Genomic DNA, 57671 nt, shown 5'->3' on the forward strand with positions numbered 1-57671 from the left:
TCAGAAGCCGATACCTTGCCTGCCATTATTCAAGAAATGCTGTTAACCAAAACATCGGAACGCCAGGGCCGGGTGATTGATAGCGATAGCGCGGCCTCCATGGAGAAGAAGAAGCAAGAGGGGTACTTTTAATGTCTCACTCATCTGACCTGATTGCTGACGATATCGAAGGCTACCTGAAAGCCCACGAGCATAAGGGCTTGCTGCGCTTTATTACCTGCGGCAGCGTGGACGACGGCAAAAGTACCTTAATTGGTCGTTTGCTGTTTGAATCTAAGTTGCTGTTTGAAGATCAGTTGGCGGCCATTGAAGCCGACTCAAAAAAATACGGCACCCAGGGCGGCGAGATGGATTTTGCCCTGCTGGTAGATGGCTTGGCCGCTGAGCGCGAGCAGGGCATTACCATTGATGTAGCGTATCGTTTCTTCTCAACCGAGAAGCGCAAGTTCATCGTGGCGGATACCCCAGGGCACGAGCAATACACCCGTAACATGGTCACGGGGGCTTCCACGGCCGATGCGGCTATTTTGATGGTCGATGCGCGCCACGGCATTTTGACGCAAACCCGTCGCCATAGCTTTTTGATGTCGTTGATGGGCATGCGTCACTTGGTAGTGGCCATTAACAAGATGGACTTGGTCGACTACTCCAAAGCGCGTTTCGATCAGATCGTTGAAGAGTACCGTGCCTTCGCCAAGCAACTGGGGCTGGAGAACATCACCTTCATTCCCATGTCGGCACTGAAAGGCGATAACGTCATTGAGCACAGTGCCAGGATGCCTTGGTACCACGGCACAACGCTGCTGGGTTACCTGGAAACGGTCGAGCTAGATGCCGAACACCTTCAGCGCTCCCCCTTCCGCATGCCCGTGCAGTGGGTCAATCGCCCCAACCTGGATTTCCGGGGTTTTACCGGTATGGTGGCAAGCGGTGTGGTACGCCCAGGTGATCAAATCCGCGTTCAGCCTTCTGGCAACACCAGCACTGTCTCGCGAATTTATATCCTCGATGGTGACCTTGAAGAGGCCGTTGCCGGGCAGTCGATTACGCTGCTACTGGAAGATGAAATCGATATTTCCCGTGGCGATGTGATTTCCGGTGTAGACCAGCCAGCCCACACTGCCGACCAGTTTGAGACCACTCTGGTATGGATGCACGAAGCGCCGCTGTTACCGGGGCGCCCGTACCTGATGAAACTGGGTACCCAAACGGTGTCGGCGACCGTGACGGATATCAAGTATCAGGTCAACGTGAATACTCTGGAGCATACAGCGAGTAAGCAGCTTGACCTGAACGGTATCGGCATTTGTACTCTGAGCCTTAATCGGGCAGTTGCCTTCGATGCTTATAAAGATAACCACGATACCGGTGGGTTTATTCTGATCGACCGTATGACCAACAATACGGTTGGTGCAGGCATGCTGCACTTCGCCTTACGGCGTAGCCAGAATATTCACATGCAACATGTGGATATCGATAAGCAGGCACGGGCGTTGGCGAAAGGCCAGAAACCGGCCGTGCTGTGGTTCACTGGGCTTTCCGGGGCGGGTAAATCGACCATTGCTAACCTGGTCGAGAAAAAGCTCTTTGCCCATGGCCAGCATACCTACCTGTTGGATGGCGATAATGTGCGCCATGGCTTGAACCGTGATTTAGGCTTTACCGATGCTGACCGCGTTGAAAACGTTCGCCGCGTAGCGGAAACCGCCAAGCTAATGGTGGATGCCGGGTTGATCGTGATGTCGGCGTTTATCTCGCCGTTCCGCAGCGAGCGTCAGTTAGCGCGGGATCTGTTGCAGGAAGGCGAGTTCGTCGAGATTTTTGTCGATGCACCGCTGGATGTCGTTGAGGCGCGTGACCCGAAAGGGCTTTATAAAAAGGCTCGCCGCGGGGAGCTTAAAAACTTCACCGGAATTGATTCCGCCTATGAATCCCCTGAAGCGCCGGATGTACACCTGAAAACATCCGAAATGGATGCGGAAGCAGCGGCTGACGTTGTTATTGCAGCACTCCGTGAACGTGGAATGATCAGCTGATTTAGAAGGCTCTGGCTGTCAGGTAGTGGCGAAATTGGCCTCTACTTGGCAGTTTTTTTATTGAGGGATTTCGTTTTATAGAGGAAGTAGGATATGGCGGTTATTGATCAAGCCCTATTAGATGCCGTTGAGCGCATTGCCCATGAAGCCGGCGATGTCATCATGAGTGTCTATGCACGTGACTTCAGCATCGAAGAGAAAGAAGACAAAAGCCCCCTGACCGAGGCGGATAAAGCGGCGCACCATGTGATTGTGCGTGGGTTGCAGGCATTGCCAGAACAGTTTCCGATCCTTTCAGAAGAAGACATTGAAAGCTTTACAGGTACCGACGCTGAGGGCCGCTACTGGTTAGTCGACCCGTTGGATGGCACCAAGGAGTTTATTAAGCGCAACGGTGAATTCACGGTCAATATTGCGCTGATTGAAAACGGCAAACCGGTTCTTGGCGTAGTCACTGCACCTGTGCTGGATATCGCCTACGTGGCGGCAGAAGGCTTGGGCTCATATAAAATTGAAGCCGATGGCAAGCGCAAGGCCATTACCGTTGCTGGTAAACCTAGACCAGGTACTGCATGGCGCGTAATGGGTAGCCGCTCTCACCCAAATCCGGGTTTAGCTGCGTGGCTAGAACAACTGGGTGAGCACACCATGCTGCCCTTGGGCAGTTCGTTAAAGCTGTGCTTAATCGCTGAAGGTGACGCTGACGCCTACCCTCGGTTAGGGCCCACTTGCTTATGGGATACCGGCGCTGCCCATGCGGTGGTACTTTATGCGGGTGGTCGGGTGGAAACACTAGAAGGCGAGACGCTTAGCTACGCCAACCCTAGTGAAAAGCTCAACCCGCATTTTGTCGTTTGGGGGCATTAACAAATAACGTCATTATTGAAAATGTCGAAGTGCTGCGCGCATAGCTGCATGGCTTGGGGTTTGAATTTACCTTTGATACTGACACCAAAACCTCCAGCTAAGCGCGCTTTTCGACTGATTTTTCTGCTGACTAAAGCCAACATGCAGGCGGTCAGCGCCCGTGTCGGTCAGCGCTATGTGTTTGCTGATGGCAGCAGTGCCGTGAAACCCTCCGAATGCGTTCATGTCTCGCTAATGTCGGAGCACTATTATTTTAAGGTCAGTGGGCTGCTGTCGCGGGTCTTGCACGTTGCGGCACTGTAGTTGCTTTCGTATCATGTGGCCTTGGAAGAGGTGCCGATGTAGATAAGCCACGAAACCTCGCAAAAAGCGTAATAATGGCACGTAGAATTGGCGGTTAAACGCCTATCACTTGTTATTAGGCAGAAGATATTGCTTCTGCTGTGATTCTTGTGGTTCGAATATTTATTTAGCGTTGAACGTTATTTTTTTGAATGAGAGAAATTAAGTAAATGGGAAAATTATTATAATAAGCTTGATAATCTCAATATTTTTTTAAAATATCTTTATTGGTAAGTACCGATTTGTTTGATTAGTCGCGTATTTTGATTTTAATGACTGTTAATTGCCAGGCCTTCAGGAAAATATAAGATGTTTGATAATGCTACTATTCTTGTAACAGGCGGTACCGGTTCATTTGGTCACAAATTTGTGCCGATGGTCTTGGCCAAGTATAACCCAAAAAAAGTCATCATTTATTCACGTGATGAAATGAAGCAATGGGAAATGGCGAAGCTTTTCCAGGGCGAGGAACGTGTACGTTTCTTCATAGGGGATGTACGTGACCGTGAGCGTATGTACCGAGCCCTGGATGGTGTGGACTACGTAATTCACGCTGCTGCCACGAAAATTGTTCCCACGGCTGAATACAATCCGTTTGAATGCGTCAAAACGAATGTTATCGGTGCAATGAATATTATCGATGCCTGCATTGATAAGGGCGTCAAAAAAGTAGTGGCGCTTTCAACTGATAAAGCCAGCAGTCCAATCAACTTGTATGGTGCTACGAAACTGACGTCAGACAAGCTCTTCGTGGCAGGTAACTCCTATGCGGGTGGGCACGGAACCCGTTTTGCCGTAGTGCGTTACGGTAATGTGATGGGTTCACGTGGTTCGGTCATTCCCTTTTTCTTATCAATTCGCGATAAAGGCGTCATGCCTATCACTGATGACCGCATGACGCGCTTCATGATTTCGTTGGAAGAGGGTGTTGAGCTGGTATGGCACGCCTTTGAAGATATGGAAGGCGGGGAAATTTATGTCAAGAAAATCCCTTCTATGAAAGTCACCGATCTGGCCCGTGTGGTTGCTCCAGAAGCAAAACAGGAAGTGGTCGGTATTCGCCCTGGTGAGAAACTGCACGAGCAAATGATTAGCTCTGAAGATGCCTATTACACCTACGAATATCCCGAACATTTTAAGATTTTGCCGCAGATTAATAGCTGGGATAAAGATGCCAACCGCATCAAAGATGGCAAAAAGGTCCCCGAAGGTTTCGTTTATTCTAGTGATAACAACCCAGAATGGATGAGTGATGCCGATCTCAAAGAGTGGATCGAGCAAAACTGGGAAAAAATTGGAGCGATCTAAATGATCCCTTATGGACGCCAGGATATTCAGCCCCAGGATATTGAAGCGGTTGTAGCGGTATTAAAATCTGATTTTTTGACGCAAGGGCCTGTTGTGCCTCGTTTCGAAAAAACGGTTGCCGATAAAGTGGGGGCAGGATATGCACTGGCCGTCAATAGTGCTACGTCGGCGCTGCATATTGCCTGCCTGGCACTTGAACTTAAAGAAGGCGATTGGCTTTGGACCAGCCCCATCACCTTTGTGGCGTCGGCTAACTGTGGCCGTTATTGCGGTGCCCAGGTCGATTTCGTTGATATTGACTCTGAAACATACAACCTTTGCCCTAAAGCGCTTAAGCGTAAACTAGTCAGCGCCGAGAAAGCCGGCAACCTACCCAAAGTGGTTGTCGCTGTTCACCTTTGCGGCCAGCCGTGTGATATGCAGGCGATCCATGCCCTATCACAGCGCTATGGGTTTCATGTCATTGAAGATGCTTCGCATGCGATTGGCGGCAAGTATCAGGATGAGTACATCGGGTCGGGTCGTTATAGCGACATCACTATTTTCAGTTTTCATCCGGTCAAGATCGTCACCACAGCTGAAGGTGGCATGGCGCTAACCAATAACAAAAAACTTGCCGACAAAATGGATCTGCTGCGTAGTCACGGTATTACTCGCGACCCTGACTTGATGACAAAAGCGGCCGATGGTCCTTGGTATTATCAGCAAGTGACGCTTGGCTACAATTATCGAATGACCGAATTGCAGGCGGCGCTAGGCGTATCGCAAATGGAACGCCTTGATGAGTACGTGGCTACCCGAAATGCGCTTGCTCAACGATATGACGAACTACTCGCGCATTTGCCAATAACACTCCCGAAGCAACACCCGGATAGTTATTCTGGCCGACATCTCTATGTCATTCGCGTAGCCTTGGATAAAGTGAATGTTAGTCACCGGGCCGTATTCGAGCAGCTTCGTGAAGCGGGGATTGGCGTTAATCTTCACTATATTCCCGTCCACGAGCAGCCTGACTACCAGTCACTTGGCATTGAGTATGATGCCTTGGAAAATGCCCAGCAATATTATGCTGAGGCCATAAGCATACCGTTATATCCTACGATGACGCATGACGATCAGAATGATGTCTTGAATGCTTTAGAACGGAGTCTTTCTGTTTGAATATCGCGATCATTCCTGCGCGGGGCGAGAGTAAGCGTATTCCGCGCAAAAATATCCGTAACTTCTGCGGTAAGCCGATGATCGCCTGGTCTGTTGAAGCGGCACTGGCAAGTGGTTGCTTTGACCGCGTGATTGTCTCTACGGATGACGATGAAATTGCCCAGGTAGCCATTGAGTGCGGTGCCAAAGTGCCTTTTTTACGCCCTGCTGAGCTGTCCGATGATTACAGCGGCACGCTGCCTGTTATTGCGCATGCCGTTAATTGGGTAAAGTCTGAAGGGGTTAGCCCTGAGGCAGTATGTTGCCTTTATGCCACCGCGCCCTTTGTTCGTCCTGATGATTTGCAGGCAGGTTTAAAAGCCTTGAATGAAGAGAATGCTGATTATGCTTTCTCGGTGACCAGCTATGCGTTTCCCATCCAGCGTGCGTTACGCATGACGAAACAGGGGAAAGTGGAAATGTTTCATCCCCAGCATTTCAACACGCGTTCCCAGGATTTAGAGGAAGCATGGCATGACGCAGGGCAGTTTTATTGGGGGCGTGCCGAGGCATGGCTCAATGAACTGCCGATATTTTCTCAGCATTCTGTACCTGTCAAATTACCGCGCCATCGTGTTCAGGATATCGATACGTTGGAAGATTGGGAGCGCGCAGAATGGCTCTTTAAAGCGTGGGACGCTCAACAAACCAAGGATGATTGATGGGCATTGAGACGAACCGTGTTGTGCATATTGCCTTCCGTGTTGATGCCTCTCTGCAGATTGGCACCGGTCATGTGATGCGCTGTTTAACACTGGCGAAAGCGCTGCGCGAAACCGGTGCCAAGTGCCATTTTCTATGCCGTGAGCATCCCGGCAACTTGATTGATTCAATCGAACAACAGGGCTTTACAGTACATCGCCTGGCTGCACCTACTTCAGCAAAAGAGTATCAGATATCCCAAGACAATAGCGAGCCATGTCATGCCCCTTGGCTAGGCGTACCCTGGCAAGAAGACGCTGATGCGTGCCGGTCTTATCTGGCTGAATTATCGCCTGACTGGTTGATCGTGGACCACTATGCATTAGATCAGAAATGGGAAGCAGAAACCTGCCCGCGTAATGCGCGTTTGCTGGTAATAGATGATTTAGCCGACCGGCCGCATCGTGCCAATGTATTACTCGACCAGAATCTCGGGCATAGCGTCGATGATTACACTCATTTAGTGCCTGAGTATTGCAAATGCCTGGTAGGCACTGAGTTTGCTTTGCTGCGTCCTGAATTTGCGGCTTTACGAGAAGTGAGTTTGTCGAAGCGCCAGGGGCAGCACGGTATTCAAAAGCTTTTAGTCAGTCTTGGCGGGGTGGATAAAGACAATGCGACTGGTTTGGTTTTAGAAGCTTTACACAATTGCGCTTTACCCCCAGGCCTTGAAATCGATGTGGTGATGGGCGCTACAGCCCCTTGGCTAGCTGATGTACAGCAAACGGCATCAACGTTACCTTACCCAACTAATGTATTGGTTAATGTTAATAATATAGCGCAGCTAATGGCGAATGCTGACCTCGCCATTGGTGCTGCGGGAAGTACGTCGTGGGAACGCTGTTGCCTTGGGTTGCCCTCGTTGATGGTAGTACTTGCCGAAAACCAGCGTGAGGTAGCGGAAAAGCTAGACTCTCTGGGAGCAGCAAAACTATTGGGTGATATTGACGCTATTGCATCTGGCTTACCCAATGCAATTGAACATTTGACGCCTTATGCTTTAAAAAAAATGTCCAATAATGCTTCTTCACTTGTAGTGGGAAATGGTGTTGAAAAAGTAATTTCGGCTATTTTATAGGGCTATATTAGCAAGGCTTTTTATGGAAAATGAGTTAGGTGTATTGAGGGACATTAGGGAAGATGAGTTGCAAACCATTTTAAATTGGCGCAACGCCCCTGCGGTCCGTAGAAATATGTATACGCGCCATGAGATATCGTTAGAAGAACATTTGGCCTGGTGGAAAAATGTAGGCAGCCGTGAAGATCAGCAGTATTTTATATATGAATATAAAAACACACCCTTTGGTGTGGTGGCTTTTACTCAAATTAGTAACAAGGATAAGAATGCCAGTTGGGCATTTTATGCCTCCCCTGAGGCGCCGCGCGGCACGGGTTCTCGCATGGAATATCTCGCCCTTGAATATGCTTTTAAAGCGTTAAAACTGCATAAGCTTCACTGTGAGGTTTTGGATTTTAATCAACCCGTTGTCAATCTGCATAAAAAATTCGGTTTTAGTATAGAGGGGGTGTTACGAGACCAACACCTTCATGAAGAGAATTACTGTGATGTTATTAGGTTAGGCATCCTGCATTCGGAATGGCAGAAAGAACGGGAAGCCATTTTTCTTAAGCTAACCTCACATAACTGAAGGGGAGTACATCATGCCTAGTATCCAGATAAATGGAAGAGATATCGGCTTGGGCCACTCTCCTTACATCATTGCTGAAATCTCGGCTAACCATAATGGAAAGCTTGAAACCGCTCTGAAAATTATTGATGAAGCTAAAAAAGCCGGTGCTGATGCCGTAAAGCTACAAACCTACCGTCCCGACACGATTACTTTAGATTCGAATGACGATGATTTTAAAATAAAAGGTGGATTGTGGGATGGGCGCACGCTCTATGAGTTGTATGAAGAAGCGCACATGCCCTGGGAGTGGCATAAACCGTTATTTGAGCACGCGCGTAACGTTGGGATTACAATCTTTAGCTCGCCATTTGATAAAACCGCCGTTGATTTGTTGGAAGACCTCGATGCACCCGCCTATAAGATCGCTTCCTTTGAAGCAGTCGACTTGCCTTTAATCGAGTACGTCGCTAAAACGGGTAAGCCTATGATTATCTCTACGGGCATGGCTAACGCAGAAGAGATTCAGGAAGCCATTGACGCGGCAGTTAATGCAGGTTGCAAGCAACTTGCCATCTTGCAGTGTGTCAGTGGCTATCCCGCGCCCGCTGAAGAATACAACCTGCGTACTATTCCCAACATGATTGAACAGTTCGGGAAAGTAACAGGCCTTTCGGATCATACCTTGGATAATACGACCGCTATTACCAGTGTCGCACTCGGTGCAAGTATCATTGAGAAGCATTTTACGCTGGACCGTAAAGGTGGGGGGCCAGATGACACTTTTTCACTGGAGCCCGCTGAATTAGCCGCGCTATGTAGAGACACGAAAACGGCTTGGCAAGCGCTTGGTACAGTTGATTACGGGCGTAAATCAAGTGAACAAGGTAATGCACAATTCCGTCGCTCTCTCTATTTTGTTAAAGCGCTGAAAGCGGGTGATATCATTACCGAAGACGCAGTACGCAGCGTTCGTCCTGGCTATGGTTTGCCACCTAAGTATCTCAATAGCCTTATTGGCAAGAAGGTGGCATACGATGTTGAGCTAAATACGCCAGTGAAAGCGTCTTCTATTTCTGAATAACGAGATTTTTTATGTGTGGCATGTCGGCGTGTTAAATGGCGCCGTTACTGTAACCCCGCAAACTTGCCAAGAGCGAAATGGTAGAGCCATTCAGCTAGGGCGGCTGCGCCGCCTTAGCGGTTGCCGCATAATGCTCATCAAATTGGCGAACAGAAAATAGCATCATCATCCCCTGTTTTTACATGTCGTCATCGGTTTGTCTTGAACAGTGCTTTATGGTTGTGAGTACAGTATCGAAGAGAAAGAAGACAAAAGCCCTCTAACCGAAGCGGATAAAGCGGCGCATAACGTGATTGTGCGCGGTTTGCAGGCGCTACCGGTGCAGCTTCCGATACTTTAGACTCAACTCCCCTTTTGAGGTATGGGGGCATTAAGCCAGCAGGGCTAAGCATGGCTTTCTGAATGCGTCGCTTTGATATTTACAATACGACGCATTTATACGCTCGCCACTTTCTTTCGGTCGACGATTTTTCCTTCGCGCACAATAAATTCATAATGTGCTGTCTGGACAATCGCTTGCACGTTGCGTGGGGTAAATAGCCCCCAGCAGGTGCCGTTTGGGTTACGAACGGATCGGTACTGAATACCTTCTGAACCGCTTTTACGCAGCTGGCTACCCAGTGCGCGGGCGGCAGAATAGTCATCAGTATGATAAATAGCATGATTGGCTGGGAGGTTGGTGGCGTCGTTAAGTACATCCCCCGTGAACGTGCAGGCAAGCCCGCGGAAGGTTAAGCGGTCAAATTTCAGGTCTTCAATATTGGCAAGATATCGGCCTTGGTGATAAGTGACTTCTGCAAGCGACGTCGCCATGGTATCGGCCATATAAAGCATACCGTAGTCGCCGTTACTAAAGCGGCTTCCTTCTGGCGTCACATGCGTAAATGGAGCCGCCGCATAATGGCAGCCAGCAATGCCCCAGGGGATATCCTTTAAGTCAATATAGTTCAAGTCACCGGTCTCTTGTTTGAGCCGAGGGTTGGTCAGGGCTTGCAGGGCATAGAGGTCTTCAAACTCTTCTGAGCTTGCCACGTCATTGAATATATCAATAGGGGGCAGTTTGGAGTTGATTAGCCGGAATCCCCGTGTTTTAAGCAGGCTAATCGTAGGGAGTTGTAAGTGCGTCACCAGTCACCTATCACCATAGGCCTCCGCGAAGGGTGTCAATCCGTTTAAACGTTTCGTATAACGCAGCGAAGTCGCCACTCTCAATAACCCCTAACGGTGTCCTACCATTGAAGTAAGGGTTGTGGTTATGCTTTGCCATGAAGCCATACACGTTTTCTGGATTGTCGAACACAATTCGCAGCGCTTGGTGAATATTGAGTAAATAACTGATGCGCGTGATCTGGTCTTTATCCAGGCGAGCACTTTCTGGGTGGCTACGATATTTGTAAAACGTCGCTTTGGGTAGCCGCAGAATCGCCTGCATCTGCTCCGTACTGCAGCCCCACTTTTCAAGGATATTAAATGCTGCCTTGAGGCCGCTAGCCCCCATTTTGCGGACCAGGGTGGGTGATTTTTCTGCTGTGGCTACATTCATAGCGCGTTCTCCTTCGTGCGCATCGTTCTATCTATTTTCGTTCTATCTATTTATCACTGTCTGTCTATTTATCACCATTCCATCTATTACCATCGTTTATTGTTAGTCTCAATATAGAGGTTTTTTTTAATTTTGTCTATTTGGAGAATTTCTGTGTTAGCTAGGGCTGTGGAGTTTTCATAGGGACTCATGGCTATTTTAGGCTAAGGTGACTTGCTTGTTTTTCATCTGTTGGTTACGGAGTAACCTTGATTTCCGGCCTGCTTGTGGGCGAAGTGTCTGCTGCCTTGCGTGAATTTATGTGAGCGGGAATATTCCGACTGAACATTTTTGCAGCTATGTCCAGCGCGGACTATACTGTATTTGTCAGACGCACAGGACATATTAGCCATGGTTAAAGTGACGAACCAGCCCGGAAAACGAGTGGATCAAAGTGCTTCTGAAGTTCAGGAAGACTTTGATCGTGCTTTGAAGCAAGTTGAAGCCATTCTTCGGCCTTACTATTCGGAAGAGATAAAGGCTTTTAAAGACGGTGAAACGCTGAACGTACGCACTCCTGAAGCAAAGGTACACATTACTGGCAAAGTGGTCAGGCGCGGTGTCATAACCAAGGGCGTCAAAGCATTTCGTGCTCGAGCGGAGCTTGTTTTAAGGGGGGTTGAAGCCATATCCCGTGAGGTGGGCTATTTGCCGTCTGATTCTGTGGATCTACTGTTGCGCTCATCTGATCCAAAACTTCTTGCAGGGCTGGCGCGAGCCTCCCTTGATGACACTCAGATTGACAGGGTGGATCGGCTGAGACTCAAGGGTGCTGAGCGTTTCCAGAAATTAATTGAGGATGCTGGTGGCTCAGTCTCTTCCCGGTGGGTTTCTGAATTTCTCGGTACTACCGAAGAGGCTGTCCGGAAACGCGCTCAAAGAGGGAGCCTGATTGCGCGGCGTACGGCTTCCGGTGATTTGAGTTTTCCTCGTTTCCAGTTCGATGAAAGTAGAAGTCGGCTGTTACCTGGTCTCTCGAAACTGCTCACTGAAGCCGCAGCATGGGATGCGGAAGAGTTAATTCGCTTCCTGTTAGTACGACATGAACCTGCCAGCAGCGACGATACCCCACTCAACTTGCTTAAGCGTGGCCAAATCGATCGGGTGTTGAATCTTGCCAGAGTCCATATGCAGCAGAGGGCATAGGATGGCTCGGTTTCCGGAGGATAAGGACACACTCGAATCAATACCCATAAAAACCATCGACCTGGGCACCTGTTTTTATCGGGTCAGCGGTACAGAGTATGATTCAGCTGTATTCTATTCCGGGTGTTCCCAAAACCGTTGGACACCCATCGGTGGGAAGCCCGGCGTTTGCTATATGGCTGAGTCACCTATTGGCGCTCTGGCTGAATCAGTTTGCCGAAATGTGGCGCACCTTGATGAAGCGGAAATGTTTTCATCGTTGTCAGCGCTACGACAACTCGGCATGTATGAGTTGGTGCTGCGCAATTCTGTCACTGTGCTGGATTTCACCGTTGCCCACCTTGGTCGCTACAGGCTCGATGCCACCATTTTGGGGGATTACGATGAGTCTTTATTCCCGCCTTACAAATTTTCGCCGGCTTGGGCCTCGCATGCGGTGGAGCTGAACCTTGCCGGTATATTGTACCGTTCTCGCCATAAAATCGATGAAACCTGTTTGGCGCTATTCGATGTAGGGACTGATATTGGGGAAGGGGGATGCGGCAAGCTGGATGACAATCAGTATCTAGAAATTCTGGAAGATGAGTTCAAGTGGGGCGTTATTTGATCAGAAATCCGCATTACCGACTGACGTAACCGTATTGGCTAGCAGGTCGTAACGGCGGAAATCACGACCTACTTTCTTAAACCCCTGACAGCGCCAAGCCAGGCAAAGCGTTTCTGTTTAGGCACTCATTATGCATATCTCGCTTTGCTGGTTACAATAATATACATTGAGCTTGAATTTTAAACTTTCACTGCCGGTGGGAATTTATGTGTGGCATTGTCGGCGCGGTTAGCGCAAAGGATAGCACTCCCTTTCTACTCGAGGGGTTAGCAACATTAGAGTATCGCGGCTACGATTCGGCGGGGTTGGCGCTGTTAGCAAGCGATGGGGTGAGCGGCTTGCAGCGCGCACGTTCCAAAGGGCGTGTTGCTGAACTGGCCGCTAAGGTCGCGCAAGAAGGCATTAACGGCCGGGTCGGCATTGCTCATACCCGCTGGGCGACCCACGGCGTGCCCGCCGAGCGCAATGCTCATCCCCATATCTCCGCTGGTTTGGCGGTCGTGCATAACGGCATTATTGAAAACTACGAAGCGCTGCGCGAACAGCTACAAGGGTTGGGGTATGCATTTACCTCCGACACCGACACCGAAACCATTGCCCACCTGATTCAAGCCTGCTTTAAAGGCCAAATTGGCGAACCGGCGGAAAACCTGTTTTCCGCCGTGCAGTGTGCCGTGGGGCATTTAAAAGGCGCTTTTGCGCTGGCGGTGATCAGTGAAGAAGAACCCGAGTGCGTCGTGGTGGCCCGCGAGGGCTCGCCGCTGATGCTGGGTGTTGCCGAAGATGGCCACTACGCCGCCTCGGATGCCTCGGCGCTACTCTCGGTAACCAAGCGCATGATGTACCTCGAAAACGGTGATATCGCCCGTTTGTCGCGGGAGTCGATTACCTTGGTCGATCGGTTAGGCCAGCCTGCGCAGCGCCAAGTGATTACGTCTAGCCTGAGCCCTAATGCGGTAGAGCTGGGTGATTACAGCCACTACATGCAGAAAGAAATCTTCGAGCAGCCCCAGGCGCTAAGCAATACGCTGGAAATGATTAGCGGGGCAGGGGTACTGCAGCCCGGTATCTTTGGCGCCGAGGCGGCCGATATCTTCCCCCAGGTCGATTCCGTGCTGATTATTGCCTGCGGCACCTCCAGTTATGCAGGCATGACCGCTAAGTACTGGATCGAGCAAGTGGCAGGCATTGCCTGCAACGTCGAAATTGCCAGCGAGTACCGCTACCGCCAAAGCGTGCCGAATCCTAAGCAGTTAGTGGTGGTTATTTCCCAATCCGGCGAAACCGCCGACACCCTGGCCGCGCTGCACCACGCCAAGGCGCAAGGGCATACCTATACCTTAGCAATCTGCAACGTACCGGAATCCGCCATTGTGCGTGAAACCGCGCTGCGCTTTATTACCCGTGCCGGCCCCGAAATTGGGGTGGCGTCGACCAAAGCGTTTACCACCCAGCTCAGTGCGCTGTTCTTGTTGACACTGCTGCTGGCGAAAGCCAACCAACGCTTAAGCGAAGATGATGAAAAGGCCTACCTGGATGAGCTGCGCCACTTGCCCATCGCGGTGGATAAAGTGTTGTCGTTAGAGCCGAGCATTCAAGCGTGGTCGAATCACTTCGCCAATAAACACCATGCGCTGTTTTTAGGCCGTGGGCGGCATTACCCGATTGCGTTGGAAGGCGCGCTTAAGCTTAAAGAAATTTCTTACATTCATGCCGAAGCCTACCCGGCAGGTGAGTTAAAGCATGGCCCCTTGGCATTGGTGGATGCACAGATGCCGGTCGTGGTGGTGGCCCCCAACGACGAAATGCTGGAAAAGCTCAAAGCCAACATGCAGGAAGTGAGCGCCCGTGGCGGCCAGCTCTATGTGTTTGCCGATGGCGGCAGTGCGGTGAAAGCCTCCGACGGTGTGCATGTTTTACAAATGCCGGAGCATTACGGGCTGCTGTCGCCGGTATTGCACGTGGTAGCGCTCCAGTTGCTTTCCTACCATGTGGCCTTGGTAAAAGGCACCGATGTGGATAAGCCGCGTAACTTAGCGAAGAGTGTGACGGTAGAGTAAATGACACGGTGAGTCGAGAATTGTGAGGCGTGAATCGTAATCCTTCTGTTCACCACTCACCACTCACCACTCACCACTCACCACTCACCACTCACCACTCACCACTCACTATTTACTATTCATAATTCAGGCTTTTTAAGAATGCGACAATATTTTGGCACGGATGGGGTACGTGGTCGCGTGGGTGAGTTCCCGATGACGGCCGATTTTGCTATGAAGCTTGGCTGGGCCGCGGGGCAAGTATTAGGTGCTGAAGGGGCCAGGGAGGTCGTGATTGGTAAAGATACCCGTGCCAGCGGCTACATGCTGGAATCCGCATTGGAAGCGGGTTTTTCCGCGGCGGGGGTGAATGTTGCCTTGGTTGGGCCGCTGCCGACACCGGCCGTTGCTTATTTAACCTCTACCTTTCGGGCCGATGCAGGGGTGGTTATCAGCGCATCGCATAACCCCTTCGATGATAACGGCATTAAGATCTTTGCTCAGGGCGGCCATAAGCTTACAGACGCTCAAGAGCAGGAAATCGAACACTGGTTGCAGGTCGCCCTGGATGGCGGGATGACCTGCGTTAGCTCTGAAAAATTGGGTAAAGCGCGCCGTATTGATGATGCCGCCGGCCGTTATACCGAATACTGCAAAGCAAACCTGCCGGGGCATTTAAACCTTAACGGCCTAAAAATCGTCGTCGATTCTGCCAATGGTGCCGCTTATAAAGTGGCACCAGCGGTGTATAGCGAACTGGGCGCAGAGCTGATTAGCATTCACGCAAGCCCCAATGGCTTGAATATTAACGAGCACTGCGGCGCTACCTCGATGCAGAGCATAAGGGCAGTGGTGTTAGAGCACCAGGCTGACTTGGGCATTGCCTTAGATGGCGATGCCGACCGTTTAATGATGGTCGACCATACCGGCACGGTGGTCGATGGGGATGAACTTTTGTACCTGTTGGCGAAAGACGCCAAAGCATCTGGTTATACCGGCGGTGTGGTGGGCACTCAGATGAGCAATTTGGGTTTAGAGCAGGCGTTAGCGAGGTTGGAGATTCCTTTTCTTCGCGCCAAGGTAGGCGACCGCTACGTAATGGAACAGCTCAAAGCGACCGGTTGGCGGCTAGGCGGCGAAGGCTCTGGGCATTTGCTGAGCTTGGATCATGCCTCGACAGGGGATGCCATCATTGCCTCGCTTCGTGTACTTACCTGTTTGTTACAGCAAGGCACGATACTGTTTGATGGCAAGCAGGGGATGCATAAGCTTCCCCAAACGCTGATCAACGTACGCATTAAAGCCCAGGAAGGTAAGGACCCACTGGATTCGGCGCAGGTCAAATCAGCTGTCGCACAGGTAGAAGAACAATTAGGGCAAGATGGCCGCGTGTTGCTGCGTAAGTCTGGTACTGAGCCATTGATACGTGTGATGGTGGAAGCTGTCGATGCGGTTCAAGCGCAGCACTGCGCGGAACAAATAGCAGACTCACTGAGTAGTACAGGTTAGTGGGTTTAAACTAGTTGTGTTTTAACGAGCTAAGGCTGAAATACGCACCCAAAAAACGTGGCTAATGAAAGCAAAATACGTGGATAATGAAAGCAAGGGAGACGCAAATGGATGTTGTCACGAAGGCTTTTTATGATGAAAAACCGAGTGCTAACGAAGCAAAGGAACGCGTAGCGTTTGGCACCTCCGGTCACCGTGGCCGTTCTATTGAGCGTACGTTTAACCAATCACATATTTTCGCGATTACCCAGGCCGTTGTCGATTATCGGCGCCAAGTGGACTACCAAGGGCCGCTGTTTTTAGGCTTTGATACCCATGCGCTTTCCCGGCCTGCTTGGGAGTGCGCGCTACAAGTGTTAGCCGCTAACGATGTGCCCGTTTTCGTTGAGAAAGGGCATGGCTACACCGCTACCCCTTTGGTCAGTCACGCCATTTTACAGCACAATCGCCGTGAAAATCCGGCGGGGTCTGGCGCAGCACTGGCGGATGGCTTAATCATCACGCCTTCCCATAACCCCCCTGAAGATGGCGGTATTAAGTACAACCCGCACCACGGCGGCCCAGCGGACACCGATGCCACCAGCTGGATAGAATTGCGCGCCAATGCTTACTTGCTGCGTGAGTTAGTAGATGTACCAACCGTACCGGTTGAGCAAGCAATTGCTTATGCCCAGGCGTATGACTTCGCCGCCCATTATGTCGCGCAACTGGCGGATGTGATCGATATAGGTGCTATCCAACAAGCCAACCTGACGCTGGGCGTTGACCCGATGGGGGGTACGGCTTTGCCGGTGTGGCAGGCCTTAGCTGCCCATTACAAGCTGAATATCGAGGTAGTGAATACCGCGATTGACCCGGCGTTTGCCTTTATGCCGCCGGATCACGATGGCAAGATCCGCATGGATTGTTCAAGCTCAGCAGCCATGGCGAATCTGTTAACGATTAAAGATCGTTTTGATATTGCCTTTGGTAACGACCCCGACGCCGACCGCCACGGTATTGTGGATGCTAATGGTTTGATGAATCCGAACCATTTTCTGGCGGTGTGCGTTGATTACCTGATTACCCATCGCCCGGAGTGGGCCGCATCGCTAAAAGTGGGTAAAACCCTGGTGTCCTCTTCGATGATAGACCGTGTGGTGGCTTCCCACGAGCGTGAGCTCTATGAAGTGCCGGTGGGCTTTAAGTGGTTTGTCGATGGACTGCACGAAGGCTGGTTGGCCTTTGGTGGTGAAGAGAGCGCGGGTGCTAGTCTGCTGACCCGTGATGGCAAGGCATGGTCAACCGACAAGGATGGCATTGTGCTGTGTTTGTTGGCAGCGGAAATTATGTCGGTCACCGGCAAAACCCCCAGCGAGTATTACCGTACGCTTACCGAGCGATTTGGCGAGCCCTTTTATAAGCGCGTGGATACGGCTTGTTCGCCCGAAGAGAAGGCGGCGTTTAAAAACCTGAATGCTGAAAGCATCACGGAAAAATCGCTGGCAGGCGACCCTATCACGGCGGTGCTGGTGGCGGCACCAGGTAACGGTGCAGCTATCGGGGGGATTAAAGTCACCACGCAGAACGGTTGGTTTGCCGCTCGCCCAAGTGGTACTGAGTCGCTTTATAAAATCTATGCCGAAAGCTTCAAAGGCGAACAGCACCTGGACGAACTGATCGAAAACGCCAAAGGGTTATTGGCCGGTGTGTTGCGCTAGTGCCAGAAATTTTAGGAAGTACCAGAAGATTCATATTGCTCGCTATGTTGTTATTTAGTATTAAATTAACGGCTGGAGGACATTTATTGGCTTAAAGCTTGCTGGTTTTAGAGGAATAAAACCTGCTGTTTAGTGATGTAAAGCTTACTGAGTGACAACGCGAGTTTTTCATCTTAGCGGTACCTGAGTTCAAGGAGGAACGAATGTATTCATCAGCGCACTCATTGATGCAGCGTGTTTATACACCGCTCAATGCTTTGGAGGAACATGCTGAGCACCTGCAAGCGCAATCGCTCAGTGACTTAATCGGCGGTGATTCGGCTGCCGCCGTGCAACGGTCAAATAACTTGGCATTTACGCTGGGGTCGCTTCACTTGGACCTTAGCAAACAGCGGATTACCCCACAAACGCTCTCATTATTAGTCGATTGGGCGCATAGCTGTGGCGTTGAATCGAAGCGAAAAGCGTTGTTTGCGGGAGAAAAAGTCAACACGTCTGAGCGGCGTTCTGCGTTGCACATGGCGGCGCGTTGGCCTGCTCATGCCACGCCGCCTAAAGGAATGGAAGCAGCGGTCTCTTTTTGTCAGCACCAACGTGCCCGCTTAACAGCGATGGTAGAGCGTTTACATCGAGGCGAGTGGTTTGGTGCCAGTGGGCAGAAAATCACCGATGTGGTGCATATTGGTGTTGGCGGCTCAGATTTGGGCCCCAAAATGGTCAGCGAGGCGCTGGCAGACCGGCCGAGCCATACTTACATCAACGTTCATTATGTTTCCAGTATGGATGGCGCGCAGTTATTGCCGCTGATGGAGCGCTTAGATCCTGCCACGACACTATTGGTATTAGCCTCCAAGTCGTTTACCACCGCTGATACACAGTTTAATGTACGTACTGCGTTGACGTGGTTAAGCGATGCGCTGGAAATCGATGTGCCTACGGTATGTCGTTGTCAGCTAATTGGGGTCTCCTCAAAACCTGACAAAATGACTGAGTTTGGTATTCCTGACGCTCATCAGTTGGTCTTTAAAGACTGGATTGGTGGGCGTTTTTCGTTATGGTCACCGATTGGTGTTAGCGTCGCGATGCAGCTTGGTATGGCGAGCTTTAATGCATTGCTGGATGGCGCACATGCCATGGACCGCCATTTCCTTGAAACACCGCTGGATGAGAATTTACCCGCGTTAATGGCGCTAGTCGGTGCGTGGAATTGCCAGTTCTTGGGTATCTCCACCCATGCGGTACTGCCTTATGATGGCCGATTAAAGAGCTTGCCTGCTTATTTGCAGCAGCTAGAGATGGAGTCGAACGGTAAGAGTGTATGCCTGGATGGTCGCTCTGTTACTCATGCCACTTGTCCGATTATTTGGGGCGATGTCGGGCCGAATGCACAGCATGCGTTTTATCAATTGCTGCATCAGGGCGGGCATACCATCAGTGCTGATTTTGTCGCGGTGGCTGGGCGCGAAGTGGATGCCGTGCCGGATGTTAGAGATGCCTTGGCAGCTCAAGAACAGTTAACGTTAGCCAATTGCCTGGCTCAGGCGCAGTTATTTGCGTTGGGTGACGATGCGATACCGAAAGCGTTGCGTGGGCATATGGCGCAGGGCTATCGCGGTAATCAGCCCAATTCACTGCTGATGTTAAAGCAGTTAGATGCGTGGAGCCTTGGGGCGCTGGTAGCACTTTATGAGCATAAAGTGTTCGTACAATCGGTGCTTTGGAACCTGAATCCCTTTGATCAGCCAGGCGTTGAACTCGGTAAAAAGCTGGCGACGAGTCTTTTTAACACGCTGACGGGTAGCGCTATCGAACAGGACTTGGTGAAAGATGCAAGTACCCAGCAGCTACTGCGTAAAGTCGGCGAATGGCGTCAGCCATATAGCCAAAATAGCCCGTATAAACGCTAGAAATAAAACAGTAGATACTGTCAATAAACAAAGCCAGTCACAAAATGAAGGAAGCCACTAATGACGCAGGTACGTAAAGCGATTATTCCGGTCGCAGGTTTTGGGACGCGCTTATTGCCTATTAGTAAATCGATCCCTAAAGAGATGGTCCCTGTGGTTGACCGCCCATTGATACAGCACGTGGTGGAAGAGGCACTGGCCGCGGGGATTAATGAAATCATTCTGGTGACCCGTTCAGGTAAATCCGCCATTGAAGACCACTTCGATGCCCATGTGGAACTTGAGGATTCGCTGGCCAGTAAGGGCAAAGATGACTTGCTGAAGACACTGGCTGCTATCGCGCCGCCCTATTTAAAAATCACCAGCGTTCGTCAGCCTAATGCGCAGGGGCTTGGGCATGCGGTTTTTTGTGCCGCTCATTTATTGGGTAAGGATGAGCCTTTCGCCGTTATTCTGCCGGATGTGTTGGTGAAGCCACAGTTGGGAAGCACTACCTGTGACTTGGGTGATATGGTCGCCCGTTGGGATACAAGCAGCGCCGCGCAGATTATGGTGGAAGCGGTACCGGAAGAGGAAGTTTACCGTTACGGGATTGTGGACTGTGCGGGCGACGAACCTAACGCGGGCGATAGCGTCGATATGCGCGGGGTGGTGGAGAAACCTAAACCCGAAGACGCACCTTCACGCCTTTCGGTAATTGGCCGTTATGTGCTGCCTTATCGCGTGATGGAGCTGTTAAGCGATCAACCCCCAGGTGCCGGCAACGAAGTGCAATTAACCGATGCGATTGATCGATTAATGCAAGAAGGTAAGCCAGTGCAGGCTTTCCGCATGAACGGTCGCACTTTCGATTGTGGCAACATCGATGGTTGGTTAAAAGCCAACACCCTTCTTGCCCGCGAAGCTGGTTACGACGTGTAAGGACGTTAATCAACCCGGAGGCGGCTGGCGCCGCCCTTCGTGGGGGCGCGCCTTTGCGAAAGGCTTCGTGTGCTCGTTTCCCTTATCAATCCTCATCCTATAACCCAGTTGTGCACTATTCTGCTCATTAATTCTTCATAAAGCGTATTTTGTGCGCTAAGCTGCTCATCATGTTTTAAGTAGATAAATTTTGAGCGCTATATTGCGCATGGACTGGTTTTGAAACTGACGGTACAGATTCACTTTGATCAGGCTTGGCACGATGCTGCCGAGCTGTCATTTCTTGCTCCAGAGCAGGGGACACGTGGGCCGTCTCGTCTGCGTTATACGACTGACTATGCTGTCGATAGGCTCTTTCTAGATGACCTGCACGCTTGCAGCCTACTATTGCCTGTCGAGCTAATGTTAACTCACGAGTCGCCGCGCTGGTTCGGCTTCCTGGAAGATATTATGCCGGCCGGGGCTAGTCGCCGCTTTTGGATAGATTATCTTGGACTTCATGATTTACCAGCCGGACGCCAAGATGCCGAGCTACTGGCGCATGGCACCATTGCGCCGGTAGGTAATCTACGAATCAAAGAAGCCGTGCCCGATGCCTCCGCGAAGCAAATACTGGAGGAGCGACGTTTTCCGATACAAAGCGTCCTAGAGCGACAAGTGGATTTTCTTGAGTATGCTCAGCAGATGGGAGCGGCCAGTGGTGGCGCGACCGGTGCTGGTGGCGAGGCGCCTAAGCTGCTACTTAGGCTCACCGAGGATGATCAAGTTTGGATCGATACTTGGCAGGATGACATACATTGTCCTGATCTGCCCGTGTTAGTGAAATTTCCGCGTGGTAGCCGTTCTAATGATGATTGCGACATATTGCGCGCCGAGTACCATTATTATCAGGAGCTAGCTTCGCTCGGTATCGCCACTATTGACACAGCCCAAATGCGCCTGGTCGAGGGCGAGCGTTATCCCTCTCTATGGTTACCACGCTTTGATATGCAGTACCTCGACGGCGCCTGGGTTCGCTATGGCCTGGAATCCGTTTACTCCTTAATGTCGGTAGCGCCAGGCAGCTTTCTTCGCCACGGCGAGACACTCCGCCAAATGGTCAGCCTGCTACACGCTCAGTATCGAGTGCGAGAAGGAGGAGAGATATTCGATAGCGCATCGTTTGTTCTGGAGTGGGTTAAGCGCGACCTACTCAACATTGCTTTCGGAAACTCCGACAACCATGGCCGTAATACGGCCTTGTTAAAGCGCCCTGAAGGTGTCTGGTTTGCTCCGGTCTATGACTTCGCCCCCATGAAAGCAGATCCCGAAGGAGTGACTAGGACCACCCAGTGGGGGGCGCCGCTGGAAATAGGGGGAGAATATAACTGGCCAGCCATTGCCGAGTCGCTGGTAGATTTCGTCGCACCGGAGCGCGTAATGGAGGAGCTCCGCACGCTTGCGGCTGGGCTTGAAGGCGTAGATGAGCGCCTAGCCGCCCGTGGTGTTCCTGCTCGTATCCTTGATATGCCTGCCGTAGGTTTACGCACCATCAATACACGGCTCAAACGCTGGGGGTTGCTGTGAAACCACACTATCCTGATGATCGCGAAGCGGCACTGGTGGCTCTACTGAAGCGCTATTATGCGGGTGAACTTACCGACGGGCAGTTGCTACGACTCCTGCGGCGCGACGTGCTGGGTCTGACTCAGACCCGTTATGCCTCTTTAGTTGGCATTAGCCGGCGCACATTGTCGGATCTCGAAGGCGATAAGGGCAATGTCACCCTAGAGGTTAGGAACCGCGTGTATCGACCGCTAGGCCTGGAAGCGAGCCTGCTACCGCGCAAGCGTACCTTACTGGAGCAAGCGCTGGCATTTACCGAGTAAATCGGAGCCCGCTTGGTCTATGACCCCTTTAACGACCGGAAGATGTGCAGTAGCAGATCGGTGAATCCCAGCTTACCATCGTACAGACAGCAATGTCCCAACTGGTCACCTTGTGTAACAATGCCTGGTTGGCCAGCTTCAAGGTCAACTACAAAGCGTCCGTTGACTTATAAGGTCAGGGGGGAAGTTAAGCACTTCCGTTAAATTCCCCACGTCATGGTATGTTCCAGGTCATCATGCAAATTGTGAGTATCCAAGAAGCTATCTGCCCCGCCCAGCATAATGCCAGACGGGACCTTGGCGGCAATTAATAGCCAAGTGCCTCCATCACCCTAGCAGTGTCTTTTTCATGCTGTAGCATGACTTCGTGAAGTGCCTCTGCATCTAGGGGCTGCACGCCGAAGCCGGATTTTTCCATTGCTTCCCGAAACGCTGAGGAGTGGGCAGCAGCTAGCACCGCCTCTTGTAGTACTTCAACTCGATCCTCTGGAATACCTGCCGGGCCGCCCAACGCGCGCCAGGTACCGCCATCCACAGGTTCTCCAGTTAGCGTTTCGGCGAGCGGCACATTCTCAAAGCCGGGAACAGGTTGGGTACTCAATACGGTAAGCGGACGTACTTGTCCAGCCTCAGTCATAGCTGCAGCTTCAGGCAGGGAGGCCGTTTGGAAGTCAACCCCACCGCTGGCGAGTTCGGATAGCCCGCTCGCAGCGCCCTTGCCTGGGATCCAGCGTATCTTAGAGACATCGACACCGAGGTCGAGCAACATACCGGCTACAGGGATGTCCCAGACGCTTCCGCAGGCACCCGAGCAATGGATAGTATATTCTCCAGGCGCTTCCTTAAGAGCATCAACTGCCTCTTGAGCCGTTTTGAAGCGAGAATCTGCACCAGTCAGTAGTGCAGAGCTATCGCCGTTAAAGTTGGCGATCGGGGTAAAATCAGAGGCGGTGAAATCTCCCTGTCCGGTATAGTGGTATCCCGCATAAGGAAACAGAAGGCCGAGCGTGTAACCATCGGCTTCAGCATTTCGAATTGAGGTTAAGCCAACTACGCCTCCACCCTGACCTTGATTAATAATGGTAATCGTCTCGCCAAGTTCATCCTCTATCTCCTTAGCCAGTAGACGGGTCGTGGCATCGCCACCACCGCCTGCACCGGCAGGTACGATGATGGTGATAGGTCTGTCGGGAAATTCCGCCAAGGCCGTGCATGGTAGAGCTGCGATAGCCAACGTTGCTATTAGATTTTTTTTCACAGGTCTTACCTCTCTTTATGATGACAATTGTCGTTGTAATTAGCAGTCCCTGAAGCAGGGGCTGATGGCGTGCTCATCTCGTCAGTCCGCAAGTTCCTTATGTAGCGCGGTCATCCAAATACTAACGGCCATAGCGCCGCCGTCGACGGTGCCAACCGCCCGCTCACCAAGGTATGCGGCGCGTCCAAATTTTGGTTGCATCGTTTTTGTAGCGTGAGCCCCAGCATCGGCAGCACTTGAGGCATTCTCTAGGGCCTTTCGCAGCGAAGCCCCTGCTTCAATGGTCTCCTGAAAGGCCTGGGCAGCAGTTTCAAGGGCATCAACCATGGTGCGATCACCTACTTTAGCGCCGCCTATTTTCTGCACTGAGTCGCTGGCCGCTCTAAAGGCAACTGCCCATTCCTCGGCATTAGGCGTCCCAGGCGTAAGCGTATTAGATGCGCGCATCAGGCCTGCGGCATAGAAAGGGCCGGAACTACCTGCTATAGCACGTCGCAAGGCCTGAGCCATGCAGGAAAGCAACGTTTTGGGATCGGCGTAAGCCTCGTTGGGCAGGTTGCGCAGTGCCTGCGCCCCCCTTTGCATGCTGGCACCTAAGTCACCGTCTCCGCCGGCCGCGTCGAGTGCTGTAAGCTCATGCTCTTGGGCGTCGAGTTCATATGAAATCCTCTCGACTATCGCTTGCATTAGCTCGGCATGCGGGCTTGGCTCATAATCTCTTTCTTCGCTTATCGGTTTTGGGGGATCAATCACATAGCGATGCGCTGGTAGAGAAGCTGATTGGGGCCAGTATCGAGCCGATGTCTCAGCCTGCAACAGTCGCTTACGCTCTTCATCGAGAGGAATTAGCGTAAGAGAACAGCCAGGCATCTCAAGTGCAGTCATGAAATTGCCTGTCCAAACCAACTCAGGCGTGAGTCCCCGTTGTCGCAATTCTGCAAGTGCAGACCGAGCGACAATGCTTAGTTCCATCGGAGGTGTTCCACCAAGCCCATTAACCAACAGCCCGAGAGGGCGGTCGGCCCCGTCATAATTCGTTAGTATCGTATCAAGCAGTTCGCGGACAATCGAATCAGCGCTCTCAACATGAGATCGACGTAGCCCCTTCTCGCCATGAATTCCAAGTCCGAACTCGACTTCATCTTCTTCAAGCAAGAAGCCTGGTTTGCCTGCAGCGGGGACTGTGCAAGCTCCTAGCGCGATCCCCATCGATGCCAAGTCCGCCGCCGCTGCCCGTGCAAGATTTGCAACTTCGATTGCCGTTTTTCCCTCTGTGACTGCTGCCCCTGCGATCTTATGAATCAGTATCGTTCCTGCGATGCCGCGACTTTGCGATCTTGGAAGACGGTCACGAAGGGCAACATCATCAGCCACAAAAACTACTTCAGTTGGGATGTTCTCAGCACGAGCAATTTCAGCGGCGAGAGAGAAATTCAAACGATCGCCTGTATAGTTCTTAACAATGAGTACTGCGCCAGCAGGACCAGCGGAAGCACGCAGCGCAGCGAGAACAGCATCAACGCTAGGTGAGGTGAAAACATCTCCAGCGATAGCTGCGGTGAGCATACCTTGCGCAACGAAACCAGCATGAGCTGGCTCGTGCCCAGAGCCGCCGCCCGATAAAAGGGCGACGGCACGCTGTTTCGGGTCTTCAGGGATATCTGCACGCAGAATGACATTATCGTCGGATAGAATGGCGAGCTCAGGATTGCAATCGACGAGACCTTCCAATAGGTCCCTGACAACGCGGCGAGGATCATTAATTAGCTTCTTCATAAGACCTTCCTTATTAGTTCATCTTCCGCTTTACGGAACAACAAATATAAACAGATTGCAAGATCCTATATGCGGAACTATAGCCTCATGTGCTTTGACGTCAAACCCAAATTGGGAAAATAGATCGGACAAACCATTATTTTTCCGTACAATTGCAGTCACAGGCGACCGTCACCGCTAACAAGGGGATCACCATGAATGAGGGCAGGGGGGCATCATTAGGCCAAGCTCCGAGAAGCGAGATTCGGGATAGTGGCGCCAAATCCTTTTATAAGATGGCGAGAGTGCTCGATTGCTTCACGCGCTCACGCAAGCATTTATCGGTTTCCGATATCATGGATCTGACAGGCCTGCCGCGCACGACGATCCATCGTATCGTTGCATCTCTACGTGAGATTGGGATGATCGATCAAGACAATCGGCGAGGCGACTACCGGCTTGGTCTGAAAATGTTTTATTACGGCAGTGCGGTGATGGCTAACCTCGACCTCAACCGTCATGCTCATCCTCATGTGCTTCAGCTGCACCAGATCACTGGGGAAATTGTGCATCTTCATATGTTTGATGGGAGTCAGATGGTTTGCATTGAGCGAGAGGAAATGGGAGCTGAACGTAATACTACGCTGACAACGATCGAGGCTGCGCCGATCCATACCACAAGTGTGGGCAAAGCATTCCTGGCGTTTCAGGAAGAAGAGTTAATCGATCGAATTATCACTGAAGAGGGGCTTGAAAAGCGCACCGAGAACACACTTTCGACAATTGATGAGTTAAAAGCCGACCTGGCGCGTATCGTGACCCGCGGCTACGCGCGGGATGATGAAGAAAATGAGATTGGTGTTCGATGCGTGGGCGCGCCCATCCGTGACTCGCGCGGGCGGGTTTTTGCCTCAATAAGCGTGTCGGGGCCGGCTGAACGTCTTCCGGAAAGCCGCCAAGACGCCCTGGCCCCAGCTGTTATCGAAACGGCTGCCCGAATTACTCAGAAATTACAGGCCTAAGGCCAAGCTGGCTATGTTATGTGGCTATGTATTGTTCTCTAACATCGGCAAGGGAGAGTCTCCTTCGCTCGACCTAGAGGAAGCATGCTGGATAGACTGCCCGCATCTCATCCAGCCCCTTGCTTTAGTAACCGAACCTACCTTGATGTTTTTCAGGCGGTGAGCCTCTTGGTTGTATCTTCAGAAATAAATCTAAGTGTATTTTCTTCTTAAGTAAATGCCCCCCCAGTTGCCTTTCTGTCTTTTAAAAACGACTTAATTAGTGAAGTTCTCGGACATAGCTGATAGGTGGAAACTTAATAGAGTTGGCTCATTTATGTCTACATAATCCGCAATTCGGATTGACAAGTAGATTGAAAGTGTTAGCGTTCCACAGTAGAAGAATAAAAAGCATGCCGTTTCAGCGTGCCTAGCGGAGGGGCGATAACCCTCTTTCTATTCCATCCGGACTATTTCATCCGAACTATTCCACCCGAATTAGAGGAAGAGAGCTAACCATGCGCATACACAACGTGGCCATGGGCCCCATCATCGCATTCTGTGGGATCGGGATATGCCTATGGTCCTTTACTTTGCCTTCGCCAAGTCATCTCCAGTTTGGTCCTGCGACTTTTCCTATGCTAATGGGGGCAGGTTTAGCATTTTCAGGGCTCGCTGTAGGGGTTAACGGCTGGGTTCATCGAGCCGATGGGCCTATATTCCGTATGCCAGAATGGGCTTCGCAGCGTGGTCCGGTTACCCGCTTTATCGCCATTTTGCTGGCTATTCTCATCTACCGCCTCATTTCCCCCATACTCGGCTTCTTCCTAACCGCTTTTGGGCTGTTATTCGTCTTGATGGCTATTAATGGCATACGGCCTCAGAGGGCTGCAGTGGCTGCTCTGATCTTGTCTACGCTCATCAATATTGTATTCGCTTCCCTGCTTCATGTTCCCCTGCCATGGGGACCATTCAGCTCAATATCGGGCTATTTGATATGGTAGATTTCAATATTATTTTTTCACAGCTATTTGACGGCCATTTACTTACCGTCATTTTCGCCTCCGCCGCCTATGGTCTACTGATCGGTGCTATCCCAGGGTTAACCGCACTGCTTGCGAGTGCGCTGCTTGTGCCATTCATTATTTTCATGGAGCCACTTCCAGCGGTTGCCTCCATAATTACGGCCTCAGCCATGGCTATTTTTGCAGGTGATATTCCTGGCGCATTGCTACGTATGCCGGGTACTCCAGCCTCGGCCGCCTATACAGATGATGCACATGGCATGGTAAAACGGGGCAAGGTGGGCATTGCGCTCGGCGCAGGCTTGATCGCCTCTTCGCTAGGCGGACTTTTGAGTGCAACTATCCTGACGCTAGCTGCGCCGTCACTTGCTCGGATCGCGCTTGCTTTCAGTTCGGTAGAGTACTTTTGGCTTGGGGTACTTGGCTTGAGCTGCGCCACTTTTGTAGCCGGAAACTCTCTGGCTAAAGGATTGGTTTCTTTATTTTTAGGTCTTTCGTTAGCCACTGTCGGTATGGACCCGATCACAGGGATCCCGCGCTTTACTTTAGGCTCGCCCAACCTACTTAGCGGTTTCGGGCTTATTCCGGTTTTAATTGGGCTTTTCGCTATCTCTGAACTGCTGCGTGGGTCGGCGCATCCTATGAACCGGCCAAGCTCGCCACAGGCCAGTGGGCCAATTTTCGTGCCAAGCTTAGTGAGCCTTTGGCACCATAAACTTGGCGTCGCACGGGGAGGGGTGATCGGGACGCTGGTCGGAGCATTGCCTGGGGCAGGGTCGGATATTGCCGCCTGGGTATCCTACGCAGTGGCGCGGCGAGGCACTCGCGCTGGTCAGCGTGAAGACGACATAGGCGCGACGGAGCGGCTTATGTCCGCCAGCGCTGCTAATAATGCAAGCCTCGGCGGAGCGTATATCCCTGCAACCGTTTTCGGCATTCCAGGGGATGCAATAACAGCCATAGTGATTTCCGTGATGTTTATTAAGGGAATCAATCCCGGTCCGACCCTGTTTTTAAATAACCCCGACGTGATATACACGATCTTCGCGATATTTTTCCTTGCCAACTTGGTGATGATTCCACTTGGCATTCTTTGTATGCGCGGGTTTGGCCTGGTCTTGAAGCTACCCCAGGCAGCCATCTCTCCAATAGTGCTGCTTTTCTGTATCCTCGGCGCTTTCTCGGTAGAAAACACTCTCTTTTCAATTGGGATAGTCGCTATCTTTGGCCTGCTTGGTTACTTGATGGAGGAAAATGGTTTTCCGTTGGCCCCTACTATCCTAGGGCTAATTCTCGGCCCAATGATAGAGGAAACCTTCATGGTTACCCTTTTAAAAAGTCAGGGTGAGCTTTCCATATTCTTCGAGCGGCAGGTAGGGGCTGTCTTGGGCGTGGTCACTATCTTGGCATGGCTGCTGGCGATTGGCCTTCAGTTACGTGCTCAAAAGGCAACAAAGCGATAGAGGTACTGGTGTTGGTTCCACAATATGGAATAAAAAATAAAAATCTTTCTTTATTTCCATTATTTTGTTGATATTCCACATTTAGGGATATAGCCTCCATATTGAAGTTCAGTTTCAATAAGTGGAGATAACAATGAAAAAATTAGCTTTAATCCCTATTTTGGCTGGTGTCCTAGGTGGTGCGTTCGCCTCGACTGTTCAGGCTAATCAGGCGGAGGAATGGCCCTCCAAGCCGGTACAAATGATTGTCATCGCCGGTGCTGGCGGTGGGTCTGACGTAACCTTTCGTTTGCTAGCGCGGGAAATGGAGGGCGAGATCAGCCAGCCTATCAGTGTGGTAAACCAAGCACAGGGTGGTGGTGTTGTCGGCATGACAACCTATGTCAACGCGAAGCCTGACGGTTACACGCTGGGCCAGCTTTCACCTTTTGCGCAGTATAAGTTGCTGGGGCAGGCGGATTTCACTTCTGACAGCTTTTCCCCGATTGCGATGGTGAATATGGATCCGGCCGCAGTGACTGTAGCCAAGGGCTCTGATTTAGCTGATCTCAACGCTATTATCCAAACCCTGAAGAGCGAACCATCCAGCCTGACAATTTCATGTGGTGGTACCTGCAATGCGAGTTGGGATATCCCTTTCGTATCATTGATGCTCGACGAAGGAGTCGATGTTACGAAGCTTAACCTGATCCCAGCCAAAGGGTCTGCTGCTGCACTCCAGGAGTTGGCGTCGGGTGGCATGGATATCGTCCTTTCTTCCTTGCCTGAGACAGATTCACTTCGTGATTCCGATATGGTCGAAAATGTCGCGGTCTTCTCAGACAGTCGGCTCGATCGCTACCCGGACGTACCTACAGTCGAGGAAGTTACTGGGCAGGAAGTAACCGGTGGAACCTGGCGTGCTGTAGGGGGGCCAGCCGGTATGGATGATGCGCTTGTATCCAAGATCGAAGATACAGTGAAGGCAGCTTTCGAATCTGATGGGTTCCAAAACAGCATGGCTGATAGTGGATTCGGTGCAGTTTGGATGGATGCAGAGCAGCTTTCCCAGTTTATACGTCAACATGAAATCCAGACCCAGCGCGTGCTGAACGAGCTTGGAAACTGAGACAGCGTATATATCAAAAAGACCAAGTAAGGAGTTTAAAGTGAAACACGAACTAAAAGGCATCATTCCACCGCTGGTCAGCCCGTTTCGCGACGATGAAACGCTTGATGAAGCAGCATTGCGTGAGAACATCAAATTCATGATGTCACGTGGGGTCCATGGGATCTGCCTAGGCGGTAGTACAGGTGAGGGCCATACTTTGTCGGTCGAGGAGCTAGCCCGTTCCATCGAAATCGCCTGCGAGGAGGTCGATGGGGCTATTCCGGTCGTTGCAGGTATTATTGCCAACAGTACGCGCGATGCCATTGCTGCGGCCAAGGCAGTCAGTGCTTTCGATGTGGCTGCGCTGCAAATCACCCCAGTGCACTATGTCTTCAAGCCGGACGACGATGCGACTTACGCACATTTTGAGCGGCTCACGAGCGAGACTGATATTCCTATCGTGATTTATAACGTAGTGCCTTGGAATTACTTATCGCCAAAGTTGCTGGTTCGTCTCATGGAAGGCTTACCCGGCATTATGGGTGTTAAGCAGAGCGCTGGCGATCTGAAACTCATGGCCGATTTGATGTTGACCGTTCCCGAGGGCCGGAAGGTGTTCACTGCCGTGGACGCGCTTCTCTATCCATCTTTCGCCATCGGCGCTCATGGCACTATTGCTGCTAACCCAGCAGCGGTTCCTGGCGTCTGTGTGTCGTTGTGGGACGCAGTCCAAGCGGGAAATCACTCACTTGCAAAAGAGATTCATGCCGCGCTGCTGCGTTTCTGGAATACAATTTACGCTGATAACCTTCCTGCAAACGTTAAATATGCCTTGGCGAAACAGGGAGTCTCCACCGGTATTCCTCGTATGCCAATGCCAGTCACTTCTCCAGCCCAGGCTGAGGCAATCGATCGAGAGCTAGCCAACGTGCTCAAGTTCGAGAATCTTAAAGTTTAAGGAAGAGCAAGTTAGCGAATTTTGCAATTGGTAATGATGAATGACCGGGCGGTAATATATGCTCGGTCATTATTTCGAAAGGGTTCCCCGTTACTGGCTCGGACAAAATAAGACCCTAAGATTTAACTCTGGAATTATGCAAACACGACCTGGGCGAACTGAAGGCAATGCTTCTTGCCTTCGCGCCTGTATTTATTCATTTCTCAATAAATTCCCTAATTTTCAACCGCTTAAAGAGACGCAGTAGCAATCATTGCGTAGCGGTCTCTCTGGTCTCAAGGCTATTGATTACCTGTCGCATGCAGGGCGAAGCAATGCCGGGGGTGCAACCTCGTTACCACGCGCTACAACTTACTTAAGGTCTCTAGCGGTACTTCCAGGTTCTGCGGACGGTTGAGTACATTAAGTAAAACAATGGCGCGCTCTTCACCCTTACAATGGGCGAAGATGGCTTCTAGGTCTTTGAAGGGGCCAGCGGTAATGGTGACTTTCTCACCGGCGCTGAAATAGGTATGGATTTCATCTTGCTTGTGCGGTTGGGCACGCAGGGTATCGATTAAAGCGTCGGGTGTCGCGACGGGTCGATTACCAAATGTAAGCAGCCGAAGCACACCCCGGGTGGAGCGAATCGGCCGCCAGTTACTGACGACTTGATCTAAACGGATAAATAGATAGTAAGGAAATAACGGCTCGTTCACGGTCACGAGCTTGCCTTGACGCTTTCGCTTGATGTTTAAGACAGGATGGAACACCTCGTATCCTTGGTTGGTGAGGTGCTCAGCGGCGCGGAATGATTCCCCACCTTTACATTGAATCACGTACCAAGAAGGCATTGCGCCTTCTAAGTCGTTGAAAGACTCCATCCGCTCATCCTTGGGTTTAACGAGTACTAGCTATATAGACCATAATGATTAGATTACGGTAGCAGCGTGGCTAATGCATGTAACGTTTGGTCAATATGTGTTTTGGTGTGCTCACACGAGAGGAAGAAGCGCAGCCGCGCGCTTTTTTCGGGTACTGCGGGGTACAGAATCGGTTGTACGTTGATCTGCTGTTCTAATAGCCCATGGGAGAGCCGGGCAGCCGCCGCGGAGCTGCCGATAATGATTGGCACGACCGCTGCACCGATGCTTTTGCCGGTATCTAACCCGCGGGCAGTGGCCTGTTCGAGGAAGTAGCGCGAAATAGCATGCAGGCGTTGTGCCCGTTCGGGCTCTTGCTGCATCAATTGCAGCGCGGCCAGCGACGGGGCGGCGACTTGCGCGGGCATGCCTACGCTGTAGAGGAACCCAGGGGCGAGGTAGCGCAACGTTTCCACCAAAGGCTTGCTGCCTGCGATATAGCCGCCACAGCCCGCCATGGCTTTACTCATGGTGCCCATCCAGATATCTACATTGCGCGGGTCGATATCGAAGTGTTCGCGTAACCCCAGGCCGGTTTCGCCCATCACCCCAAACGAATGAGCTTCATCGACCATTAGCCATGCTTGGTAACGCTGCTTCAGCTCGATAAAACGGGGCAGTTCAGGGATGTCACCATCCATGCTATAGAGGCCTTCAATCACCACTAGCACCCGTTCGAACTGATGCCGGTGGCGGGCCAAAAGGGCTTCCAACGCTGCGGGGTCGTTATGACCAAATGACATGCGTTTGGCGCCGGAAAGCTGTGCGCCGACTAACGAGCTGTTGTGGATATACTCGTCATGGAGCACTAAGTCTTTAGGGCCGAGCAGATAACCCAGCGTGGAAACGTTAGTGGCGTGACCGCTAACAAACGCGACGGCATCTTCAACGTCGTACGCTTTGGCCAGTGCCTGCTCCAGTTCCTGATGGATGGGTCGTTCGCCGGAAACCACTCGACTGGCAGAGACCGACGTGCCATACCTGGCCACGGCATCACAAGCGGCTTGATTGATGCGCGGGTCGCCGGAGAAACCGAGATAGTTATAGCTGGCAAAATTGATACAGGTTTGCCCGTTAATCACGCTGGTCGCGCCGGCGGTGCCTTCGTGCACCTTAAAAAACGGGTCGACCAAACCTAGCTGATCGGCGGCTTGACGCATCATGGCAATTTGCTGATAGCCGGGCTGGGCATCAAAACGTGTGAAGCGTTCAGGCACCGTGCGCTGTTCCATCCCTTGCCCGTTAGATGACGAGGCGGTAGTGCTGGCAGCACGCGGCGAGGTTCGCTTGCGTGCTTTTTCCAGAAGCTGCTGTTTTAGTTCAGAGCGCTTAGCGGTCATGGTGTCTCGGTCGCGGGTGATGAGGAAGCGGAAGCAGGTTCAGTGGTGAACCCTTCAGACCCGTGTTGTGCGGCCAGTGAGGCTAACGCATCTTGTGGCGCTTCTTCAACATCGTCGTGTTGATGCATTTTCTGAATCAAGACGCCTGCCAGTTTGTCCAGCGTGGAGGCTTCGCTGAGCACCATCACGGAAACCTGAACACCCAGGCGGTTCTCAATAGCAGTCATCAACTCTACGCCCATCAGCGAATCAAAGCCCATGTCGTAGACCGAGCGGTGAATATCGAGCTTCTCTTCATCGATCAGCAGGATGCTGGCCAGTTCGGCGCGCAGCAAGTCGGTGACTGTGCTGTGCAGTTCCTCAGGAGAGAGGTCCGCCAGCAGGGCGCTGATATCGTCATCGGCATCTACGCTGCTGTCGTCGTCGCTGGCGCGGGCAATTTCGTTAAATCGCGGCGCTTCAGCAGTGGGCAAGAAGCGAGCAAGGGCACCCCACTCCAATTCCAGCACGCCCAGGCTTGGCCCAGGAGACAGCAGCATTTGTTCGAGTACGTTCAGTGCGTCATCCGAGCGCAGCGCCGAACCGCCCAGGCGTTCTTGCAGCGCATCGCGGGTGCGGGTATTGCGTGCCAGGAAGCCGACGTCTTCAATCGCGCCCCAGCGTACGCAGGTCGCTGGTAATCCCGCGGCGCGGCGGTTAGCGGCAAACGCTTCCAGCCAGTGGTTCGCGGCCACGTAGTTAGCCTGGCCAGGGTTGCCAAACAGCGTGGTGGCGGAGGAGTAGAGCACGAAGAAATCCAGCGCTGCCTCCCGGGTGAGTGCATCAAGATGACGGGCACCGTCAATCTTGGGTGCCAGTACTTTCTGAATACGCTCGGCGCTCAAATTGCGGATCAGACTGTCGTCAATCACAGTAGCGGCATGAACAATGCCACGCAGCGGGTTGAGTTCAGTTTCGATGCGCTCAAATACGTTAGCCAGCGCATCGCGATCGGTAATATCACAGGCAACTGCCAATACCGTCACGCCTTGCTGTTCCAAGCCTGCAATGGCTGCTTGAGCCTCTTCACTGGCAGGGCCGCTGCGGCTAAGCAGAACCAACTGACGTGCGCCTTTGCTTACCAGCCATTGAGCGGTTTTGAGGCCAAAACCACCCAGACCGCCGGTCACCAAGTAGCTGGCCTGGTCGGACAGATGCATCGACCCATTACCCAACTGTTCGTTTTTGGGCGGGGCGATGGGCTGTTCATAGGTCACTACCACTTTGCCGATCTGTCGCGCCTGCTGCATATAGCGGAAGGCATCAATTACCTGGCTGTGGCTGAATGACGTAAACGGCAGTGGGCTTAAGGTGCCGTGATTAAACAGCGCCATCATTTCGCCAAACAGGCGTTGAGTCAGCGCCGGTTGTACTTTCATCAATTGGTCGGAGTCGATGCCGAAGTAACTTAGGTTGTTACGGAACGGACGCAGGCCAATATGGGTGTTTTCGTAGAAGTCGCGCTTACCCAGCTCCAGGAAGCGGCCGAACGGACGCAGTGCGCGCAGGTTCTGATTGATCGCTTCCCCGGCCAGCGAGTTGAGCACCACATCAACGCCTTCGCCTTGGGTGTCTTCGAGGATCTCTTCCGCGAAGGTGAGCGAACGTGAATCGTAAAGCCGCTCGATACCCATCAGACGCAGGAAGTCGCGCTTCTCTTCGGAGCCGACCGTGGCGTAAATTTCTGCCCCCAACCATTGGGCAATTTGCAGCGCGGCGATACCCACGCCGCCTGCGGCGCCGTGAATCAGGACTTTCTCGCCAGGCTCTACCCGCGCCAAGTGTTTAAGCGCGTAGTAGACCGTAAAGAAGGTCGTTGGGATCGTTGCGGCAGCAGCAAAACTAATGCCTTCCGGAAGCGGTGCGACGGCATGCTGGCTGGCGATAACGTTATCGCTGAAGCTGGCGGGACCGAAGCCGACCACGGCTTGCCCAGGCGTTAGGTGAGTGACGTTGCTACCCACGGTTTCGACCACGCCCGAAAATTCCAGGCCCAGCGTGGGCCCGGCGAAGCCGTTCTCAATGGCTTCATCGGAGAGCAGGCCCAGGGTGTACATCACATCGCGGAAGTTTAGCCCCGTGGCTTTAACGCGAATTTCCACCTCATCGGCACTGGCTTCTGGTAGTGGGCGTGGGCGCCAGGTTAGCTGGCGCAACTGGCCGGGCATGGCAAAGCCGAGTGTCATCGCTTGACGCGGCTGTGCTGTTTGTTCTGCTGCTGCGGGGTGCGGCGCAGGCAGCGTGCGCAGCCGGGTGGCAAAACGGTGGCCCTGGTTATCTATCAGCGCTTCGTTTTCACCGTCCGGTTGAGTAAGTAGCGTCGCCCAGGCGTTTAGCGCAGTTTCGCTGATAGCTGACGGTACATCCAGCAGGTAGACATTATGGCCCACGGCTTCATTGGCGAGCGAGCGACCAAAGCCCCATAGGGCGGCATCGCCTGGTACTTCACCTCGTGCTTCACCTCGTGCATCGGAGACGCCGGTAGCGGCTGTTGACTGCCAGAGCGCGCTGAGGCCGTGGGTCACTAACCACAAAGAAGCTGTGATCGACTGCTGCTCTAGTGCCAGCGTCCACTGCAGAGCGTGATTACAGCGCGTGGTTTGCGCTTCCGTGCTATTCGCGCCCAAGCCACGCAGGTCAATCACATTGAGCGTTAACTCGGCCTGGTTTTTCAGTTGCGGTTGACCCAGCGCTGGCTGGGTCAGGGCGTGAGCTAGCAAATCAGCGGGCGCGCCTTGGTTAACGCTGAGCTGAGCAAAAGCGCCGAGTGCTTGCAGTGCTTCGACCAGGTTGATGGCGAGGGTTTCGCTGTTGTTATCTGCCACCACCAGGTGGCATCGCTGTGGTGCATTTGCTGCGCTGGTAGCCGTATCTGTTGCTGTTATATCCAGCGGATAGTGGGCATGGAGCAGGTAGGCGCCGCTGTCATTCTCTTCGAGCGCCATCGGGGCGGATACCACAAAGCCTTGGTCGTTCAGCCAGCCGATAACGGTGTCTTGCTCCAGTGCCGTTTGATCGATACCTGGCGTGGCCAGCAAGTCATCAAGCCAGCGGCTGGGCGCTATGCCTACCAACATGACCTGGGCGCCTGGGGCCAGTTGCGCTGGCAGCGCTTCGATCAACTGACGCGTCGCAATTGGTTGGGTGATATCTACACTGACGAACGCGAGCTGCGCTTTTTCGGCGTTGGCCGGTGCCGTCAAGTCGGTATCGCCGTCTTGGCTTAAGTACTGCAAATCCATCAGCGGGAAGCGTTCTTGCAGCTGTTCGGCTTGATGGCGTGCGCTGTCGTGGGTGGTAATCACCCGGTAATGGCTGAGGTCGCGTTGCTCCGCTTGCCCGTTAGCGCTGCGCTCCAGTAGCCGCTCGCCGAGGGCGGGGGCGCTGGGACCTGCTTCGAGCAATTGAAGGCGCTGCCCCGCAGGCAGCTCCGTGAGTAGCGAATCCATCAATTGGCCTAGCTCGCCAGCCAGGGCTTGCCAGCCGCTTTCGCCTACCAGCACACGGTTCAGGCGCGCCAGATGTTCCTGGCTAATGCCCAGGGTTTCCAGGTCGCTTGAGCCGCTGCGCAGCGCCTGTTGGTGAAGGCCCAAACGGCCCACCAGATGAACGGGTGCAAAGTAGTCGGGATAATCCTGCACCAGTAGTTGCCAGATAACGTCGGGCGAATGCTGCGCTTCATCGTCATCTATATTTGGACCCTTGGTTACCAGACGTTGCTGTGCAAAGGCTTCGCTCAGAGTATCGAGCAATGGGGCGACTTCGTTAGCGTAGCGCTGTCCGGTATGTTCGCTATAGACACTGGCGATGTCGGCCAATCGAGCGAGCGCATCAGCAGGTAAAGCTAACGGCTCTGCTTGCAGCGGCGCTGGGGTCAGTTCCACATCCAGATAGCTGAATTGCTGATGATGGGCGCGATTGAGTCGAATCGCTTTAAAGCGGGTTTTGCTCAATACAGCAACAGCATTGCCAGCGGCGTCATACAACTCAAAATCAGCGGTGAAGGAGTGCGGCGCGCGTTTGCCCATCACGGCGCGGGCGACGACCGGCGCGCCTGCCTGGGTGTTTACTTGAATACGTCCCACGCGTACCGGTACAAATGCCAACTGTGCGGCAAACTCGCTATGCTGTGCCAATAGCGGGATAAACATTTGGAAAGCGCTATCCAGAATGCCGGGGTGCACGTGTAGCGTGGCTAGCTGCGTTTTTACTTCATTAGACAGGGCGATTTCGCCAATCACCGCATCGCCTTCAATCCAACCCTTGGAAATCGCCTGGAAGGCGGGGCCGTAATGCAGGCCAATACGCTCGGCCATCTGCAGATGTTCTTCCAACGTGTAGTCCGGGGCACGCGTGGGCAGCGTAGGGGCTTTACGGTTGAGCAAGAACCCACGGCTTTCCCGCATGGTACGGGCCACGGCATTCAGTTGCCATTCGCTGGTGGTGGAGGGCTCGCGGGAGTGAATCTCCAGGCGGCCGTCTTCCGCCAGGTAGTGCAGCCGCATAGTGCGGCCATGGGGACCGTCCAGCAGCAGCGGGGCACGAATTTCCAGTTCTTCGATATCCAGCAGTGGTGTGTCTTTTAGCTGCAGCGCTGCCGCCAGCGTTAGCTCCACAAAGCCAGCGCCGGGGAAAACGGCGCCTTCACCAACCACATGGTCCGCCAGCCAGGGCTGTCGTTGAGTATCCAGCTGGCTTTCCCAGGTATGGTTATGTTGGGCAAGCGGATACCCCAGCAACGGATGCTGGTAGTAGCGTGAAAGCAGACCTTGGCTGTCGTTGGTGGTGTGCACCCAGTGGCGGCTACGCTGCCAGGCATAGCGCGGTAACGGCACACGCTGCCCTACCACTGGCAAATGGCGGCTAGAAAGGGGCAGGCCGCTTAGCAGCAATTGACTAAGGCAGCGCTGCAAGCCTTCAAGACCGGGTTTGTGGCGTTCAATAGTGCCGAATACCAGACCAGCATGCTCCAACTGGCGGAGCGATTCATTGAGGTAGCGACGTAAAATGGGATGCGCGCCAATCTCGATAAAGACGTTGTTGCCTTGCTCAATGAGTGCACACGCAGCGGCGTCGAACAGCACCGGTTCACGAATGTTTTTCCACCAGTAGGTGGCGTCCAGCTCAGCACCGTCAATAGATCCGCCCGTCACCGTGGAGTAGAAGGGAACCTGGGTGGCTCGAGGGGTAATATCGGCCAGTGCGTTAATGACGCCCGCTTCAATGCTGTCCATCGCGGGGCTGTGGAAGGCGTAATCCAGCGGCAGGCGCTTGGCAAAGATATCCTGCTCGCCCAGGGCGGTTTCCAGAGCGCTTAGCTGTCGGCTATCGCCCGCCAGGGTAATACCTTTCGGGCTGTTAATGCCGGCCAGACACACCTGATCGAACTGGGGCTTTTCGAGCCATTCGGTGATATCAGCGGCGCTCATGGCCACCGCGGTCATTTCGCCCTGGCCGCGGGTTTTACCTTGGTAGTCGCTGCGGTAGTAGATCACTTTCACCGCATCTTCCAGGCTTAAAGCACCACTGGCCCAGGCGGCGGCCACTTCGCCCACGCTATGGCCGAATACCGCAGTGGGCGTAATGCCTTGTGCACGCAGCCACTCTGTGAGCGCCACTTGCAGTGCAAACAGCGCTGGTTGGGCGATTTCGGTCAGTCCAAAACGGTTTTCACCGCTTTCTCCTTCACCATTTTTGCCTTCCAGCTCGGCACGCAGCGAGAAGTCACCGTGCTGCTGGAAAAGGGCGTCTACGCGGTCAACGGCATCAGCGAAAACGGTTGAATCACTGAGCAGGTCGCGGCCCATGGTTTCCCATTGACAACCATTGCCATCGTAAACAAACACCGGTCCTGTGGCGTTGGGCAAACGCTCGAGTGTGGTGACGTTTTTCGTTTCACCAGCGGCAAATTCGCTGAGCAGCGTAACGGCTTCTTCAGTCGTTTGGGCAAACAGCAGGGCGCCATGGCTATGCCGTTCACGGTGACTGAACAGTGTGTAAGCGATGTCATAAAGGCTGGCATCACTGTTATCACGCAAATAGGTGGCAAGCGATTCGGCGCTTTGGGTGAGCGCGGCTTCGCTGCGGGCGCTTAGGCGAATCGGTAGCGGTGAGTCTGACGCCTGCGTTTCGAGTTTCGCCCGTTCGGGAGGGCTTTCCAAAATAACGTGGGCGTTGGCCCCGCCAAAACCAAAAGAGTTAATGCCGATGACCAGACGACCCTCTTTTTTCAAAGGTTGACCTTTGGTAACTACCGACAAGTTCCACTCATCGAACTTGATGCGCGGGTTAAGCTTGCGAATGCCAATGGTCGCTGGGACTTCTCGGTGTTGAATGCTATAGAGCGCCTTGGCAAGCCCTGCCACGCCTGAAGCGGTTTCAAGGTGGCCCAGGTTACTTTTTACCGAGCCAATCAGCAGCGGCGTTTTACGGTGCTGGCCAAGCGCTTCGCCAATCGCACGGGTCTCAATCGGGTCACCCACCGCGGTGCCGGTGCCATGGGCTTCTAGGTAGTCGATTTCATCCGGCGAGATACCCGCCTGCTGATAGGCGCGGCGCATCAGGTCAATTTGAGCGCCATGATTCGGCACTGTCAGGCCGGATTTATGGCCGTCAGTATTCACGGCAGAGCCGGCCACCACGGCAATAATATTGTCGCCGTCCGCCACTGCTTGATCGTAATCTTTAAGCAGGAAAATGCCTGCCCCTTCCGAGCGAACATAGCCATTGCCGGCTTCATCGAATACCTGGCAGCGTCCTGTCGGCGAGAGCATGCTGGCTTTGGAAAAGATGATAAAGCCATATGGGTGTAGGTGTAGGCTAATGCCGCCCGCCAGCGCCATGTTGGTTTCACCACTGCGAATCGATTGGCAGGCCTGATGAAAGGCTACCATTGAGGACGAGCAGGCGGTATCCAACGACATGCTGGGGCCGTGCAGGTCAAATACGTACGATAATCGGTTCGAGGCGATACTGGAGGTATTGCCAGTGGCAGTGGAGGCGTCAATAGCACCCATGTCGTCAGCGATGCGATAGGAGTAGTCGAGACTGGCCACGCCTAAGAACACCCCGCAGTGACTGCCGCGTAAAGTGCTGGGCAAAATACTGGCGTCTTCCATGGCTTCCCAGGCGAGCTCTAAGAGCATGCGCTGCTGCGGGTCCATGTTGGCCGCTTCGCGGGGCGAAATACCAAAAAACTCAGCGTCAAAGCCACTAATATCACCTAGGCTACCGGCGGCAAAGGTCACGCTGGTGCCGGGGTGGCGTTTATCGGGATGCAAAAAAGCGTCATGGCTCCAGCGATCGGCGGCCACTTCAGTCACTAAATCTTTTTCGGCTTGCAGGTCCTGCCAGAACGTTTCAGGGGTGGTGCCGGGGAAACGATGGGCGGCGCCGATGATGGCAACGCGTTTAGTCATTCTTGCTCCTGAGGTTCTGGTTCTGCCTTGTTCACATCGCTACTTATACCGTGTCCAAACACTTGTTTAAATAACTGGACACCAAGTTCGTCTGCGGCTAATTCGTATGGCTCGTTGGTCGTTGTCAACCTTTCGCCTGAGGTAATCCGCTGTTCGGATGACCATATCATGTAGGGAGTGCGTCCATCCGGGGGCGTAAAATGGGCATACGCCACGGGTAGAATCGGCACGTGATCTCCATACCAGCCTAGCAGCCCCGGTCGATTTGCTGTACTAAGCGACGCTTTAACGCTTGCCAACATCTTGTCGGATTCACTTAGATGGTGCAAATAGACCGTGAGGTCGCGCAAATAGCTGGGCAACGGCCAAGAGGCGCCCGGTAATGTGGCGGCTTGCATAGCCTGATTAGGTGCTTCCAAATGTAGCGGCCCGTGATTTTCCATGGTGATCACAAATACAAATAGCGGCCTATTATCGTCATCTTCAAGCAGTCGTCCAATTTTTCGTGCAACTGCTAGGTCGCTAATGTATTGGCCGCTTTTGTCACTGGGCTCGAAAGCATTGATATCTATAAAATGATCAAAGCCTAACTGGGGTATCACTTTGTGACGAAAATAGAAGCTTGCTAGGTAAGGGTGCACACAGACGGTGCGATAACCCGCGGCTTTAAGCGCACTCGACAAGCTTGGCAATGGGTGGCGCGATAACGTTCGGTAAGGGTTGAACTGCCGGACACCCCATTGGTCAGGAGTAATCCCCGTTAACACGGCACATTCGGTTCGCACGGTGTTGGCACCCCAGGCGGGCACGTTTAATTTGCCATGCGATATGGCTTTTTCACGCGTGGCGTCAAAATGGTGGAGCAGATTGGCATTCACCTCTTTGCACCAGGGGCGTGGATCGAAAAAAGATTCGCTCTGTACCAGCACCACGTTAGGCAATACCTGTTTGTCTTGATGTGTTTTCGCCACCGACGTTAAGGCATGAAAAGGGGAGTGCTCCGGGGCGGGAGCGTGGGAGCGCATTAGCGCCACGCCATAGGCCCAGAGGCTGGCGAAAAGCCCTAGCTGGTGCATGTCGTCTATAGGTTTTAGGGTGATGGCGGGTAGCCTGCGCACACTAAAGGCGAGCAACAGGGCGCCTATGGCGATAAGCCCAAAGGCGTTAATTAAAAAGTGGCTGGCGCCCTCGCTAGTAACTAGCGATCTTTCCCAGTAGAAAAACGCGCCAATAGCCACTGCCGCAGCACTGCTGGCAGCAATCGCCAAGCCTATGCCGAAAAAGGGTACATACAGGCGGGGGTGCAGAATAGCATCCCAGAAGTATTCGAAGTCGTGGCAGATAAATGGCTCGTTGAGCGTATGCGATTTGGCGTTGCTTGACTGCACCACGACCAGTTGCAGTGAGAGAAATACCATCATCGCAAACCAGGGGCGCTGTAGCAGCAACAGCAGCAACCCGAAAAACAGTAGCCATGAGGCAAGGTGTACGCCATTTGCCGCTAAGCCGCGTTGCCAAAAAGGACGCGGCCGGGGGCTAAGCAGGGCTTCAAAACCTCCACTTATCAATAGCCCAGCGAGCAGCGGCCATGCCAGCGCGCTACTCATGTGGCGTTTCTCCTGAGTGGTTAAAGCCTAGGCGCTTGATTAACCATTGAGAAATCCCTGCGGGCAGTACCGCTAGCCACCAAGTGCCGAAATTGAGTGGGAAAGGGAAGCTAATACGCGCTCGGTTAGCGGTAATGCCACGTTTGATGACGTTGGCGGCACGCTCGGGTGGCCACTCCCAGGGTTTGGGGCCGGGCATGGCGTTGCACATCGGCGAGGTCACATAGCCGGGCATGACCACTGTTACGCCAATGCCATGTGGCGCGAGCAGGCCGCGTAATCCTTCGCCATAGGCTTTCACTCCCGCTTTACTGGCACTGTAACTGGGGGTTGTGGGCAAGCCATGCCACGCGGCGAGCGAACTGATCAACACAAATTGGCCGCTGCCCCGGGCCTGCATGGCAGGCACTAAATGCTGCACCATGGCGATAGGCGTTTTCAGGTTGAGATCCAGCAGCGCCTGCACTTCCATCCAGGATTCTAGTGTATTAGGTCCTTGGGGGTGGGTATTCTTGCCCGCGTTGGCAATGACGATGTCAGGTACTTGCTGGACGCAGAGTTCGACTAACCAACGTTGCAGGGCGTCGTCATCGGTTAGATTGATGGTCGAGAGCGTGACGTGAGCGCCTTGCTGACGGCAAGCTTCAGCAAGTGCTTCTAACTTAGCCTGCTGTCGCCCATGCAATACCAAATGCGAGTCGGGAGCCGCATAGGCGTGTGCTAAAGCGCCACCAATCGCACCGGTGGCACCGGTAATCAGTACGCAGCGCGAGCGTTGAGATTGGTTCACAGTCGTTGTCACAGTACCCGTCACAGTAACTTCTCCAGCGGCGATGGGCAGGCTTCCAGTATACGGGCCGCGTTGTCCACAGCTAAATCGATGCTAGGCTGGCAGTAGTAGCCACCGTTGACCTGGACAGCGTGCATCACTGTTTTTTGAAAATAGCCAAATAGCTCACTACTGGGTGGCTGCGGCTGCTGCCAGAAATCTGCTAAGTCGCCTTGGTAAGTCAGCCCGTCCAGGTTGTAAATCGGGTCACTTAACGCAATGGTCGGGCAGTTTTTCTCAAGCGACACGATTCCCACGGTACTGTTAACAGTCACATTACCGTTGGCGTGTTTGATCAGAGCGTTTAAATCACCCGATTCAAGATAGACGATTCGCCCTTGCAGGCCATAACGCGCGGCAAGCTGTTTAATGACTTTCGGGTAATTGACCAACCCCATATCCAGTGGGTGATTCTTGATGCATAGCTGCGTATCGCTCGGCGCATGCTTGGCAAACGATGCCATCACATCGTTCATCACTTCCTGCATATTGGCATAAGGGGAATGGTCGCGAATTTGCGCATCACTGTTTAACTGCAGTGGCAGCATAAAATAGGGGCGACCACTCTCTATCAGCGCTTTGATACGTGCCTCATCACGTTTTTTCCAAACCGCCTTTAGCTGGGAAAACCGCTTAAGGTAGCCTGCGTATTCGACAGGGGCGGTGATCGGTGCGTGATTACGGTAATGAGGTGCGACAAGCGGGTTGGCCAGCCCTGCCAAGTGGTAGCCCACATCGTGCATCGCGCGGATTTTAAACGAGGAACGAAAGCGGACCGGCGCGGGCGGTTCGGGCAATGCTTTGCCGGTTTCATAAAACCAAGCTGGGTCGCGGGGGAGCAGCGAGTGGCCATTAACGCCTTCGCGTTCCAGGGTGATCCAGAACGGACGAAAATAGCCTTCCTCAAATACATGGGTGCGAACGCCCGCCGCGGCAGCATTATCGACCGCCGGGCGATGAATGGGACGTCGGTCACCGAACACGACCTGATCTGTGATGGCATACTGGTGCCACAGCGCTTTGATATAACCGGGTAGTTCAGCCGTAGGGCCGCGAAACAGGTGACTTACACCGTGGGTACGCTGCCAGTAGACAATATCGCCCGCATTAAAGTTGACCTTAACAACGCGGTGCCCGTCGTTGACCAACCGCTTGGCCAAGCGCTGGTAAAAGGGTGAGCAAACGCCCTGCAAAAATAAGAATGCACGCTTCTGATGCTTCAACTCAATGCCTTCCGATCAACAAGTTACGGTAACAGCGGTAAAGATGCTGTTTCCATGTAAGGGAGTTCTTTTGTGTTCTTGCCTGTTCCAACAAGCTGACGACGGTTTCAGCATTGCATAGCTGACGGGTCGTTGGGTCGACATAGCCGGGATAGAGAATTAGCGTGCCTGCAACCAGTGCATTCAATGAGAGTGCGCGCGTGCGGCGCGGGCAGCTAAGCGTATCCTGGGTTAGCCCCCAGCCCGCATAAAACGGCAGACCATAGGTAGTGACTTCACGCTGACGCAAAAGCGCCTCAAATCCGGTTAGAGAACTCATTGTATGAACCGCATCGACGCGCTCTAACAGGGTCGCAATGTCAATATTGCTGGCGTCCAGATCATACAGGCGTTTGGCATTGGTATCGAGTGCCCCAACACGTGCACCGCTCAATACATCGGGGTGGGCTTTATAAACAATAAAGGCATCCGGGTGCGCCTTGCGTACTGCGCTCAGAAGGCCACTATTGGTATTAATGTGCGGTGAGCCGGTGGCAATCGATGCATCGCTCTCCACTTGGCCGGGCACCAATATGGTGTAACGCTCTTTGGGTAGCTCGACCTCTGCCTGACCGCGCACATTGTACTTAGAGAGTTTGAGTGCCACTAGCCGTTCACGTAACTGCCGCGCACGTAGCAGGAGGTCGTCGCTAAACGTAGCGCTGCTGAGCAGAGTTTCCAAATCACTAGGCTGGCTGGGGTCGTAATAAATACCTTGTGAATCGATTACCAATGACAGCGGTTGTGTAAGGTCGACCCCCAGGCCCACCGAGCGGATAAAGCCATCTTCCATATGCCATAGTGCTGCCATGTGTTGGGCGTGCTGATGTTTAAAATCGGCATCAATCCGGCTCGACCACACTAATAGCCGTTCGTTGGTCTGCTCGTTGGCTGGCAGCTCGGCACAATATTTCACCTGCGCGGCGGGACCCAAAAAATCGCCGATAAAGCGGCGTTTCCACGATGAGAATCCACATGCCCGCCAGTTGCCTCGGTAACGTTCCTGTTGGCGTTTCTGGTCCGCGATTAAGGCAATCGTTTCTTCCAGCGTGGCGAATTGCCGGGTGTATGGGTTGGCGTAGCGGCAATAGCGTAAGTAAGCGGCGGCAAACACTTCCGTTAGCGTGCGTTTAGTGCGACGGCGGTGGCAGGGCAGTTGATCATGGGTGAGTCCCCAGCCTGCATAAAACGGAATGCCAAAACAGTGCACCTGCTTACCCGCCAAGAGCGCTTCTAAACCTAATTGGCTAGTAACGACATAAACGTGATCGACTTGGTCGAATAGCGACCAGGGGTTCACGTCTTCTCCGATGACCCGGCAGCGCGGGTGACTAGCAGCGTTAAGAAGATGGCCCTGTTTTTTGCCTGCGATCACATCAGGATGGATTTTGACCAAAATATCGCTTTCAGGGTGCGCTACTATTGCGGCATTCAGCATTTGCTGGAAACTTTCTTTTTGGGCGCCACCGTAATGAATAGACGCATCGCCCGCAGTTTGGTCGACGACAAGCACGCGCGCCCGGGCGGCATCCTGGATGGGCTGGTCGAGGGCGTGGTTATATTTGGAAAGGCGGTAGCGGGCGATCAGAGCCATACAGCGCTCTGCCTGAGCTAGCTCTTCGCCATCAAAGGTAGCCGTATTGAGCCAATTTTCTAAATCAGACGGGCGCGAGGCGTCGTAATAAATACCGGTTTCATCGACGACTAAACTATGAGGTTGAAAACCATTTACGCCTAACCCCAACGAGCGTATAAAGCCATCTTCTAACGCAATATACGTTAGCTGGTGACGCTGAGCATACCGCCTGGCGTGGGCGCTGGTGGGCTTTAATCCCCAACCAATGACGGCATCCGGTTTTTTGTTTAAGGGGCTTATGCGGTCGAAACGATCAAATTCGGGCAGCAGTGCGGGCAGGGCAGCCAGCTTGCGAATACCTGATGATGTGTAGCCTGCCGTTCGTCTCGCCATAAATAAGGCCGTCGTTAAGTAACAGGATAAAAGATAGGCGGGCGAACATACGTGAATTAGCGAGGGTAATCAATTCGTCTTTCCTTTTGTGTTAGTTTAATCGCTAACTTCGAGAAAATAACAACGATTTGGTTAACTTTGTATTTGTAAAAGCTATGTTATTTTTTTTATCTATTAGGTATCTGGATACGTTGAACTTTATAAAAAAGTTTTTAATGCCTTAAATTGAATTTACAATTTATGAGATTCATCGTTGAAAATGCTTATTACGTGCGAATGGTTGATACGTATCAACGGTTGAATGCGCCATAATATTGTTAAGTTGGCTATTGTATTGGCATTGCAGATACTGCCCTCCTAATCAAAAGCAATTGGATATTATGTATATCAAGGTCATTCAGTGCGCTTGGCTTCTCCGCTAAAACTAATGCTTATCTCCCGTTCATTAAGGAGCCGGCTGCTGCTGGGGCTCGCCGTTACGTGGTTCCTGGTCGTAACGCTGTTGCTAGGCATGTCCTGGCAACTGGGTAAAACCATGGTGCACGATACCAATATGTCGCATCTTCGGTATGAAGCTACTCTTCTGGCCGATGAGGTCACGCAACAAATAGAACTGCGTTTCCAGGCATTAGAACGTCTAAGTGAAACGATTGGCAGCACTGATGACGCGACTTGGGTTAGCTATCAATTGGAAAATAATGATGCTTTATCGGCCTGGTTCGAGGGAATTGTGGTCGCCAATCGCGAGGGGGAAATCATAGCCGACTGGCCTGCCGTCGTGGGTCGAGTAGGGCTTCAAACCGCTGAGCTTGAATACTTTCGTATGCTACGTGGTTCCCGTCGGCCTTATGTCAGTGAGCCATTTGTAGGGCGAGCGAGCGGTATGCCGATGGTATTAGTCGGTGTTCCTCGGTTCACCGAGCAAGGTGATTTTAACGGTTTGGTCGGCGGTATCGTAAGTCTTGCTTCGGGGGGGATGTTTAGCCGTTTAGCCAAGGTGCGCTTGGGCGAGAGTGGCTATGCGGCTTTTGCTACTGCGTCCGGGAAAATTTTATACCATCCCAATGGAGCGCTGGTTAACGACGCAGTGCCTTCTAAAAGTTTTAATCCCTGGCTGGACTTGGCGCTGGATGGCTGGGAAGGCGATAGCGTAGGCAGATTATTAACTGGCCAAACGGCGTTACAGTCGTATGCACAAGTGTGGCCTGCCGGTTGGGTTGTTGGCCTCTATTTGCCGATTGACCAAGCGCAATTGCCGCTGGCTGATTTTATTCGAAAACTCTGGTGGTTATGGCTGCCGCTGGCAATATTAATGCTTCCCTTGCTATGGTGGTTGTTGGGTCGTGTGCTTGCGCCTCTTAAACATTTGGAAAAACAAATTGGCGAGGTAGGCTGGGGCCACCGCGAGCATGTCAGCCTGGCGACTAATATGCAGGAGTTGCAGCAGGTGGCGTTTACTTTCAACCGAGTAGAAGAAGAGCGGCAATTGTTGCTTAGCAACCTTCAAGAGCGAGAGGCGTTTCTTGATTCTGTGCTTAATGCGGCGCCTCAAGGCATGTTTGTCGCTAATATTCGGGGCGATATTACGTATATGAACCCAGCGCTGCTGACTATGCTGGGGATTTCTGCTGACCTGCCCATGGAGGCTTGGCTGCCCCAAATCCACATTGACGATATCGCCGGTGCTCAAGATATGTGGCGGTATAGCTTGCTTACCGGTAATGATTTCGTGCGCCAGCTTCGATTCTTGCGCAGCGATGAAGAGTTGTTATGGCTGGATATCCATGCCCGCGTGGTCATGCTTTCTCAAGATGGCCATACCCTCGGTTTAGTAGGCGTTGTGAAAGATATTACCGAGCGCCGAGAGCAGGAGGCTCTACAGCGTTGGGAGGCGGAGCACGATCCCCTAACAGGTCTGCTTAATCGTCGCGGTTTCGAGCGCCGCTTAGAAGAAGCCTTTGCCGACTTCCAAAAAACCAGCACGCCTTCGGCTTTATTGTTTTTCGATTTGGATCACTTCAAGCCCATTAATGATGAAGGTGGCCACGCCTTAGGCGACGAGATGTTGCGTCGTATCGCTCAGGTAGTCGCCTGGGAGGTTCGCCGCAGCGATCACGTAGCACGCCAGGGGGGCGACGAGTTTGGCGTGCTGCTACCCAGCTGCACCTTGTCTCAAGCGACGAGGGTTGCTGAAGCTTTACGGCAAGCGGTAGGCGATATCTCCGTGACCCATGAAGGCAAGGAGTACAGGGTCACCCTCAGTATTGGCGTTACGACGTTTAATGAGAGTGACTCCAGCGTAGCCCATGTTTTAGCCCGTGCTGATGCCGGTAGTTACGAGGCCAAGGGGCTGGGCCGAGATGGGGTAGTGGTGAATATGAACCAACATCAAGTAAACGCCTCGATGCCCTTCGATGCGCTTAATTAATCCTTGGTAATCGCTTTGAGCTGTCAATCGTGCTTAGAGAGCGCTTATCAGTCGACAAAACTTGCCCAACAGTTGAATATAAGCAGGAGCTGAACTTATTACTTGAATTCAGGGTTAGAAGCCAGTTTTTAATCTAGGCTGATCGAGATACTGTTGTGAATCTAATTGAACTGTTTACCCGCACGTTGGATACCACGCTGCCTGTATTTGCAATGGTATTTGTAGGCCTGGGCCTTAAGCGTTTGAAATGGATAGATAGCGCTTTTGTCTCGACCGCTTCAGCGCTAGTGTTTAAAGCAACGCTCCCCACCCTGATTTTCCTCAGTTTGATAAAAGCCGACTTAAGCGTTGCGCTGGATGTGTCGCTTATGGTGTTTTTTGCCTTGGCAACGCTGGGGCAGTTCTTGCTGAGCTGGGTGTGGGCACACTACCGTGTAGCTTACGAGAATCGCGGCATATACGTTCAAGGCGCCTTTCGCGGTAATTGTGGAGTAGTTGGGCTGGCGCTAGCGGCGGGTATGTATGGTAACTATGGCCTTTCGGCGGGTAGCCTGCTGTTAGGTGTGTTGATTGTACTGTACAACGCACTTTCAGTCGTAGTGCTAGCGTTTTACCAGCCTGGGCAGTCAACGGATTGGCGTAGCTTGCTTAAACACGTGGTGACGAATCCACTGATTGTCTCTGTAATTTTGGCGCTGCCGTTTACCGCGCTCCCGATTCCGCTGCCTACTTGGGTGATCACCTCCGGGGACTATTTTGCCTCGTTAACACTACCGTTGGCACTGATTTGTATTGGTGCGACGCTCTCCATGTCGAGCATGCGCGACAGCAGCCAAGTGGCACTCGGCTCTAGTCTGATGAAGATGGTCACGCTACCAATACTCTCCACTTTGGCGGCCTGGATGGTGGGCTTTTCAGGCGAGCAGTTGGGCTTGCTGTTTCTATTCTTCGCCAGCCCCACCGCCGCCGCCAGCTTTGTAATGGTGAAAGCGATAGGTGGCAATGTGGCTCTAGCCGCCAATATCATCGCCATTACCACCCTGATGGCGAGCGTTACCGTGACGCTGGGCGTCTTCGCACTACGTTTGCTCGGCTGGATATAGACCGAATGGCCCTGCTGAATAGCGCAATGCGGTTGGCCCTGACTAAGCCGACGCGTTATACTACGCGCCCGCTAGTTTAAGACCATGTTTGTCCCTGTAGCTCAGTAGGATAGAGCAGCCGCCTCCTAAGCGGCAGGTCGCAGGTTCGACTCCTGCCAGGGACGCCATATCACTCCCTCTAGTCGCCCCTAGTTACATCCAAAACCGACAAGCATGCGGGATTTGCCCCTGCTAAAATGCCTGTAGTCACTCCACGTTAACTCTGCTTAACCCATGATTTTATGTATGTGTGGGTGTCTGCTAGCGGACATTTCAAGCTGTGGCATGCCTAATGTTGTCACTGTGGCACAAAAACCCCGCTAATGCGGGGCTGAATAATTAAGCAGCCTGACTCATCAAGCTCTCATAAGGGATTCGAAGTCCCTCATGCAGGTTCTTTATCATGCGCAGGCTGAGTTTTCGCTTACGGTTCAGCACCTCTGAAACTCGTCCGCTAGAGCCGATGTATGCTTCAAGATCGCGCGGCGTTAGCCCCTGCTGCTCCATACGGAATTTGATCGCCTCAATAGGATCAGACGGCCCGATAGGAAAGTGTTTGTCCTCGTATTTCTCTATGAGGATTGAGAGCACTTCGATCTCGTCCGCTTCAGGAATGCCTGGCTCAGCAGCCCAAAGCTCCTCAAGGCGAGCAAATGCGCGGTCAAGATCGGCATCGTTATGGATAGGCTGAATGTTCATCATATTGTCTCCGCATCGACTTTATCGTACTGGGCGTGGGTGCCAACGAAACGAACCCAGGCAATTTGCTGCTCATACCGAATGGAGAGTATGACTCGGTACTTGTTGCCGCCGATATTGAAAACAACGCGGCCGCCTTTAAGGATGCTGGCGGTTCCAATATCGGCCTTCAACTGCTGTGGCGTTTCCCAGGATGCTTTGAGCATCATATTGTACCACTCGGTTAATGGGGTCTCGGCGTCGTCATAGCCCTGCTCCCAAAACTCTTTCAGTGTGCGCTTTGCTATGACTCTCATTTTTCCTCCCATTTTGGGATATTGTAGATGCATCCGTTTTGGGAGTAAAGCCTGAGTTTAACTAATAAGTGCAACACCTGAGGTTTGGTATCTCAGCCGCTTTCTTGGTCTACCGTTAAACTTATTGACTTCATTTCGTAGCTCGGCATCGGTCACTCATGAGCGGTACTGGTCGCAAAAATAGGCCTTTGTGGAGACGGTGTTGGCTACTTTCCTGCGCTCGGCAGATTCCGACCCATCATCCAAAGTGCTGCGGTTATTCTATGAATCCAGAAACCAAGGCTAGTAAGATGTAAGATAGCTGTATAGACAAACGGTCTTAATCGAAAAGGAGTTTCATGACGCGTCCTCCCCTCTACCAGCAGATCCGTCAACACCTGTTGGATAAGATTCAGTGTGGCGATTGGCAACTGAATCATCAGATACCTACGGAAGAGCGGCTGGCGAAAGACTTTGGCGTGAGCCGGATGACGGCCAATAAGGCCATCAGGGATTTGGTGCAGCAAGGGTATCTCGTGCGTCAACCCGGTGTCGGCACCTTCGTTACCGACCGTAAGGTTGAGTCCTCTTTGGTGGAAGTATACAACATTGCCGAAGAAGTCCTTTCTCGAGGGCATCAATACAGCAATAAAGTGATCAGCCAAGAGGCGATTGAAGCAGACGATGAAGTGGCGCTGCGGTTAGGCATGAGGCTTGGGAGTCGGGTTTTTCATACCCTCTTGGTGCACTATGAGAATGACATTCCGATTCAGCTTGAGAACCGCTACGTTAACCCACGTTGGGTGCCTGATTATCTTGAAACTGATTTTTCACGCCATACGCCGAATGAGGTGCTGGTCGCTGCTTGCCCCATAACGGATATGGAGCATATCGTTGAGGCGGTGCTGGTGGATGAGCAGACTGCAAAATGGCTAAGTATCGATACCCAGACGCCTTGCTTGAGCATGGTGCGACGTACCTGGTCTGATGAGCATTTGATTAGCTATGCGCGCCTGCTCCACCCTGGCGACCGCTATAAGTTACGCTCCTCCCTGCAACGAAAAACCGCCTAAATCGACGTTAAGAAGCTCAGCAAGGTCGGTTCCTTCGACCTCGTGACTTGTCATTAATGCCAGCATTCAACTGATGAGTGACTGAACCAGGTAGCCCGCGGGCACCGCAAGTAGCAAGCTCAAGGCAGCGCGAATAAGCCACACGATTAGCATGCGGCCTACTGAAAGCGGAATAGTGGTAGAAAGAATGCAGGGGATGGAAGCCGAAAAGAACAGCACGGCGGAGACTGACACCACGCCAGCCGCAAAGCGGGCGACGAATTCGGCCTCGGCCATCAGTAGAGCCGGTAAGAACATTTCCGCCAGTCCAGAAGCAGATGCCTGCGCTAGCGCCGCAGCGTCATCTAGCCCCCAGATGGCGACAAAGGGGTAAAACAACCATCCCAACCATTCAAATAAGGGCGTGTATTTGGCGATGAGAAGCCCGAGCAGGCCTACCGACATGATCGACGGCAGGATGCTGATGGCCATTATCAACCCTTCTTTAAAGTTGAGTGCTACGCTGCGGTGAAGGCTTGGCGCGTTGGCTGCAACCTCCGTGCCTGCTTGCCAGGCAGTGCTTAAGCGCTTCCCCGCGATTGCCTCCGGTTCTCCGTCACGCTTATGGTCATCCATGTTTGCCAGAGGCGGCAGTCGTACCGTGACCGCCGTGACGATGAACGTAATCACCAGGGTGAGCCAGAAGTACAAATTCCAAACGCCCATAAGATCCAGCGTACGCGCCACGATGATCATGAACGTTGCCGACACCGTGGAAAAACCGGTGGCGATGATGGCGGCTTCCCGGGCTGAATACTGTCCCGCTTGATAAACCCGATTGGTAATCAATAGCCCGATCGAGTAACTACCGACAAAAGAAGCAACGGCATCGATTGCCGAGCGCCCAGGGGTTCGCCATATGGGCCGCATGACCGGCTGCACCAGTACGCCAATCAACTCCAGCAATCCATAGCTGATCAGCAGTGCCAGGAAAATAGCGCCAATGGGTACGATTAAACCTACCGGTATCACCAGTTTTTCAAATAAGAAGGGCAGCATATCCGGTTCGTGCAGAAATGCTGGGCCCCAACCCGTTAATGCCATGACGGCAACAACGACACCGATGATTTTCAGCACAGTAAAAATGCTTTCGGTCACTGTTCGCCGCCAATAGCCTTTGAACAGTGGGTAGGCGGCGCCCGCCACGATCATCACTAACGCATAAATGCCGCTGTAATCGCCCATCAAAGAGCGCAGTCCTGTGACCATATGGTCAAGCAGGATAGTGCTTTGCCCACCTATCTCGATGGGAACAAAGAAAATCAGGATACCCAGTGCGCTAGGCACAAACAGCTTAAAGAGGGTGGCAACGCTAGTGCGCTGCTTGGTGGGCGGGTCTATGGGGTGCATGGGTAGGCCTCTCATTGTGTGGTTATCGTTCTGATGACTTGGGCTCGTTTTATGTATATACAATAAGCTAACCCTATACAGCATTTGCGCATAGCACCTAGCAGTAGACATTAGTCTAGTGGGGTGGGCGTTGTAAGCTCTTTTGGTTGATGGTTTTTTATTTCAAGTTATTGTTATTAATAGGTTTTAATTATTTTTCGGAGATTTTTAAGATATTTTCTTGTGCGAGTTTGCTGAGTTCGCAGCTTGACGAAGGAAACAGGTATGGGCTTAATTGTATATACATTATGTTTGCTCCAAGGAGACCTCCATGGCTAATAACAAACAACGCTACATTTGGCGCGATATCAGTCTCTTCGATGGTCTGAAAACATTGCCTAAGCCCATGGCTGTGATTACTCAAGGTGAGCGTGTTGTCACCATGACGCCCATGGATGGCTTCGATGAGTCACAGGCTGAGGGTTGCCATGATATGGGGCGGGGCGGTGTCATGACGCCCGGTTTGGTGGATTGCCATACGCATTTGGTGTTTGGCGGCGCCCGCGCGGACGAGTTCGAGGCGCGTTTGGAAGGTGCCAGTTATGAAGAGATTGCGCGCCGTGGCGGAGGCATTCTGAATACCGTTTTGGCGACGCGGGAAGCGAGTGAGCAAACGCTCTTCAATGCCGCCTTGCCACGTCTTAAAGCGCTGGTTGAGGATGGCGTCACTACGGTCGAGATCAAGTCGGGCTATGGCTTGGACGTGACTAATGAACTGAAGATGCTGAGGGTGGCCCGTCGTCTAGGTGAAGAGTTACCAGTGAGCGTGTTGACGACACTGTTAGGTGCCCATGCCTTGCCGCCGGAGTATGAGAACGATAGCGACGGCTATATCGAACTGGTCTGCAATGAAATGATTCCTGCCGCAGTAGCCGAAGGGTTAGTCGATGCCGTCGATGTCTTTTGTGAAAAAATCGCTTTTTCAGTAGCGCAATGTGAGCGGGTTTTCAAAGCAGCGCAGGCCCATGGCTTACCCATCAAAGCACATGCCGAGCAGCTCTCAAATTTGGGGGGCGCTGCGATGGCAGCCCGCCACGGTGCATTGTCTGCTGACCACATTGAGTATCTTGATGACGCCGGTATTGCCGCCATGCGTGAAGCAGGCAGCGTGGCCGTCATCCTCCCTGGTGCTTTCCACACCTTGCGTGAAACGCAGCAGCCGCCCATTGCGGGGCTGCGCGAAGCGGGCGTGCCGATGGCTGTGGCTACCGACGCTAACCCAGGCAGCTCGCCGATATTTATGCCCACGTTAATGCTCAACCTGGCTTGTACGCTGTTTCGCATGACGCCCCAGGAAGCGTTGGCGGGGATGACCGCCAATGGTGCTGCCGCTTTAGGGTTGAAAGGGCAGGGGCAGCTTCACGAAGGCGCGGTGGCTGATGTGTGTATCTGGGATATTGAGACCCCCGCTGAGCTGGCGTACGCGGTGCATCCAGGCCGCCTACGGCAGCGAGTCTATCAGGGGGAGTTAACTCATGGCCGCTGATAAGCCCATTGATATGTCGCTCTGGCAGGGGCGCACTGATCCTGAACCCGATAGTGACCGCTGGCACCAGCGTATTGAGCCGTTAACCAACAACGCCGCGCCGGGGTGTGCACTGCTGGGCTTCGAAAGTGATGCGGGTGTTGCGCGTAATCAGGGCCGCACCGGCGCTGCTGAAGGCCCTAATGCGTTACGCCGTGCGCTGGCGCCGTTGGCCTGGCATCGCACAGCACCTGCTTACGATGCCGGCAATGTGCGCTGTGTTGATGATGGGTTAGAGGCAGCGCAACAAACGCTTGCTGACCGTCTGACATCATTATTAACCGCTGGTCACCTGCCTATTGTGCTGGGTGGCGGGCATGAAGTGGCCTACGCCAGCTGGCTCGGTCTGGCGCAGTTTTTTATGCCAAAAGGCCCAGGTTCAAAAAACGTTGTTTCGAAAGCGACGCCACCACGGATTGGCATCATCAACTTGGACGCGCACTTCGATTTGCGCGATCCAGCGCATATTCGCTCCTCAGGCACCCCCTTCGCCCAGATTGCCGATAAGTGCCAAGAGTGGGGTTGGTCGTTTCGATACGCCTGCCTGGGGGTAAGCCGCGCTGCGAATACGCGCGCCTTATTTACCCGCGCCGCCGCACTCGGAACATTGGTCCGTGAAGATCGCGAGATCGATGCGCTACGCCTTGATTCTATCGTCAGAGACATGCAGCGCTTCATCGCCAAGTGCGACCACATTTACCTAACCATTGACCTGGATGTACTGCCTGCTGCCGAAGCCCCCGGCGTAAGTGCGCCTGCCGCACGCGGTGTCTCGCTTGCCTTGATTGAGCCGCTGATTGAAGCCGTGCGTGACAGCGGCAAGCTTCGCCTTGCGGACTTGGCAGAGCTTAACCCCAGCCTGGATATCGACAGCCGCACCGCCAGAGCGGCGGCTCGTCTGGTGCATTTGCTGACCTTAGATAGCTGAATTTTGAAAGCTGAATTTAGGGAGCGAGCCCTGGATAACTGACAGGGCGCTTCGTTAGCTCAATCAATAATGAACAGAAACACAAGGAATGACGCCATGCCAATCAACGATAAACGTCACGATGCTTCACGTAAAATCATTGCCCCGACCGGTACTGAGCTCAGTTGTAAAAGCTGGTTGACCGAAGCGCCGCTTCGCATGTTGATGAACAACCTTCATCCGGATGTGGCCGAAAGCCCCGAGGATTTAGTGGTATATGGCGGCATCGGCCGCGCTGCCCGTGACTGGGCGTGCTACGACAAAATCGTCGAAACACTACAGCGTTTGGAAGATACCCAGACGCTGCTAGTGCAGTCTGGTAAACCCGTCGGTGTTTTTGAGACCCATAAGGATGCGCCCCGGGTGCTGATCGCCAACTCCAATCTGGTACCCGCCTGGGCTAACTGGGAGCACTTCAACGAACTGGATCGCAAAGGCCTGATGATGTACGGCCAGATGACGGCGGGCTCTTGGATCTATATCGGCTCCCAGGGCATTGTGCAAGGCACCTATGAAACCTTTGTTGAGGCGGGCCGCCAGCACTACGACGGTGAACTCAAGGGGCGTTGGATTCTGACCGCTGGGCTGGGTGGTATGGGCGGCGCTCAGCCGTTGGCGGCGACGCTGGCCGGTGCCTGTTCGCTGAATATTGAGTGTCGGCAGGCGAGCCTCGACTTCCGCTTGCGTACCCGCTACCTGGATGAACAGGCTGATAACCTTGATGACGCCCTGGCGCGTATTGAGCGCTATACCGCCGAAGGTAAGGCTATTTCTATCGGCCTGTGTGGTAACGCCGCCGATGTTCTGCCGGAACTGGTTAAACGCGGCATCAAACCGGATATGGTCACGGATCAGACCAGCGCCCACGACCCATTACATGGCTACCTGCCTTCCGGCTGGACATGGGAAGAGTACGTAGCGCGCGGCAAGTCTGAGCCTGAAGCCACCGTGAAGGCGGCCAAGCAATCGATGGCGGTGCATGTGCAAGCGATGCTCGACTTCCAGAAGATGGGTGTACCCACGTTTGATTACGGCAATAACATTCGCCAGATGGCAATGGAGGAGGGGGTTGCCAACGCCTTTGATTTTCCGGGTTTTGTGCCTGCCTATATTCGTCCTCTTTTTTGCCAGGGGATCGGTCCCTTCCGCTGGGTGGCGCTCTCTGGGGATCCGGAGGACATTTATAAGACCGACCAGAAGGTCAAAGAACTCATTCCCGACGACCCGCACTTGCACAACTGGCTCGACATGGCGCGCGAGCGGATTAGCTTCCAGGGGTTGCCAGCGCGCATTTGCTGGGTGGGGCTTAAAGACCGTGCCCGCTTGGGGCAGGCCTTCAACGAAATGGTGAAGAACGGCGAGCTAAAAGCACCGATCGTTATTGGTCGCGACCATCTCGATTCGGGTTCTGTTGCCAGCCCCAACCGCGAAACCGAGGCGATGATGGATGGTTCTGACGCCGTTTCCGACTGGCCACTGCTCAACGCGCTGCTAAACACCGCAGGCGGTGCCACATGGGTTTCGCTACATCATGGCGGTGGGGTAGGCATGGGTTACTCCCAGCATTCTGGCGTGGTGATCGTGTGTGACGGCAGCGATGATGCCCACGCCCGCTTAGGCCGTGTGCTGCGCAACGACCCGGGCACCGGCGTGATGCGACACGCCGATGCTGGCTATGACATTGCTAAACGGTGCGCCCAGGAAAACGGTCTTGATTTGCCGATGGTTAAGTAAGACTCCCCTTTAACAACTTCCCTACCTTTGATGTCCCT

44 protein-coding genes and 1 tRNA gene (1 of these 45 only partly in view) are annotated in these 57671 nt (G+C 52.9%); 31 read left to right on the forward strand and 14 right to left on the reverse strand.

What is annotated here, in order from left to right:
- The 10 genes from cysD to pseI all read left to right on the forward strand — a co-directional run.
- Nucleotides 1-132: the end of a sulfate adenylyltransferase subunit CysD gene (cysD, locus tag ACUVOF_RS13710; protein WP_027958948.1), read on the forward strand. The gene continues 771 nt to the left of window position 1, outside the view; 132 of the gene's 903 nt are visible here — the last part of the coding sequence; its start codon lies beyond the left edge, outside the window; it ends in the stop codon at nucleotides 130-132.
- The gene (gene cysN / locus ACUVOF_RS13715) at nucleotides 132-2036 is read left to right on the forward strand and encodes a sulfate adenylyltransferase subunit CysN (protein ID WP_447044900.1); all 1905 of its coding nucleotides are present in this window, start codon (nucleotides 132-134) and stop codon (nucleotides 2034-2036) included. Before cysD ends, cysN begins: the two co-directional genes overlap by 1 nt.
- Before the next feature lie 93 nt (nucleotides 2037-2129).
- Nucleotides 2130-2903 (forward strand): 3'(2'),5'-bisphosphate nucleotidase CysQ, encoded by a 774-nt coding sequence (gene cysQ, locus ACUVOF_RS13720; protein ID WP_447044901.1) that lies wholly within the window; start codon nucleotides 2130-2132, stop codon nucleotides 2901-2903.
- 60 nt (nucleotides 2904-2963) lie between these two features.
- Nucleotides 2964-3206: a hypothetical protein gene (locus tag ACUVOF_RS13725; RefSeq protein WP_447044902.1), complete on the forward strand. Its 243-nt coding sequence runs from the start codon at nucleotides 2964-2966 to the stop codon at nucleotides 3204-3206.
- A 348-nt stretch (nucleotides 3207-3554) separates the two neighbouring features.
- Nucleotides 3555-4553 (forward strand): UDP-N-acetylglucosamine 4,6-dehydratase (inverting), encoded by a 999-nt coding sequence (pseB, locus tag ACUVOF_RS13730; protein WP_447044903.1) that lies wholly within the window; start codon nucleotides 3555-3557, stop codon nucleotides 4551-4553.
- Entirely contained in the window at nucleotides 4554-5714 is a 1161-nt protein-coding gene (gene pseC / locus ACUVOF_RS13735) for a UDP-4-amino-4,6-dideoxy-N-acetyl-beta-L-altrosamine transaminase (protein ID WP_447044904.1), read from the forward strand.
- Nucleotides 5711-6415, forward strand: a complete 705-nt coding sequence (gene pseF / locus ACUVOF_RS13740; protein ID WP_447044905.1) for a pseudaminic acid cytidylyltransferase — start codon at nucleotides 5711-5713, stop codon at nucleotides 6413-6415. The genes pseC and pseF overlap by 4 nt, the downstream gene beginning before the upstream one ends.
- A complete protein-coding gene (gene pseG, locus ACUVOF_RS13745) occupies nucleotides 6415-7533 on the forward strand; it encodes a UDP-2,4-diacetamido-2,4,6-trideoxy-beta-L-altropyranose hydrolase (protein WP_447044906.1) in 1119 nt (372 codons plus the stop codon). Before pseF ends, pseG begins: the two co-directional genes overlap by 1 nt.
- Before the next feature lie 22 nt (nucleotides 7534-7555).
- On the forward strand, nucleotides 7556-8104 hold the full coding sequence (gene pseH / locus ACUVOF_RS13750) for a UDP-4-amino-4,6-dideoxy-N-acetyl-beta-L-altrosamine N-acetyltransferase (protein ID WP_447044907.1): 549 nt from the start codon (nucleotides 7556-7558) through the stop codon (nucleotides 8102-8104).
- Between the two features lie 13 nt (nucleotides 8105-8117).
- Nucleotides 8118-9167: a pseudaminic acid synthase gene (gene pseI / locus ACUVOF_RS13755; RefSeq protein ID WP_447044908.1), complete on the forward strand. Its 1050-nt coding sequence runs from the start codon at nucleotides 8118-8120 to the stop codon at nucleotides 9165-9167.
- 435 nt (nucleotides 9168-9602) lie between these two features.
- On the opposite strand, the gene ACUVOF_RS13760 is transcribed toward pseI, so the two are convergent.
- Together ACUVOF_RS13760 and ACUVOF_RS13765 are read right to left on the reverse strand one after the other, a co-directional pair.
- Complete coding sequence (locus tag ACUVOF_RS13760) at nucleotides 9603-10295, reverse strand: RES family NAD+ phosphorylase (RefSeq protein ID WP_447044909.1); 693 nt, start codon at nucleotides 10293-10295, stop codon at nucleotides 9603-9605.
- A gap of 10 nt (nucleotides 10296-10305) precedes the next feature.
- Nucleotides 10306-10710, reverse strand: coding sequence for an antitoxin Xre-like helix-turn-helix domain-containing protein (locus ACUVOF_RS13765; RefSeq protein ID WP_447044910.1), 405 nt, complete (start codon nucleotides 10708-10710; stop codon nucleotides 10306-10308).
- A gap of 390 nt (nucleotides 10711-11100) precedes the next feature.
- On the opposite strand from ACUVOF_RS13765, the gene ACUVOF_RS13770 reads away from it, so the two are divergent.
- The 9 genes from ACUVOF_RS13770 to ACUVOF_RS13810 all read left to right on the forward strand — a co-directional run bounded on the left by ACUVOF_RS13770 (nucleotide 11101) and on the right by ACUVOF_RS13810 (nucleotide 22446).
- A complete protein-coding gene (locus tag ACUVOF_RS13770; RefSeq protein WP_447044911.1) occupies nucleotides 11101-11895 on the forward strand; it encodes a hypothetical protein in 795 nt (264 codons plus the stop codon).
- Nucleotide 11896: 1 nt separating this feature from the next.
- Nucleotides 11897-12502, forward strand: coding sequence for an RES family NAD+ phosphorylase (locus tag ACUVOF_RS13775; RefSeq protein WP_447044912.1), 606 nt, complete (start codon nucleotides 11897-11899; stop codon nucleotides 12500-12502).
- Between the two features lie 206 nt (nucleotides 12503-12708).
- Nucleotides 12709-14562, forward strand: coding sequence for a glutamine--fructose-6-phosphate transaminase (isomerizing) (gene glmS / locus ACUVOF_RS13780; protein ID WP_447044913.1), 1854 nt, complete (start codon nucleotides 12709-12711; stop codon nucleotides 14560-14562).
- Nucleotides 14563-14703: 141 nt separating this feature from the next.
- On the forward strand, nucleotides 14704-16050 hold the full coding sequence (gene glmM, locus ACUVOF_RS13785) for a phosphoglucosamine mutase (protein WP_447044914.1): 1347 nt from the start codon (nucleotides 14704-14706) through the stop codon (nucleotides 16048-16050).
- A 107-nt stretch (nucleotides 16051-16157) separates the two neighbouring features.
- Nucleotides 16158-17750: a phosphoglucomutase (alpha-D-glucose-1,6-bisphosphate-dependent) gene (gene pgm / locus ACUVOF_RS13790; protein ID WP_447044915.1), complete on the forward strand. Its 1593-nt coding sequence runs from the start codon at nucleotides 16158-16160 to the stop codon at nucleotides 17748-17750.
- A 203-nt stretch (nucleotides 17751-17953) separates the two neighbouring features.
- A complete protein-coding gene (pgi, locus tag ACUVOF_RS13795) occupies nucleotides 17954-19657 on the forward strand; it encodes a glucose-6-phosphate isomerase (protein ID WP_447044916.1) in 1704 nt (567 codons plus the stop codon).
- 60 nt (nucleotides 19658-19717) lie between these two features.
- Nucleotides 19718-20578, forward strand: a complete 861-nt coding sequence (locus ACUVOF_RS13800) for a UTP--glucose-1-phosphate uridylyltransferase (RefSeq protein ID WP_447044917.1) — start codon at nucleotides 19718-19720, stop codon at nucleotides 20576-20578.
- Between the two features lie 219 nt (nucleotides 20579-20797).
- Nucleotides 20798-22144, forward strand: a complete 1347-nt coding sequence (locus tag ACUVOF_RS13805; RefSeq protein ID WP_447044918.1) for a type II toxin-antitoxin system HipA family toxin — start codon at nucleotides 20798-20800, stop codon at nucleotides 22142-22144.
- A complete protein-coding gene (locus ACUVOF_RS13810) occupies nucleotides 22141-22446 on the forward strand; it encodes a transcriptional regulator (RefSeq protein WP_447044919.1) in 306 nt (101 codons plus the stop codon). Before ACUVOF_RS13805 ends, ACUVOF_RS13810 begins: the two co-directional genes overlap by 4 nt.
- A gap of 307 nt (nucleotides 22447-22753) precedes the next feature.
- Here the strand turns inward: ACUVOF_RS13810 and ACUVOF_RS13815 are convergent, their stop codons facing one another.
- Both ACUVOF_RS13815 and ACUVOF_RS13820 read right to left on the reverse strand, forming a co-directional pair.
- Entirely contained in the window at nucleotides 22754-23704 is a 951-nt protein-coding gene (locus ACUVOF_RS13815) for a Bug family tripartite tricarboxylate transporter substrate binding protein (RefSeq protein ID WP_447044920.1), read from the reverse strand.
- Between the two features lie 81 nt (nucleotides 23705-23785).
- Complete coding sequence (locus ACUVOF_RS13820) at nucleotides 23786-25480, reverse strand: dihydroxyacetone kinase family protein (RefSeq protein ID WP_447044921.1); 1695 nt, start codon at nucleotides 25478-25480, stop codon at nucleotides 23786-23788.
- A 284-nt stretch (nucleotides 25481-25764) separates the two neighbouring features.
- Between ACUVOF_RS13820 and ACUVOF_RS13825 the strand changes: the two genes are divergently transcribed.
- From ACUVOF_RS13825 to ACUVOF_RS13845, 5 genes are all read left to right on the forward strand, one after another.
- The gene (locus ACUVOF_RS13825; RefSeq protein ID WP_447044922.1) at nucleotides 25765-26481 is read left to right on the forward strand and encodes an IclR family transcriptional regulator; all 717 of its coding nucleotides are present in this window, start codon (nucleotides 25765-25767) and stop codon (nucleotides 26479-26481) included.
- Nucleotides 26482-26999: 518 nt separating this feature from the next.
- Entirely contained in the window at nucleotides 27000-27464 is a 465-nt protein-coding gene (locus ACUVOF_RS13830; protein WP_447045148.1) for a tripartite tricarboxylate transporter TctB family protein, read from the forward strand.
- The gene (locus ACUVOF_RS13835; RefSeq protein ID WP_447044923.1) at nucleotides 27422-28948 is read left to right on the forward strand and encodes a tripartite tricarboxylate transporter permease; all 1527 of its coding nucleotides are present in this window, start codon (nucleotides 27422-27424) and stop codon (nucleotides 28946-28948) included. Before ACUVOF_RS13830 ends, ACUVOF_RS13835 begins: the two co-directional genes overlap by 43 nt.
- Before the next feature lie 133 nt (nucleotides 28949-29081).
- Nucleotides 29082-30056 carry a Bug family tripartite tricarboxylate transporter substrate binding protein gene (locus ACUVOF_RS13840; RefSeq protein ID WP_447044924.1) on the forward strand — a complete coding sequence of 325 codons (975 nt, stop codon included), beginning with the start codon at nucleotides 29082-29084 and terminating at the stop codon, nucleotides 30054-30056.
- 40 nt (nucleotides 30057-30096) lie between these two features.
- Nucleotides 30097-30996, forward strand: a complete 900-nt coding sequence (locus tag ACUVOF_RS13845; protein WP_447044925.1) for a dihydrodipicolinate synthase family protein — start codon at nucleotides 30097-30099, stop codon at nucleotides 30994-30996.
- A 344-nt stretch (nucleotides 30997-31340) separates the two neighbouring features.
- Here ACUVOF_RS13845 and rfaH read toward each other — a convergent pair whose 3' ends face one another.
- From rfaH to ACUVOF_RS13880, 7 genes are read right to left on the reverse strand one after another with little or no spacing between them, the layout of a single operon-like run.
- Nucleotides 31341-31859 (reverse strand): transcription/translation regulatory transformer protein RfaH, encoded by a 519-nt coding sequence (gene rfaH / locus ACUVOF_RS13850; protein ID WP_447044926.1) that lies wholly within the window; start codon nucleotides 31857-31859, stop codon nucleotides 31341-31343.
- A 53-nt stretch (nucleotides 31860-31912) separates the two neighbouring features.
- Nucleotides 31913-33238 carry an aminotransferase class I/II-fold pyridoxal phosphate-dependent enzyme gene (locus tag ACUVOF_RS13855; RefSeq protein WP_447044927.1) on the reverse strand — a complete coding sequence of 442 codons (1326 nt, stop codon included), beginning with the start codon at nucleotides 33236-33238 and terminating at the stop codon, nucleotides 31913-31915.
- Nucleotides 33235-40695, reverse strand: coding sequence for a type I polyketide synthase (locus ACUVOF_RS13860; RefSeq protein ID WP_447044928.1), 7461 nt, complete (start codon nucleotides 40693-40695; stop codon nucleotides 33235-33237). The genes ACUVOF_RS13855 and ACUVOF_RS13860 overlap by 4 nt, the downstream gene beginning before the upstream one ends.
- Nucleotides 40692-42302: an LTA synthase family protein gene (locus tag ACUVOF_RS13865; protein ID WP_447044929.1), complete on the reverse strand. Its 1611-nt coding sequence runs from the start codon at nucleotides 42300-42302 to the stop codon at nucleotides 40692-40694. The genes ACUVOF_RS13860 and ACUVOF_RS13865 overlap by 4 nt, the downstream gene beginning before the upstream one ends.
- Nucleotides 42295-43116, reverse strand: a complete 822-nt coding sequence (locus ACUVOF_RS13870; RefSeq protein WP_447044930.1) for an SDR family NAD(P)-dependent oxidoreductase — start codon at nucleotides 43114-43116, stop codon at nucleotides 42295-42297. The genes ACUVOF_RS13865 and ACUVOF_RS13870 overlap by 8 nt, the downstream gene beginning before the upstream one ends.
- Entirely contained in the window at nucleotides 43113-44354 is a 1242-nt protein-coding gene (locus ACUVOF_RS13875) for a capsule biosynthesis protein (RefSeq protein WP_447044931.1), read from the reverse strand. Before ACUVOF_RS13875 ends, ACUVOF_RS13870 begins: the two co-directional genes overlap by 4 nt.
- Nucleotide 44355: 1 nt before the next feature.
- Complete coding sequence (locus ACUVOF_RS13880; RefSeq protein WP_447044932.1) at nucleotides 44356-46362, reverse strand: capsular polysaccharide biosynthesis protein; 2007 nt, start codon at nucleotides 46360-46362, stop codon at nucleotides 44356-44358.
- A 427-nt stretch (nucleotides 46363-46789) separates the two neighbouring features.
- Here ACUVOF_RS13880 and ACUVOF_RS13885 point away from each other — a divergent pair, with 427 nt between their 5' ends.
- The 3 genes from ACUVOF_RS13885 to ACUVOF_RS13895 all read left to right on the forward strand — a co-directional run bounded on the left by ACUVOF_RS13885 (nucleotide 46790) and on the right by ACUVOF_RS13895 (nucleotide 50060).
- Complete coding sequence (locus ACUVOF_RS13885) at nucleotides 46790-48790, forward strand: sensor domain-containing diguanylate cyclase (protein WP_447045149.1); 2001 nt, start codon at nucleotides 46790-46792, stop codon at nucleotides 48788-48790.
- 155 nt (nucleotides 48791-48945) lie between these two features.
- Nucleotides 48946-49893 (forward strand): AEC family transporter, encoded by a 948-nt coding sequence (locus tag ACUVOF_RS13890; protein WP_447044933.1) that lies wholly within the window; start codon nucleotides 48946-48948, stop codon nucleotides 49891-49893.
- 90 nt (nucleotides 49894-49983) lie between these two features.
- Nucleotides 49984-50060, forward strand: a tRNA-Arg gene (locus ACUVOF_RS13895).
- 211 nt (nucleotides 50061-50271) lie between these two features.
- Here the strand turns inward: ACUVOF_RS13895 and ACUVOF_RS13900 are convergent.
- A complete protein-coding gene (locus ACUVOF_RS13900) occupies nucleotides 50272-50634 on the reverse strand; it encodes a helix-turn-helix domain-containing protein (RefSeq protein ID WP_447044934.1) in 363 nt (120 codons plus the stop codon).
- Nucleotides 50631-50927: a type II toxin-antitoxin system HigB family toxin gene (locus ACUVOF_RS13905; RefSeq protein ID WP_447044935.1), complete on the reverse strand. Its 297-nt coding sequence runs from the start codon at nucleotides 50925-50927 to the stop codon at nucleotides 50631-50633. Before ACUVOF_RS13905 ends, ACUVOF_RS13900 begins: the two co-directional genes overlap by 4 nt.
- A gap of 338 nt (nucleotides 50928-51265) precedes the next feature.
- Here ACUVOF_RS13905 and hutC point away from each other — a divergent pair, with 338 nt between their 5' ends.
- Nucleotides 51266-51979, forward strand: coding sequence for a histidine utilization repressor (hutC, locus tag ACUVOF_RS13910; protein ID WP_447044936.1), 714 nt, complete (start codon nucleotides 51266-51268; stop codon nucleotides 51977-51979).
- A 66-nt stretch (nucleotides 51980-52045) separates the two neighbouring features.
- On the opposite strand, the gene ACUVOF_RS13915 is transcribed toward hutC, so the two are convergent.
- On the reverse strand, nucleotides 52046-53368 hold the full coding sequence (locus ACUVOF_RS13915) for a YjiH family protein (protein ID WP_447044937.1): 1323 nt from the start codon (nucleotides 53366-53368) through the stop codon (nucleotides 52046-52048).
- 310 nt (nucleotides 53369-53678) lie between these two features.
- Here ACUVOF_RS13915 and hutI point away from each other — a divergent pair, with 310 nt between their 5' ends.
- The 3 genes from hutI (at nucleotide 53679) to hutU (ending at nucleotide 57633) form a co-directional block, all read left to right on the forward strand.
- Nucleotides 53679-54893: an imidazolonepropionase gene (gene hutI, locus ACUVOF_RS13920; protein WP_447044938.1), complete on the forward strand. Its 1215-nt coding sequence runs from the start codon at nucleotides 53679-53681 to the stop codon at nucleotides 54891-54893.
- Entirely contained in the window at nucleotides 54883-55860 is a 978-nt protein-coding gene (gene hutG / locus ACUVOF_RS13925; protein WP_447044939.1) for a formimidoylglutamase, read from the forward strand. Before hutI ends, hutG begins: the two co-directional genes overlap by 11 nt.
- Before the next feature lie 96 nt (nucleotides 55861-55956).
- Nucleotides 55957-57633, forward strand: coding sequence for a urocanate hydratase (hutU, locus tag ACUVOF_RS13930; protein WP_447044940.1), 1677 nt, complete (start codon nucleotides 55957-55959; stop codon nucleotides 57631-57633).
- Nucleotides 57634-57671: the final 38 nt, after the last annotated feature.

It is taken from the genome of Vreelandella sp. H-I2 (genome assembly GCF_052959335.1).

Bases quoted from the DNA above. Each gene is read 5' to 3' on its own strand.
- cysN (WP_447044900.1), top strand. From the start codon at position 132: ATGTCTCACTCATCTGACCTGATTGCTGACGATATCGAAGGCTACCTG.
- cysQ (WP_447044901.1), top strand. From the start codon at position 2,130: ATGGCGGTTATTGATCAAGCCCTATTAGATGCCGTTGAGCGCATTGCC.
- pseB (WP_447044903.1), top strand. From the start codon at position 3,555: ATGTTTGATAATGCTACTATTCTTGTAACAGGCGGTACCGGTTCATTT.
- pseC (WP_447044904.1), top strand. From the start codon at position 4,554: ATGATCCCTTATGGACGCCAGGATATTCAGCCCCAGGATATTGAAGCG.
- pseG (WP_447044906.1), top strand. From the start codon at position 6,415: ATGGGCATTGAGACGAACCGTGTTGTGCATATTGCCTTCCGTGTTGAT.
- pseH (WP_447044907.1), top strand. From the start codon at position 7,556: ATGGAAAATGAGTTAGGTGTATTGAGGGACATTAGGGAAGATGAGTTG.
- pseI (WP_447044908.1), top strand. From the start codon at position 8,118: ATGCCTAGTATCCAGATAAATGGAAGAGATATCGGCTTGGGCCACTCT.
- ACUVOF_RS13765 (WP_447044910.1), bottom strand. From the start codon at position 10,710: ATGAATGTAGCCACAGCAGAAAAATCACCCACCCTGGTCCGCAAAATG.
- ACUVOF_RS13770 (WP_447044911.1), top strand. From the start codon at position 11,101: ATGGTTAAAGTGACGAACCAGCCCGGAAAACGAGTGGATCAAAGTGCT.
- ACUVOF_RS13775 (WP_447044912.1), top strand. From the start codon at position 11,897: ATGGCTCGGTTTCCGGAGGATAAGGACACACTCGAATCAATACCCATA.
- glmS (WP_447044913.1), top strand. From the start codon at position 12,709: ATGTGTGGCATTGTCGGCGCGGTTAGCGCAAAGGATAGCACTCCCTTT.
- glmM (WP_447044914.1), top strand. From the start codon at position 14,704: ATGCGACAATATTTTGGCACGGATGGGGTACGTGGTCGCGTGGGTGAG.
- pgm (WP_447044915.1), top strand. From the start codon at position 16,158: ATGGATGTTGTCACGAAGGCTTTTTATGATGAAAAACCGAGTGCTAAC.
- pgi (WP_447044916.1), top strand. From the start codon at position 17,954: ATGTATTCATCAGCGCACTCATTGATGCAGCGTGTTTATACACCGCTC.
- ACUVOF_RS13800 (WP_447044917.1), top strand. From the start codon at position 19,718: ATGACGCAGGTACGTAAAGCGATTATTCCGGTCGCAGGTTTTGGGACG.
- ACUVOF_RS13820 (WP_447044921.1), bottom strand. From the start codon at position 25,480: ATGAAGAAGCTAATTAATGATCCTCGCCGCGTTGTCAGGGACCTATTG.
- ACUVOF_RS13830 (WP_447045148.1), top strand. From the start codon at position 27,000: ATGGGCCCCATCATCGCATTCTGTGGGATCGGGATATGCCTATGGTCC.
- ACUVOF_RS13835 (WP_447044923.1), top strand. From the start codon at position 27,422: ATGGGGACCATTCAGCTCAATATCGGGCTATTTGATATGGTAGATTTC.
- ACUVOF_RS13840 (WP_447044924.1), top strand. From the start codon at position 29,082: ATGAAAAAATTAGCTTTAATCCCTATTTTGGCTGGTGTCCTAGGTGGT.
- rfaH (WP_447044926.1), bottom strand. From the start codon at position 31,859: ATGGAGTCTTTCAACGACTTAGAAGGCGCAATGCCTTCTTGGTACGTG.
- ACUVOF_RS13855 (WP_447044927.1), bottom strand. From the start codon at position 33,238: ATGACCGCTAAGCGCTCTGAACTAAAACAGCAGCTTCTGGAAAAAGCA.
- ACUVOF_RS13860 (WP_447044928.1), bottom strand. From the start codon at position 40,695: ATGACTAAACGCGTTGCCATCATCGGCGCCGCCCATCGTTTCCCCGGC.
- ACUVOF_RS13865 (WP_447044929.1), bottom strand. From the start codon at position 42,302: ATGAGTAGCGCGCTGGCATGGCCGCTGCTCGCTGGGCTATTGATAAGT.
- ACUVOF_RS13880 (WP_447044932.1), bottom strand. From the start codon at position 46,362: ATGGCGAGACGAACGGCAGGCTACACATCATCAGGTATTCGCAAGCTG.
- ACUVOF_RS13885 (WP_447045149.1), top strand. From the start codon at position 46,790: ATGCTTATCTCCCGTTCATTAAGGAGCCGGCTGCTGCTGGGGCTCGCC.
- ACUVOF_RS13900 (WP_447044934.1), bottom strand. From the start codon at position 50,634: ATGATGAACATTCAGCCTATCCATAACGATGCCGATCTTGACCGCGCA.
- ACUVOF_RS13905 (WP_447044935.1), bottom strand. From the start codon at position 50,927: ATGAGAGTCATAGCAAAGCGCACACTGAAAGAGTTTTGGGAGCAGGGC.
- hutC (WP_447044936.1), top strand. From the start codon at position 51,266: ATGACGCGTCCTCCCCTCTACCAGCAGATCCGTCAACACCTGTTGGAT.
- ACUVOF_RS13915 (WP_447044937.1), bottom strand. From the start codon at position 53,368: ATGCACCCCATAGACCCGCCCACCAAGCAGCGCACTAGCGTTGCCACC.
- hutI (WP_447044938.1), top strand. From the start codon at position 53,679: ATGGCTAATAACAAACAACGCTACATTTGGCGCGATATCAGTCTCTTC.
- hutG (WP_447044939.1), top strand. From the start codon at position 54,883: ATGGCCGCTGATAAGCCCATTGATATGTCGCTCTGGCAGGGGCGCACT.
- hutU (WP_447044940.1), top strand. From the start codon at position 55,957: ATGCCAATCAACGATAAACGTCACGATGCTTCACGTAAAATCATTGCC.